Below are 49,513 nucleotides of genomic sequence, written 5' to 3'. Positions count from 1 at the left end.
GGGGTGTAAGTGTCAAGGTTTTCCGAGGCATTAAGCCCGCTAATACTAATAGTTCAAGTGATAAAAGATATTCTGGACACTTAAAGATATGAGAGCTTGTCTCAATAATGTTCAAAAATTTTATTTTTTTATAGGCAAATATATTTATTTATTTAAATATACGAATATTATTTTTAAAAAAAATAAAATTAGATTATATATTATAATCTAACCGGTATGTTTTCTTCAAACATTTCTTTTTTAATATCCTGAACGGTATATTCGCCATAGTGTAATATACTAGCCATAAGGGCAGCATCTGCGAAACCTTCTTTAAAAACATTTTTAACATGTTCTATATTACCACAGCCGCCACTTGCAATTACTGGTATTTTGATAGATTTGGAGATCATTGAAGTTAGTGGTATATCATAGCCTTCTTTTGTTCCATCTGCATCCATACTCGTTAGTAGTATTTCTCCTGCACCCAATTCTTCAACTTTTTTGGCCCAATTAATTGCATCGATGTTTGTAGCTTCCCTGCCTCCATAAATATAAACTTGGAACCAGAATTTACCTTTTGAATCTTCATATATATTTTTATACGTTAATCCTTTAATTTGGTTGTAGTTATTTGAATCCTCGTTTTCAATGTTATTTTCAATTTCTTCTGTTGTAATGTATGTTTTTTTAACATCCATGGCTACCACAACACATTGTGATCCATAAATGGCCGATGCATCAGATATTAATTGAGGGGTTTTAACTGCAGATGTATTTATAGATATTTTATCGGCACCTGCTCTTAATATCCTTTTAAAGTCATCAACTGTTTTTATACCTCCCCCTACAGTTAATGGTATAAAAACCTTTTCAGCAGTTTTTTTTACAACTTCAATTATTATATCTCTTTTTTCAAAAGATGCGGTAATATCTAAAAATACCAATTCGTCAGCACCCTGTTCATCGTATATTTTTGATAATTCAACAGGATCTCCAGCATCTCTTAATCCTAAAAAATTAGTTCCTTTGACAACTCTACCTTCTTTTATGTCTAAACAAGGTATTATTCTTTTGGTAAGCATTTTATTTCACCATATATTTAGAATTATATTATAAATAATTTTTAATAGATTTTAATAATTTAACTATCTATGAATATGTATGTTACTTGACTAATATCTTCATATTACTAGAAAAATTTGGTTTCCTTTATTTTTTAATATTACTTTTATTATCTTTTAAATCTTTAGCTACTTTTAAAGCTCTAGTGGATGCCAAATCTTTTTTAATATATATTTCTGCTAAATCTTCAGCTAAATTGGATAATTCCTTACTAAATTTGTTTCTAGATAATACGATAGGTTCTCCTTTTATCCACTGGTCTTCTACCGTAATTTCATAAGGTAAAACTGCAATAATATCTTCTAAGATTCCTTCGAACTCGACTATGTTCCTATTTTTGTTTAAAACTACCCCAATACAATCTATATCAATTGCATAAAGTAATTCTTTTGTTTTAATGGTGTTTATAACCCCTGGAATACTATCTTCGCCGATAACTATCATTTTATTTACTATTTTCTCATCAAGATTCAATGAAGAAAATAACAAACTACCTTCAACAATATTTGGAGGTAAGTCAATGATTATTATGTCGTACTTATTATTCAATTCATAGATTAAATCTACCATTCTACGTTGATTTAAATCCGTATTGAATGAATTAGGACTAGTATCTGATATTATAACATCCAAATCATCATAGTTATGTATGATATCCGTAATATCTAAATTTCCAGATAAGTAAGAATTTAGAGTATATGGTGTATCTTCGAATCCAAAAAGCAAAGAGCTGGTTCCTGCATAAATATCACAATCTATATACAGTGTTTTTGCTTTACTGCTTAAATAGTATGCAATATTGCCTGAAATGGTTGTTTTTCCAGTTCCTCCCTGAATATTGTAAAATCCAATTCTCATAAAATCCCCTAACTTTTTTTATTTTTTAATTTTCTTTAATTTTTTTATATTACTAGATTATTTTATTTACTTTTACGTTTAGTTTTAAATGTAAATGTATTAATATATATGTTATTAGCCATATATCAAATACCGTAATTTGGTAATTTTAAATATTTTATAATAATTTAGTATAATTAATAGTATTATATTTTTTAATTAAATAAGTTATGTAATATATGAATACCTTAATGAATTTTTTAAGTGTACAATCAATTATATAAATAAGTAATTACTATTATCTTATAAAAAAATTAAAATTAATAGTTAGTAATGTAGTAACATTATAGGTATGCCTAAGTTTAAGTAAAAAATTTTAACGCTAATTTAATCCATATTTTTAATTTATAAATATGATTGTATAATAATCAAATTATATTATTAATATTATTAATTTTTAATTATTTTTTCAAAAAGGATAACTTTCCTAAAATGGTGATTTATTTGGACTACAATTACGAAAAATTATTAGATAGGGCAAGAAGTAAGTTGCCAGAAGATGTTTTTAAAGACATAAGGTTTGAAATACCTAAAGCAGATAGCTTTGTAGAAGGTAATAGGACAATTATTAAAAACTTTAAAGAATTGGCTAAATTTATTGAAAGAGATGCACATGAGTTTTCTAAATACGTAATGAAAGAATTAGGTACTGCAGGAGATTTAGAAGGCAATAGATTGATATTACAAGGTAAATTTGGTTACAGATTAGTAAATGAAAAAATACAAAACTTTGTAAACGAATACGTATTGTGCCCAGAATGTGGAAAACCAGATACTAAGATAATTAAAGAAGGAAGAATTCATTTCTTAAAATGTACTGCTTGCGGTGCTATGAAGCCTGTTAAAACATTATAAACATAATTAGTATTATCTAAAATAATACTTTTTTAAATTCTTCATATCCTATATTTTATTAAAATAATGCTGATTTTAAATTTATTTTTAAATTTAGTTCTTACTTTGATTATTTTTGTATGTAATTCTACTTAATATTAATTTATACTTGAAAATTCTTTTATTCATAGATATTTGATTTAGTTTGAATTATAGGGAATATAATTTAATAAATATTTTTAATAGGTGGAATAATGTCAAATAATGATAAAATTACTATAGATAGTGGCTCTAATAATGCAAAAGGTTCATTTTGTTATAGGTGTGGCCATGAAGGAGAATTATTAGATGGTTTATGTAATTTGTGCTATAGTCAGCTAAACCCCTTGTTTACCATTGATGATAGACTAACTATCGAAGTATGTCACATGTGTGGTTCTTATAAAAGAAAACTATGGTGTGACCCAAAAAGTGAGGATACTTACGCCATAATGGATGAAATTGCATATTTTGCAGTTAAAGATAACTTAAAAAAATCAAATAAATCCATTGACGTACAGATAATTCCAAAAGAAGCTAAGCAATTGCCTGGTGGCAAACACTCAAGAGTTGAAATACCGGTCACTATAATCGCAGAAGGTAGATTAATCGGTGAAAAACGAGATAGGACTGAAGAAAAGGAAGTTGTAGTTTATTTAACCATGGTACAATGTCCAAGATGTTCAAGATGTATGTCTAACTATTATGAGGGAACGTTACAAGTTCGGGCAATGGGTCGGTTTTTATCGGAAGAAGAAAGAGTTGAATTGGATGATTTCGTGCGAGAAGAAGTAAGTAGAAGACTTAAGAAAGATAGAATGGCATTTATATCTAAATTTATAATCCAAAAAGAAGGTTTAGATTATCAAATGGGTTCTATGGGAGCTATACGAAATATTGCTTCTGCAATAAAAACAAAATATGGTGGTAAATCCTTAGAAACTGCCAAATTAGTGGGCGTAGATAAAGATACTGGTAAAGATCAATATCGGATAACCGTATCAATAAGGATACCGCAGTATGCCATCGGCGATGTTATTGCATATAATGAAACAATATGTGTGGTAACTGCTATATCTGAAGATAAAACACATTTAAAAATATTGGATAATTCTGAAAAAATAAGTTTAAATTGGAATGACGTCGAAAAGAATACTTATTTAGTATGTAAGTCTTCAGAATGCCAAACTGCCACTGTAATTTCAGTAGCTGACGATACGATAATGGCAATGGATGATATTACGTACGAAGTTTATGAGTATAACAACGACGTAAAAACCAAGGAAGGTTCCAAAGTTAAAATCTTCAAAAATGAAGAATTGAATAGAATAATAGATTTAACATAAAAAAATAAATTAGATAGTATATATTAAATCTTTAAATCTTTAAATTTTTTTATTTTTATTTGATTTTTTAATTCTTTACCTTATTTTTTTATTTTTTAATTTCGTAAGCTCCTTTACCAACACTGGTTTCATAAACTGGACAATCCCAAATTTCTTTAAATATTTTTGCAATTTCGGAGCTACATTCTTTATTTTTAGGTATTGCAATTATTGCAGGCCCTGAGCCACTAATGGTAATTCCATATGCAAATTCTTCAACTTTAACTTTTGCTTCATCATATCCTTGTATTAATGTAGCCCTACAAGGTTCTACAACCTGATCGCCCATCATATATTTTCCCAAATTTTCAAAATCTTTATTGTATATTGAATGAATCATACCTGTGGCTTTACCAACATTGTTGACCATTTTTGATATCGGGATTTCTTGAGGCAATATTTTCCTGGCTTCTTTGGTACTAACTTGAATATTTGGGAGTGCAACAACAACATTCATATCTAAAGGAATGTTCAATACTTCTAATGGTTCATAGCTAGTTGTTAATGTAAAATTACCCATTATGCCTGGTGCAACGTTATCCGCGTGTGGAGCTCCTGCAGCAACTGCTTCACCCAATGATGCATATTTTATCAATTTTAAATCGTCTAAATTCAACTCGAATAACTTGTTCATTGCTACAGCGACGCCTGAACAAGATGCAGAACTGCTACCTAATCCACTACCTGGTTTTATTCCTTTTTGGATTTTAATGTGTACACAATCTTGAATATTGAAATCTTCCATCATTTTTAAAGCAACAACACCTGCGGTGTTTTGTGCAGGATCTAATGGAATTTCTTCAGCTTTTTCGCCCGAAACACTTATTTTTACCTTTTCACAACATTTACATGACGATTCTATTATTTCTACGGTTACTAAGTCATAGGGTTCTTTAAGTGCAAGACCAAATATATCGTAACCAGGGCCTAGGTTTGCAGAAGTTGCAGGGGAGTAAATTGTAATTTCTTTCATTAAAACACCTTAATTTATTTTTAAATAAACTCAATATTATTATCATTTTTTTATTAGATTATATTATCTTATTTAACTGTTAATATGTAATGGCGTTTAAATTAATATATATAACTGTTTAAAAAAGTTCAATTCTCTTGAATTATATAAAAAAATAGAAATTAATTTTGAAAGATATTTATTATAAATTAATTAATTAAGTAAGTAAGTTATATTGGATAGACTTAAAAATCAATGTATATGTCTTTGCCCTTTTTCATTGCTTTTTGAAGCTCTTTTCCAACGTTTGTTTTTTTATTAATATTTACATTGCCACTTGAATTTACAGTTGCTGTGCAAATATAATCTCCATCAACGTATACTTTAATGTTTGAGCCAATATAATCTTCGCCTGCTTCTATTACAATATGTTTGCCGGTTTCAACTAATTTGGTCATTTCATAATCATTTACGTACTCATATGTCGGATAATCTACAAGGGGTTCGTTGTTTATAACTTTTTCTCTTACATTTATTTTTAAACCCAATGTATCTTCAAGTTTTGAAATTTCTTTCCCCCCTTTTCCAATAATTGCAGGGATGTATTTTTCAGAAACTTTTATTTCAATAGTGTCCTTATTGACTATTGAAACTTCAGGGTAACATTTTTTAGGAAGTAATTTTTTTAAAACATCTTTTAATTTATCTTCTGCGTATTTAAATACGGGTGTTTCAGTTCGTTGCTGTTTTATTGGCATTACTACAACTTGTTCACCATATGTATATATCTCGTATTCTGGCATTTTAGTTTCAAAGTCTACAACCTCTATAATAGGTCTTGCAAGATCTGATTCTTTCATACCATAAGGTACTTTTACATTAAACTCAACTTCGTATACTTTTCCAACTTTTCCGTCCTCGATAAATATCACAGTATCTACAATTTGAGGTATTATACCTAATTCGACTCTTCCAATTAACCTTTGAATTGAATCGATGGGTTTTGAGGCATGTACTACCCCAACCATACCAACACCTGCCATTCTCATATCTGCGAATATTTCAAAATCTTTTGTTTTTCTTACTTCATCGTATATGGTATAGTCAGGTCTTACTAATAATAATATATCGCAAGTATTTTCCATTTTATTTTCTAGTGGAGCATATTGTGTTATTTCATTACCTACTTGCAAGTCTCTTGGACTTTCCATGGTTTTAACAATTTTATTTAATGATTGGTAGCTTTCTGCAAGTGCAGAAACAAATGTTGACTTACCGCTCCCTGGTGCACCAGAAACAAAAATACCTTCGGCTTTTTTCAATTTTTCGTTCAATTGTTCTGGTAAATTATAACTTTCAAGGGTGGCTTTTGCAATAGGTCTAACAGCAGTCACTTCCAAAGCTTCTGAAAATGGAGGTCTTGATATAGAAATTCTTAGATTTCCAAGCTGTAATACCGTAGCACCTCTTTTTTGTATCTCTGTTAAACCGTTATTCTGTTCACTATATCTTAAAATATTATCGATTATATATTCCATTTTATTTTTAGATAATATTTCGCTATTGAATGGTCTTAATACAACACTACCTGGTTTTCCTATTTTAACAAATGGTTTACATCCTTCTTTCAAGTGAACTGAAGAAGTATTTTCGTCAAAATAATCTTTCAATAGTAAATCTACTTTTTCTGTTGCTACTTTTAGATAATATGATCTTATATCTTGCGCAACTGCAATGTTGTATTGTATCCAATCACTAGTTAATAAGATCGAATCCTTTTCTTTTGCTACGTTCCTAATTAAGGCATCTATTTCACCACTTTTGGCCAGTGAAACCATTTCTAAATTTGGTCTTTCGCCATAATATGTTAGAATTAAATTACTGTCGCTGTCTTTAACTATTTCAGACAGTTTTTTTAATTCCTCAATACCCATATATCCAATTTCCCGTCCTTTGTTGGCTTGAGCTTCTAACTCAGCAACAACAGCTTCTGGAACTATTATTTCACAATTTTTCAATTTTTTATTTTTAATAAGTTCCGTTATTCTACCATCTATAACAACACAGGTGTCGAGGGTTATCTTTTCGTCGATTAATTCCTCAAATGTCGGTAGCCCTTCATATTTTTTATTTTTTAAGTCAGTGTTTAAATCCAAAAATATCACCATCATGATCATATAACTTATAAATTACAATAAAGAATACATAATAAATTATATTTTAAAGAATAGTTTATTTATTTTTTATAAATGAGGCTCTGTAAATTATAATTTTATTAGAATTGATTACTCTACTAATAATATAAATTCAAATATAAATATTTATTAGAATTTTAAAATAAAAATAGTTATGGGATAAATAAATAAGATTAGCGTATTTAATAAATATGTCAAAATATTCGATAATCAGTTACAATAATTTTTGAATTTCTGAATTATCGTCATATACTTTGTTTTTCTGAGATTCCCTATATTCTGCTAATTTTTCAGCAATTTTTTCATCTGAAATCGATAACATCTGTAATGCCAATATTGCAGCATTTTCTCCTCTATCTATACCTACGCAAGCTACAGGTATTCCAGGGGGCATTTGAACAGCACTTAATAAGGCATCTAATCCATCAAGTTTACTTTCCACAGGAACTGCAATAACTGGTTTTGTTGTCATTGATGCTACTACACCAGGTAAATGAGCAGCAAGTCCCGCAATGGCTATAAATACAGCAGATTCTGAGCTTTTTACAATTTTTTCAACTAAAGCAGGTGTTCTATGTGCAGAAGCTACGTTTACATTATAATTTACATCAAATTCCTTTAAAATTTTGGTTGCTTTTTCAGCAATTTTAATGTCGCTTTTACTTCCCATTATTATTGTAATCATAATTCACCATTTTAACATCTATAATGTACTATATTCGATATATTATCCTATAATACTCTTTAGTCTATTTGATATATAAAACCGTATTGAAATTTGAAATCATAATTTTAAAATTACTATTTATTAATATTTATGTTTTAAATTTAATAAAAACATTAATATTTACGGGAAATCATAGTTTATGTATTTATAAATCATATGTGCGAGGGATATATTATGATAGAAAGAACTTTTGTGGCCATAAAACCTGACGCAGTAAAAAGAAAATTGGCTGGAAAAATAATTCAGAGATTTGAAGATAAGGGATTTGACATTGTTAACCTAAGAATGTTATTATTGGATGACGAGTTATTGGGGCAATATTATGGGGAGCATAAAGGTAAAGACTTCTACGATGCTTTGGTATCCTTTATGAAGTCAGGCCCTATCATAGCAATGGTTGTTGAAGGTAATGATGCAGTAAAGAACGTGAGAACTATGGTTGGAGCTACAAAACCCTGGGAAGCAAGTATGGGTACAATAAGGGGGGATTATGGATTAAGCACACCTCACAATGTAATACACGCATCAGATAGTTTAGAAAGTGCAAAAAGAGAAATTAATTTGTTTTTTAAAGATTAAAAAATAAAGATTAAAAATATTAAAAATTTAACATTATTAAAAGAAAAAAAATTTAAAAATTTAACGGAAAAGTGTTAAATTATATTTATTTAAATTATTTATTTTATTATTTTTTTTATTAGTTTATTATTTAATTATTTTTAATATATTATTTTATCCATACATTAAAGATACTTGTGGTTTTATTTCTTCTTTTGGAGTGGTTTTGCTTTTAATTTTATCAATAGCTTCTTCAAAATCTTTTAATTTAATATATTCCCTATCTTCTCTAATCGCAAACATACCTGCTTCAGTACAAACTGCTTTTAAATCTGCACCAACCATTCCTTCAGTTAATTTAGCAACATCTTTTAACTCTATATTCTTTAAATTCATTTTTGAGGTATGTATTTTTAATATTTCAATTCTACCTTCTTCGTCAGGATTTGCTATTTCTATAATCCTGTCAAATCGTCCTGGCCTTAATATGGCAGAATCTAAGATATCTGGTCTGTTTGTAGCTGCAATTATTTTTACATCGCCTCTAGAGTCAAAACCATCCATTTCAGCTAACAATTGCATTAAAGTTCTTTGAACTTCTCTGTCGCCGCCTGTTAATGATTCAGTTCTTTTACTAGCAACAGCATCAATCTCATCAATAAATATGATACATGGAGATTTCTCTTTTGCTAACTTGAAAACATCTCTAACTAATTTGGCACCTTCTCCGATAAATTTTTTAACTAATTCGGAGCCCACTACTCTAATAAATGAAGCATTAGTTTCATAAGCAACAGCTTTTGCAAGGAGTGTTTTACCAGTTCCTGGAGGACCGTACAATAAAATACCTTTTGGTGGTACTATCCCTATTTTTTCAAATAATTCAGGCTTTTTCAATGGTAATTCCACTACTTCTTTTATTTCTCTAATTTGATTGCTTAATCCGCCAATTTCTTCAAATGTTATATTAGGTTTCTCTTCTATTTCCATAGCCATGGCTCTGTAATCTTTTTCTTTAGATAAGACTTCAACTACTGCAAGGGTTTGCTGATTTAAACAAACTCTTTCGCCAGGTACTATTTCTTCAGGATCTACAAACTGGGAAATATTTACTAAGAAGTTAGGGCCGGTAGAACTTTTAACAACTACTTTTCGAGAGCTTACTTTATCGATTACAGTACCCATTATAAGAGGGGGGATTCTTAATTTATCCAATTCTCTTTTTAAGATTTCATTTTCTTTTTTAAGCTGACTATTTTCTCTAGATATGTCTTTATTCTTTAATTCGGCTCTTAATATTTTATTTTCTAAGTCCATGATGTAATTCCTTTCCTTGTATTCATCAAGGTCTAAGTCATTTATTTCGCTTGAATAATCTTCAGGATAGTTCATGTTATTCCTCCTCGATTTTTAAAGAGGTATCCTTATTTTAATATTTTATAAAAATACTTAAATTTTCAATACACTTTAAATTATATTTGTAACAATTATTTACTTAATATTTACTTATTAAATATATATTTTAATATATTTTTAATATACTACTTATATATTTTTAATATTATTTTGAGTTATTGTATTTATATATTTAATTGAATTATTATAACTGTAATATAAATTATAAAATTAGATATATAATTAAATAAGTACTTAAACTATATATAATTAATAGATTTTTGATTATATAAAAATAATATAGAATAGTATATATCTTAGAACATATTTTAGTATAATTCAATATAATTAGTATATAAAAGGTGATATTATGGAATGTGAACTTTGTGGTAAAATTACGTCAGAACTTTATAAGTCAAAAATAGAGGGCGTTGAAATGTTATTATGTAAAGAGTGTGCTAAGTTTGGCAAATCTCCAAAAACTTATTCAAGATACTCTTTAAACAATGCAGTGCCTATCTCTTCAGATAAACCTAAAAAGGCTAAAAAACCTATAGGTCATAAGAAAGATATGTTTGATGACTTAAAAGTGGTTGTAGAAGACTATGGTGATGTAATTCGTAAAGCAAGAGAAAAAAAGCATATGACTACCAAAGAACTTGCTTTAAAGATTGGTATGAAAGAATCTACTCTTCATAAATTAGAGCGTGGGGAATTGGAACCTGAAGAAAAATACGTTAAAAAACTCGAAAGTAGTTTGGGAATAAGCCTCTATGAAGATTCTGAAGGTTACGAAGATGCAAAAGTTAAAAAAGAGTCATTTACATTAGGTGACTTTGTAAAAATTAAAAGAAGAAAATAAATTGATATTTTTTTATTTTTATACTATTTTCACTTTTTAGTTTTTAATTTGATATTCTTTTAGAATACAAATAATATATTAAAAAATTAAACTTATTTTTAATTATTATCTACTATACCTATTTTTTTTTATGAATAATCTAGAATATGCACCCAAATAATATCCCATATAGGATATTAGTATAATTTCTATAATTAAGCCAATATCTATGCTTTTTAGGTTAATGTATAAATTATTAAAGTTATTTAGCGCAACATATGCAATATAGTAAATAATAATGTTAATTAAGATAACTAATGGTATTTTTTTAAACGACATTATATCTGAATTATAACCCATAAATAAAGAAATCAATATATTAATTGATATCAATGGTAACATATTTTCACTTTTTGAATAGATGAACGGATACAACGTCCCCTTTTTCATAACCTTCAATATTTTCATCGATTATAACATAACCATCTGCTGATGAGAGTGAAGAAATTACTCCACTACCGGATATTCTTAAAGGTTCCGCAAATAGCTTTGAATTTGTATTTTTTGAATCTGAATCATATGTAAGTTTTACCCTCATAATATCTGTCCTACCTAAGGAGGAGGCAAAATTACGAGTTAACGGGATTTTTAATGTTTTTAATGGTTCGAAATACTGATTAAACAATAATTCAAACTGAACTGCTGCAGCTACGGGGTATCCTGATAATATATATATAAATTTTGAACTATTTCCTAATTTAATTTTAGAGAAGCCTACTGGTCGTCCAGGTCTTATTTTAATACCATGGTACATTATTTCTCCTAATTTGCTAATTTCCTCAAATGTATAATCTCTATCGCCTACAGAAGTGCCTCCTGTGGTCATAAGTATATCATTTTCTGAAAGTATCTTTAAAATACATTTTTCAATTTCTTTGGGGTTATCTTCGACATGGTCGTAAGCTTTGGCATCAAATCCACAGTTTTTTAATAGACTTTTTAACATAACGGAATTGGAATTTATGATAGAGCCAGTTTTGGATATATATTCCATATCTATTTTTTTGAGTTCATCATTTTTATCATTTACTTCTTTACCATAATTTTCAATACTAATTAATTCATCTCCTGTGGATAGAATACCTATTTTTAAATAAGTGCAATTTACTTTTTTTATCCCAACTGATGCTAATAGTGCAATATGGTAAGGGGTGATAACTTCGCCTTTTTTAATAATTATGTCCCCTTTTTTAAGATCTTCGCCTATTTTGGACACATTTTCAAAGGGATGTACGCCCAAATAAACTTCGATATAATCATCATATTCTTTGACGTATTCTTTCATAACAACGGCATTTGAGCCTTCAGGGATTTTCGTACCTGTGGATACTTTAGTGGCAAAGCCATTTATTAATTCAAAATTTTCATCTCCTACGGTATTTTTACCTTCAAATTTTGAATTTTCTTCATCACTGAATTCTATTTTTTCTAAAATTATTGGATTGTTATCACTAGCTCCAAAAACATCTTCTGCAATTACGGAATAGCCATCCATAGCGGATTTATTGAATGATGGTAAATCTGTAGGTGATAATATATCATCGTGAGATATTTTGTTTAAACAATCATTTAAATTAAATTCTTTATATTTATCCTTTATAAATTCATCCAACTCTTGAAAAGTTATTTTTTTAGCATCTTCATAAGATATCAATTCTTTTACAAATTTCAAAAAATCACCAAATTAATATAATAAATCATCAGTATTAAAATCCTAGTTAATATTATGGTTATTTTCGATTATATTATTTTTTATACTATCATCATAATATACATTTTAAAGACATATTTAAAATAGCAACTTATGATTATTGAATATAAAAACAAAAAAACAAAAAAACAAATGGAGCATTGATGGATACTATGAGCGACATTAGGCCTATAATTTGGAATGAAGAGAATAAAGAACTTATTTTAATTGACCAGAGGAAATTACCTAATAAATTAGAATATTTCATCTGCAAAACTTACAAAGATGTGGCTTTAGCAATAAAGGACATGGTTGTAAGGGGCGCTCCAGCTATAGGAGTTTCTGCAGCATACGGAATGGCTTTAGCAGAACTGGAAAACTCTGCCTCTGATTTTATACAAAAAGCATACGAAGAATTAAAATTAACACGACCAACGGCGGTAAATTTATTTTGGGCTTTAGATAAATGTATGAATTCTTACAAAAATGATATTAGTTTGTTGGATGAAGCAAAAAGGATACATGAAGAAGATGTTGAATTATGTAAAAAGATAGGAGAACTTGGTCAAACATTATTTGAGGATGGAGACGTTATATTAACGCATTGTAATGCCGGGGCTCTTGCTACGTCTGCATATGGTACTGCATTAAGTGCAATTAGATTTGCAAGATATGCTGGAAAAAATATATCTGTAATATCTGATGAGACAAGACCAAGATTACAAGGGGCTAAGTTGACTTGTTTTGAATTAAATTATGAAGGTATCCCCGTAACTGCTATATCGGATAATACCGCAGGTTTTTTAATGAAACAAGGAAAAGTGGATAAAATAATTGTTGGAGCCGATAGGATATTGGCTGATTACCACGTATTTAATAAAATAGGCACTTATTCATTGGCAATTTTGGCTAAATATCATAATATACCGTTTTATGTAGCGGCACCCTACTCTACATTTGATTTTGAAAATAGTGTAGGAAATATCGAAATAGAGCAACGGGCTGACGAAGAGGTTACGCATATCGACGGTGTTAGGATAGTAGCAGAAGGTGTACCCGTAATTAATTATGCTTTCGACTGCACACCCCCTGAATTGATAACTGCAATCATAACCGAGGATAAAATAATTTATCCTAACAAATAATTTATTTTTTATATTTATTTTTTTATATTTAAACCATGGGTTTATTAGTCGAATTTAGTTCCAAAAGATTCATAACTACCATCTTTTTCTATTTTATTGTGGAAGCAAGACATATAACCCTCATGGCATGCCCATCCAGTCTGCTCTACTTCAAATAATAGTGCATCCCCGTCACAATCTCTATATATATTTAGCACTTTTTGAATATTCCCACTTTCTTCCCCCTTCTTCCAAAGTTTTTGACGACTGGTAGAATAATAGTGCATATATCCGGTTTCTAAAGTTTTTTTAAGGGATTCTTCATTCATAAAGGCAGTCATTAGTACTAAATTTTCCTTATTTTTAACAATTGCCAATATTAACTTTTTATTATCTATATTTCTAAATTTTAAGTCCATATTTTTTAGTATTGCATCGTAATTTTCCATACTATCACGTTAGTAATATTGTAATTTTATATCAATATCAATATTTTTAAATTTTTTATTACATATTTGTATGATATTTTAGCATATTTTATATAATATATCGTACTAATATAAATGATAATTTAATATATTTCATATTAAATTATGTGTATAAAAGAATATTAATCTATTAAAATTATTAAAATATTTATGTAATCTCTTTTAAGAATCTCAAAATTGTAATGGTGATATTATGGCATTAAGATGCCCTATTGTAAGTGTATTGGGTCACGTAGACCATGGAAAAACTTCCTTATTGGACAAAATTAGAACTACTAGGGTTACAACTCGTGAAGCAGGCGGTATAACTCAACATATCGGTGCAAGTGAAATACCTATCGGAACCATAAAAAAAGTTTCAAAGGATTTATTGAGTATATTTAAGGCTGATTTATCGATACCCGGTATCTTGGTAATTGATACTCCAGGTCACGAAGCTTTTACCTCATTAAGAAAAAGGGGGGGAGCTTTAGCTGACATTGCCATCTTAGTTGTAGATATCAATGAAGGATTTAAACCTCAAACCATAGAGGCCATTAACATATTAAAGCAGTGCAAAACACCGTTTGTAGTTGCAGCTAACAAGTTAGATAAGATTTCAGGATGGAATTCGGTTGAAGGACCTTTTGTAACTAATTTCAATGAACAGAAGCAACACCCAAATGCCCTAACAGACTTTGAAATAAAACTTTATGAAAATGTAATTGCTCCTTTAAATGAATTGGGTTTTGAAGCAGACGTCTTTTCAAGAGTTAAGGACACAACCACAACAATTAATATTTTACCAGTTTCTGCAATGACTGGAGAAGGAATACCTGATTTATTGATAATTATTGCAGGTCTTGCTCAAAAATTCTTGGAACAAAAATTGGGTTTAAATGTAGATGGGTATGCTAAAGGAACCGTTTTAGAAATAAAAGAAGAAAAAGGTCTCGGAAAAACAATTGATGCCATAATTTATGACGGAATTGCAAAAGCTGGTGACTATGTAGTTATTGGAAATCCTGATGGTATCATAACTTCAAAAGTGAAAGCATTATTGAAACCTAAGGCTTTAGATGAAATGATGGATCCAAGAGATAAATTTAAACCTTCAAAGCAAATTGTAGCAGCTACTGGGGTTAAAATATCTGCTCCAGATCTAGATAACGTAATTGCAGGTAGTCCTTTGAGAATAGTTCCTAAATCACAAATAGAAGTTGCTAAAGAAGAAATTGTTCAAGAAATAGAAGACTTTGAAATTAAATTGGATGAAGAAGGTATTATTATAAAAGCTGACACAATGGGTTCATTAGAGGCTTTAGCTACAGAATTAAGAAAAAAAGATGTTAAAATAAAAAAGGCTGAAGTTGGAGATGTGAATAAAAAAGATGTCATCGAAGCTGCATCTTATGCAATATCAAATCCTTACAACGGTGCCATAATAGCTTTTAACGCCAAAGTATTGAATGATGCAAAATTAGAACTCGAAAAGAACGACGTAAAATTGTTTGAAGATAAAATTATTTATAAATTGGTTGAAGATTATGAAGATTGGATTAAAGAATTGGAAGAATCTTTAAAATCTGATGAGTTAAATAAATTGACAAAACCCGCTATATTAAAAATTTTACCAAACTGTATATTTAGACAGAAAGCACCTGCAGTTTGCGGTGTTGAAGTATTATATGGTACTTTAAAAGTTGGTAGTAACATAATGTTGGAAGATGGTAAAAGAGTAGGTTATGTTAAAGAACTTAGAAACAGTCAACAAGAGACAATCAAAGAAGCAAAAGTTGGTATGCAAGTGCCTATTTCAATTGATGGCTCTTTAATATTGGGTAGACACGCTAAAGAAGAAGATATATTGTATGTGGAGGTTCCAGAACCTGAAGTTAGGAAATTCTACCATGAATACAAATCTGAATTAAGAGGCGATGAACTAGAGGCACTAAATCGATATACTGAATTAAAACAAAAAGTCGAAAATAATGTATTTTGGGGTATGTAATTACGTCAAAACGTGTATTATTTATTTACAAAATACGTTTATTTTTTAGATTTTTTTATTTATCATCGCTAGTAATATATACCTAAAAATACCAATAGATATAATAGTAAACTACTATTATCTATTAAAACATTTATTATATTTGGACTAATTTTTTTAAACTATGATTTTAAAAAAGTAAGGTATTTTAAAAAAAAATAATTTTAGTATATATAATATTCGATAATATACGAATAATTATTAATATAATATATGATTGAATATTAATAATTGATATGTTTTAAAAATTTATTATCTATTATTTGATTTGAAATTAGATTTTTATCTTAATGTATGAAATATATGTTTTATAAATTTAACAATATTATAACACATACTTTCGCCCAATCCAATGGAGGCATAATATGATATTAGCAATAGGTTATGGTGCATTTGGTCGTAAGGTAGTAAATTGTGCTAAAAAATTGGACAAACTTACTATAATAGACGTTAACGAAGACGTTTTTGAATCGTTGGGTAATGGAACATTTAACCACATTGTAGGTGATGCAGGGCAGTTGGAAGTTTTAAACCGTGCTAAAATCACTGAAGCTGATACAATATTAATTATGACTAATAATAACGAGTTAAATCGTAAAATAGCAGAATTAGTGCAGTCTATAAATGATAAGGCATATGTAATTGTAAGAGGTATTGTAAAATACCCTGAACTTTACGAAGGATTAAATGTCGATAAGGTAATATATCCCCTAGAAAGTGCAGCTAAAGACGTAGTTCATGAGATACAAAAATCAAAATTAAGAAGGAAATTGTTGGACTTAAGAAAAGTTGTAGAGGATGCAAAAGCCAAATATAATAATTTATGTGGCGATGAAAATAACTTGGAAGATTGCTGTTTTGACGCACATTTTTTAATAATGCTACATAATAATCCAGATCCTGACGCAATGGCAAGTGCAATGGCGTTAAAAACAATTTTAGATAGGTGGGGGGCGTCTTCTAAAATTGCATACGCTGGAAAAATTGGTTACGACGAAAATAAAGCAATGGTTAATTTATTGGGAATCAAATTGAAGAATATATTGGAAGTAGACATGGATAAATACTGCGGTATTGCAGTAGTGGATTCTTCAAGTTATAATTCTCTTTATTCTGAAATTGACCGCTCAAAAGAAATGAATATTTTAATTGACCACCACAAAGATGGTGATATAGCTGCAGATTATTCGGACATACAATCAGAAGCTGGTGCTACTGCAACAATTATCACAACATACTTGATTCAGTTAGGCATTGAGCCAGATAGGCATCTAGCTACTGCGTTATACTATGCAATAGTTTCAGATACAAATAACTTCAAAAGAAATGCTTCTAAGATGGATTTTGAGATTGCAAGTTATTTGCAAGGTTTAATGGATACAAAAGTATTGGAAATGATAGAAAATCCCGAAATAGAAACTGAAACTATGGATGTATTGGCTAAAGCTATTTCCAATAGAAAAATAATTAAAGGAAATATTGCATTATCTTACGTTGGTAATATTAAAAATAGGGACGCATTACCAAGAGCTGCGGATTTCTTACTTAAAATGGAAGGTATATATACCACATATATTTTTGGTATCGCAGATGACAATATTCACATAAGTGCAAGAACTAAGGATTTAAGAGTTGATTTGGGGACTTTAATGAACGAGGCGTTCATGGGCGGTGGTCATCAGGCTTCGGCAGCGGCATGTATTCCATTGGGCATATTTGAATCGGTTTCTGATAAAGTTTCTTTAAGACAATTGGTTGAAGAAGCAATCCAAAATAAAATATTATCTACCATGGGTATCTATGAAGATGAATCTTCAAACAGCGGCTCTGAATAACAGTATATCTACTATTTAACAAATATTTGTCTTTAAATTTTTATTTTTTATATTATTATTTTTTTATAGTATCTTTACTTTATTCCATTATTTTTTTATCTATTTTATTTTTAGATTTTTTTATTATTTTTTTAAATTAGCTCATATAATCTAACATAAGAATAGTCACTAAACCATTAATTTAAAATACTATTTTAAAGTATATTATTTTAAAATAGACTAATATGAGTAGGGATGCTATATGAGTGTTAAAGAGTATATGACTAAAAAAGTGAATACATTACCGTTAAATGCAACAGTGTGTGATGCAATAAAGCTCGTAGAAGATACTACTCATGATACGTTTCCAATTGTTGAATCTGGAAAAATTATAGGGATAGTTTCGGTACATGATTTAATAGGGAAAGAAAAAGATGAAAAAATAAAGAATATTATGACGGATATTAGAGATATGGTTGTAACTTATCCCGATGCTGATGTATTAAACATTGGTAGGGTAATGTTTAGAACAGGATTTTCTAAATTACCCGTAGTAGATAAAAAGAATAATTTGTTGGGTATACTTACCAATACCGATGTTTTAAGGTCTCAAATTGAAAAGACAACCCCTAAGAAATTGGAGAAAATTGTTAAGACCTATAGGACTTTAGGATACGATTTAGAAGTATACAAGGATATAGTCCCTGTAGAAGAACTTAAGCCTACTCAAAATAAAGTATATGAAGATGAATTGTATGGTCGTATTTATGAATTAGAACGAGGTTTAGCAGAACCTTTGATTGTTATAAAGACAAATCTTACCAAATATATTATAGTAGATGGCCATCATAGGGCAGTTGCTGCAAATAAATTAAAGGTTGATACTTTAGATGCTTATGTATTGGATATAAAAACCGCTAGGAAGTTGGGTATAGAAAAAACGGCAGAAAAGCAAGGTTTAAACTCATTATGTGACATACAAGTTTTAGACCCTTCAAATGATATAAATAATGATATATGTAGTTTAAAAATATATGAATAAATTAAATTTTTTTATCTATTTTATTTTTACGTTTGAATAACATTTGAATTATTTTTTTAATTTATCTAATAATTTTAAAGGATTATCGATTAATGATTTTTTAACTTCATCAGGGGTCATACCGCAACCAAAACCTACTTTTTCAGCAAATTCAAATGATATTAAATCACTTGGAGCATGGGAATCCGTGTTGATTACTGTAGGTATGTTGTATTTTCTGGCAACGTTTAAAACGTACCCATTTGATAAAGAATGACCTTTTCTTGACGTTATTTCTAGATAAATATCATTTTCCTTTATATTTTTGGCAGTTTCATCATCTATTAGGCCCCCATGTGCTAATATATCTACATCTTCAGATAATGAAGCATAATAATTTGTTTTTTCTTCAACAGGCTCTACTAACGTCTCTCCATGTATTACAACTAATTCAACACCTTCATCTTTACATTTTTTTGCGATTTTAGGTATTGATTTTGGTGGAATATGTGTTAATTCTATCCCTGCAATTATTTCAATATCCCAGTAATTTTTTAACTCTTTTTTAGTTTCAAGACCCATTTTTATTAATTCTTTGTAATTTGAAATGTCGCCGTGATCCGTTAGTGCAATAGTCTTATGTTTTAAAGCTATAGCTCTTCGTACAAGTTCTGAAGGTAATAATTCTCCATCGCTGTATATTGTGTGAGTGTGAAAGTCATGTCGCATAAATATCACATTATAAATTTACTTTTACTATTTTTATTTTCTTATTTTCTTATTTTTGTATAAATAATCTTTATTTTAAATATGTTTTATATCTTATAATATATAATATCCCTTATTGATATTTTAGGTGAAATTATGAATTTAAAAAATAATTTTGGTAAACCCATATCTTTGAGTCACAATTTGGTAAATGTTGTTTTTCCAGGCGATCCGGAATATAAAATCTCTAAAATAGATGTGGATGATTTTAAAATCTCTAAAATAGAACTTAACTCACATCTTGGTACACATATTGATTTTCCAGGACATTTGAATAATACAAATGTAAAAAATGCTGATTTTTCAAAATTTTCAAAACCTTATTTAAAATTAATGGATAAGAAGATTATTTATGAAAATGCAATATGTATAAATTATAATTCGGAAAATACCGAATATTTTGAAAATGATGATAAATTCAATGAATTAAAAGATATCATTGACAAAAATAATATTAAAATATTGATTTTAAATACAAATAAATATAGATTATGGGGTAATCTTAAGTATTTTGATTATGATTTAAAATTAAATAAATATTTGGAAAGAATTTTAGAATTGAATATCGATATAATTGCTACGGACTGCGCTTCTATTGGAGATTACAAAGTTCATAAGAAGTTATTGGATAAAATGTTGATAGTGGAAAATCTAACTAATTTGGAGTTTTTTGACAACCAAGTTTTTGTTTTTTTAGGTATGCCATTAGATATTAATATTCCTGATGGGTCCCCTATTAATATTATTGGATTTATTAATATGTACTAACTATGTGGGTACTCTATTAGAAATTCTAATACTAATGTATATATATCTTAATACCCAACAATAAAATATTGTATATTATATATTAGAGAAACCTTTAGAGGTGTACTTATGAAAGTAGCAATATTAGGTGCAGGATGTTACAGAACACACGCAGCATCTGGAATTACAAACTTTTCAAGAGCTTCAGAAGTAGCTAAACAAGTAGGAATCCCGGAAATTGCAATGACACACTCAACAATTATAATGGGTGCAGAATTATTACATTTAATTGACGAAATTGACGAAGTAGTAATTGCAGATCCTTGCTTTGCAGAAGGAAATGAAATTGTAGTTTTAGACAACTTTGACTATACAAAAGTTATGGAAGCTCATTTAGCAGGAAAAGCTGAAGAAGTTATGCCAGAAATCAGAGATGCAGTTAAAGCTAAGGCAAAAGAATTACCAAAACCACCTAAAGCTTGTATGCACTTTGTAAGCCCTGAAAAAGTAGGCTTAAAAGTTACTGCAGACGATAATGAAGCAGTTAAAGACGCAGATATTGTTATTACATGGTTACCAAAAGGAGGCAGCCAACCTGCAATTATTGAAAAATTCGTAGCAAACATTAAGGAAGGAGCAATTGTTACACACGCATGTACAATCCCAACCCCTAAATTTGCTAAAATCTTTAAAGACTTAGGTAGAGACGATTTAAACATTATCGCATACCACCCTGGAGCAGTTCCTGAAATGAAAGGACAAGTGTTCATTTCAGAAGGATTCGCAACAGAAGAAGCAGTTGAAAAATTCTTCAAAATTGCAAATACTGCAAGAGGAGAAGCTTTCAAAATGCCAGCTAACTTAATCAGCCCTGTATGTGACATGGGTTCAGCAGTTACTGCACCAGTTTACGCAGGTATTTTAGCTTACAGAGACGCAGTTACCCAAATTTTAGGTGCTCCTGCAGACTTTGCACAAATGATGGCAGATGAAGCTATTACCCAAATTTTAGAATTAATGAGAAGCGAAGGAATTAAAGGCATGGAAGATAAATTAGACCCTAAAGCTTTAACCGGTACTGCAGACAGCATGTGCTTCGGTCCTTTAGCTGATATTTTACCTGCTTCCTTAAAAGTTCTCGAAAAACACGGAAAACAATAAATTAAATTTAATTTCTCTTTTTTTATTGTTTATTTTGTTTATTGTTTATTTTTAATTTACACGAGGTGTGCATATGTCACTTGGTGAAATAAGACATAATTTTCAGGAATTGAGGGCAAATGTGTACAATTTAATTTCTGAGAATTGTAATGATATTAACCTTACGGATGAAACAAGTTTGAATAATTATATTATTAAAAATAATTATAATACTGAAGAATATGAAAAATTACTTCAGAATAATGGGTTAAACAATAGTATAATTACAAAAGAACAGGCTTTAGAACTTTTTAATATATCAAAAATATCTGATTATTTGGAATTATTTTCAATTTCTTCACAATTACGGGACTTGTTTTTTAATTCTATCGAAATAACCTCTACCATACATATTACTAACATATGTAGTGTTACCCCAAAATGCAAATATTGTGGCTATGCTACGGGGACTTCAACAGAGGGGTATGTAAAACCTTTTAGAACTTCCGATGACATGATACAGAAATCTGCGAAAGCAATAGAATCTTCGGGAATTAAGCGAGTAAGCTGTTCTTCAGGTCATGGGTATGATGGTTCAGAAGTTTTAAGAGCTTTAAAAAATGTTAAAAAAGTTTCTAACTTAAAAGTTTTAGTTAATGCAGGAGCTGATTTAACTGAAAACTGTATAAAACATTTAAAAAATAATAATGTAGATACAATATGTTGTAATCTTGAAAGTACTAACGAGGAAGTGTTTAATTCTGTAAAACCTGGTGAAAACTTACAAGATAGAATAAATGTATGTAAAAATATATTAAAACACGACATAGAACTTTCTTCAGGACTTTTAATCGGACTTGGTGAATCTTACGAAGATAGAGTTAACCATTTAGACTTTTTAAAAGAAATGAATGTAAAAGAGATTCCAATAATGGGATTCAATCCTTATAAAAACACGCCTATGGAGCACTATCCAAAATGTTCTGCTTTAGAACAGGCAAAAACCATAGCAATAACAAGATTAATGTTTCCAAATATTAGAATAACCTCACCTACGCCAACTATCGGGGCAGAATTGGTGCAATACGCATTAATGGCTGGAGCAAGTAATGTGGCTACTGTAATTCCAGATAATCACCCAATGAATATTGTAGGTGTAGGAAGTCCAAAAACCGGCAATTTAAATAATGTAGTTAAAATGATTGAAGAACTTGGCTTAATTCCAGATATTTGTTAAGTTTTTGGTTATTAATTATCAGTTATTAATTATTTAATTTATTTTTAAAATACCGTCTATTTTAACATACTAAAATTATACGATATATTATTAAATAAATTTTACTTAAATTTGATAATGGGGTTAGAAAATGCTGGAATTAATTAAAGAATCGGTAAATAATCCAATGGCTACATTGGAGTTAAAAGGAATTATCAATAAGAAATTAATCCATAATAAATTAAAAGAATCCGATATTATTGAAATAGTAGACACATTAGGAAATTTTGAACTCGATGAATTATACAAACTGGGTAGTAATTTTAGAAAATTTCCAATGGGTTGTGATTTAGTGGAATTGGGCGTAGGTCCCTGTTCTTCTACATTAGATTTACGACAATTCTTAGAAAATTGTACTTTAACCGACCATATGGGATTTCCTATTCATTTGTGCGCTTATGCAATAGCAGATATTGCAGAAAAAGAAAATATGACTCCATTTGAAGTAATGGATAAAATATATAATTTAGTCGATGTACCTCTTGATTTAGATCATTTTGGTGAAAATGGACCTATGCGATTCCCAAAAGAGATAACACATTGTATGGGCGAATGTTATAATCAAGGTCCTCCCTACAAAGGTTGTCCAAAAGATAGGATACATAAGCGTCTTTTAGATAAAGAGCAAAAATATGCTTATGAATTTGAAGATTGGATAAAAAAATCTTCCACAGTCTGCGTAAACGTGGTAAAAGAGCAGGGTGGCGAAGAGCATAGTGCATCTATCGATGAAATGGAAAAAGTAGTCCGTGCTTCAAAAAAATTTGGAAAAGGTATAGAGGGTATTTTTCACATTGGCGATGGTTATGACGATTTAATAACAGGATTAACTGCCTGTAATGATTTAGATGTGGACGTATTCGTGGTCGAAGGTGGTCCTTTTAATCGTTCAAACGATAGGTTAAAAGATTTTGCTAAATCAATAGTTGCTTCTCGTATATTGGTAAAAGGGGGCGTTGTAGCTACAAATGGGGCTTATGAAGATGAATGCAGAATCGGTCTACGAAGTGGATTAAATGTTATATTGACTGGTTTTGTAGGTAATCACCATGGCTATATGTGCGGATATGCACCTGGGACTGCAAAAAGAACTAATTTTGGACTTCCAAGGGTTTTAAGCATAGTGAAAGAAGAGTTGGCTAATTTAAATATATGTTTAGCAACTAAGAACCAATTGTCGGCAATATCCAAGGGTAATAAGTTTTTAACGTATAATAATAAATCATACATCTATCCTGAAACTGTAGGGGACTACTTTATAGGGGATGCACATTGGACAACCGTTAAAGATAGTAATTTGGGTAGAAAACCTTATTTTGGTAAAAATTTAAATTCTTTAGAAGAAGAGCTTGGAAATTACGATAAATTAGGTTTATTGGGTGCAAGATACATTTCTTGGGGAATTGCTAATAATTTAAAGCCTGAAGAAGTTTACATCAGCGATGTGGATCCCTGGGTAGAAAAAGCAACCATCAAAATTTTAAATGATAATGGTATCAATGCTTACGCTTGCAATGGAAGTGATAAAGAAGTTATTAAAAATGCGGATAAGTCTGTAATCACTACAATGATACCTGAAATAATGATAAGAATAATGAAAAAAACAAATGCAATTAATTTATTCTAAAAAATAATAAATTAAAAAGAAAATAATAACTAAAATAAGATAGAGTAAATATAATTTATTAATAAATTATACAAATGATAAATATTCATATTCTTTTTTCTATTTTTTATTTTTAAATATGGTCATTATAAAATTTTAATTTTTGCAGTAGCTTTTCGATCTGCCCAACACTGAATACAGATTCCTACAGGTAAGGAAGCAGTGTGACAACCGTTAATTTCAATAAATACATCCAACGCAGTTGTATTTCCTCCGAGACCCATTGCGCCTATTTTTAACGAATTTATCATTTCTAATAATTCTTCTTCCATTTTAGAAATTTTTTTATCAGTATTCCTTTCCCCCAAATTTCTTAAAAGTGCTTTTTTTGCTAATTTTAATGATAAATCAGCAGTTCCTCCAATACCTATCCCTAAAACGATAGGGGGGCAAGGTTTACCGCCTGAAGATACAACAGTGTCCAATATAAATTTTGTTATACCATTTATTCCTTCCGCAGGAGTTAGCATCTTTAAAGCACTCATATTTTCGCTACCTGCCCCTTTTGGAAACACCGTAATTTCTATTTCTTTTTCAAGATTTTTATCAAATTCAAAATTAACAAATGGAGAACCTAAACCCGTATTTGTCTTTAAATTCTCCCTAGTTAATGGATTAACTACGTTAGGTCTTAAAGGGACTGATGAAGTAGCTTGTTCTACACCCAATTTTATATTATCGATTATTTCCATTATGTTATTTGAATCTATATTGGTGCCTATTTTTAAAAATACGACTGGTACACCAGTATCTTGACACAAAGGTATTTTTTTATTTTCTGCAATCTCATTATTTTTTATAATTGCCTTTAAAATATCTTTCGATATTTGTTTTTCTTCAATATTTTCAGCATTTTCAAGTGCTTTTTTAACATCATCCGTTAAATATATTGCTGATACATTAAATAATTCTTCAACAATATCTGATACTTCAGAAATATTCGATATGGATTTTTTATAATAATTACTTCCATTATTTTTATTTTTAACATCCATAACTTTTAATTCATTTGTATTTTTCATATTTTCCCATCTTACTTTAGATTTATTTAATCTACAATATTTATTTTTTACTTTATTTTTTTATTTTTAATAACTAATTACATTAGTTTTTTATACTTATAAAATATTCTACAAGTTCCTTCATCCGATACCATACAGCTACCAACTGGGTTAATTGGGTCACAAGCTTTTCCAAATAGTTTGCAATCAGTAGGTAGCTTTTCACCCCTCAATATTTCACTACATATACATCCTTTATTTATTTTTTCTTTGATTTCTGGCATATCGATAATGTTTTTAATATCGTACTGCTTAAATTCATCTTTTAAATCAAATCCTCCGTTTTTGATGATGGGGAATCCTCTCCAAGCTACATCTTTATCCTTAAATACTGTATTTATCATTTTCTGGGCTACAACATTTCCTTCTTCCCTAACTCCTCTGATGTATTCATTTTCTACTTTTGCAACGCCATCTTTAATTTGTTTTAATAGCATTACTAGTGACATAAGAACATCTGTAGGCTCAAAACCTGCAATAACCATTGGAGCATGATATTTTTCGCAAGGTGTGTAATATGGTTTTAATCCTGTGATTGTAGAGACGTGACCTGGGCATATAAACCCATCTAGATTTAGTTTGGAGCCCCCGCCTAGTAAGAAATCCATCACTGGTGGCGTCTGCCTGTGACAATTATGGATGTAAAAATTAAGATTGTTATCTGAATTTGAATTTTTTAGACTATCGTATCTAGATTTTAGCGATATTAATTCAGCAGCTGTCGTCGGAGCGGTAGTTTCAAATCCTATTGCAACAAAAACTACTTTTTTGTCAGTGGTTTTTGCTATTTTCACAGCTTCGGGTATTCCGGATACAATCCTAACATCTGAACCCTCAGATTGTAATTGCATCAATGATTTATCGCTACCTGGAACCCTATACATGTCACCCAACGTAGCTATTGTATAACCTTCTTCTGCTAAATATATGGCCTCATCAATTTCTTTTTGTGTCGTAACGCATACAGGACAGCCAGGTCCCGGTACAACAGTTATATTTTCCGGTAAAACGTCTCTTATTCCGTAATTGCAAATTGTATGCTCGTGGGAACCACATACGTGCATAATTTTTACATCCCTATCTATTTCTTTACTAAAATCACTTATTTTATCAATTGCTTTTTTAATTATTGTTTTACTATTAATATCCATCATATGCCCTCATTTAACCTTTATATCCCTATTATTTTGCTATTTTAAGATTTTAATAAATTATAATATTCAAATATTTTTAAAACACTGATTAAAATATATTAATAATAATATATTTGTATTTAATATATAATTTATGAATTGAATTTATAATTGTATTACTTTTAAAATTTTTATGCTTAATTAGATTGAAAAACTATATATCATATAAATATCTATAATTTATAGCAATCGTCATAATCTTAGAAAAAATGACAATAATGACAATAATCTTAAACTATTAATTATTATCATCCATGATTATGGTTATAAAAAGTATATATCGACTCAGAGGTGTTTTTTATGTTCCCAGGTGGCGGAAGAATGAATCCAAGAATGATAAAACAAATGCAAAATATGATGAAAGATATGGGTATGGATGCAAAAGACATTAAAGCTTTAAAAGTCACCATTGAATTAGATGACAAGCTTTTAGTTTTTGAAAAGCCAAAAGTTCAGGTAATGGACATGATGGGTAATAAAACATATTCCATAACCGGTAGGGCTAAAAAAGTTGCTAAAACGGTGGAAAAAATAGAAGATGTTGAAGTAACTTTAGATGTAACAAAAGAAGACATCGAAATGGTAGTTTCACAATGCAATGTTACCGAAGAAGAAGCTAAAAAAGCATTGGAAGAAGCTAACGGAGATATAGCAGAAGCTATATTGAAATTGAGTGAAAATTAATTTTAATTAATACTCAACTAATACTTAACTAATATTCAAATAATATTTAAGTAAATTGCAAGAGTTAATAATAATCCCATTTTATCTTTAAATTTTTATTTTTACATGGAGATTACATTTATTAAAATATTATGTATATTACGAGCTATTACGATATGTTACTTTATTCTATGGTAAACAATATCATGATAGTAAATTCATTTAAAATTGTTATTTTATAATTTAACTAACTACTAATTTACAAATATTTCAATATGTTGGTGTTTCATATGGATATCGAAGGATATGTTAGAAGAAATTTAAAAAAGGGCGTTTCTGAAGATAAGATAATAGATGTGGGTTTTAAACGTGTTTTAGAATTAAAAGACGTAAATGAAGAATGGGCGAAGAAATTTGTCAATGCAGTAATTGAAGAAGTTAAAACAACGGAAAAATACAAAGATATCGAAGATAATGACTTAAAATACCTATTGGGTTCAAGTACTTCCGACGTTACCATGGGTAAAATGGGCGTAGGTAGCAGAGGACAGGGTGATTTCTTTGTACATCGAGAAATAGCTCGTATAATCGGAACTACAAATCAGATAACTGAAGTTGATAGTACTGAGCAAGACGATGCAGGTGTTGTAAGAGCAGATGCAAAATACGTTGTGGTAGCGGTAGATGGTACTCACTCACGATTAAGCGATTTCCCATTTTTGGCTGGTTTCCACGTTGCAAGAGCTGCCTTGAGAGATGTTTATGTTATGGGTGCTGACGCAGTTGCATTAATTAGTGATGTCCATTTAGCAGATGACGGAGATGTTGCAAAAATCTTAGAGTATACTGCAGGTATTTGTGCTGTTTCAGAGGCTATAAACGTACCTTTAGTTGCAGGTAGTACCTTAAGAGTGGGCGGTGACATGGTATTGGGTGACCGTTTGGTAAGTTCAGTAGCTGCAATAGGTGTAATAGATGAAGGAAAGCCAACTGCAAGAAAAAGAGCTGAAGTAGGCGATGTAATATTAATGACTAAAGGTAGTGGTGGCGGTACTATATCTACAACCGGTCTTTATTATGGGGACTTTGATGCTATAAACCAAACTATAAACGTTGATTTCTTGAAAGCTTGCAAAGGATTAATAAAGGCGGATTTATTAAAAGATATTCACGTGATGACTGACGTAACTAACGGTGGTCTTAGAGGAGATGCTTATGAAATCTCTAATACTGCAAACGTATCTTTACAAGTTGAAAAAGAAAAAATTTACAATTTAGTGGATGAAAAAGTATTAAAAATGTTGGAAAATCTTAATATTGACCCATTAGGAGTTTCAATAGACAGCTTGTTAATTATAGCTCCAAAAGATAAGGTTGAAGAAATTAAGGAACACACGGGTGCTGAAGTTATTGGGGTAGTTGCAGAAGGTGATACTAGCTATTTAATCGATAACGGGGAGAAAATACCATTAATACCTAAATTTAGGGAGGCTGCATATACTCCGGTTAAAAAAATAGTTGGAGAGCAAAAACCTGAAGATTTCGAAGACATGAAGTCAAAAGTTGCAAAATCATGTGATGAAGCAATTGCTAAAAAAGACTTTGTTGTAAAAAAATTAAAAAATAATATTGAATAATATTATTTTATTTATCAATTATTTACTTATTTAATCAAATACCTATTCTCTTATTTATCTTTTATTTATTTCCCATTGGTAAATCTAATTCTTTTAATAATTTTCCAATATTTGCAGGTTTTACAATATTTATATCTATTTTTTTATCTTTAACTGTAATTTCTACAGTTTTCTGGTCTTCAACAGATAGTTGAACACCAACTCCTTTTTTTTCCAAAATTTCCACTAAATTAACTACCATTTCCATATCCTTATCCATACTTCCACCAAGATTTATTTTTTTATAATTTAATTTTATTTATTATTTTTACTCTTTATTTTTAATTTTTTTAATATATTTTTTTATCTTAGTTTATTTTATTTTTTCAGATTCATACTGTTTTAAAAGTATTTCATCTCTTATTTTTTCTTTTATTTCTGGTTTTAAGAATTCTAAGGCATCTTCTATAATTTTATTATTGTAAACTATCTCATTAATTGCATATGTCAAAGCTACAGCGTCTAATAATGATTTTTGGTGAATATTTCGCCCTGTGGCACAACCTGACGCCCCACTAATATTTATTTGCTCAGAAAGGATTTTTAAAAACTCTTCTGGTTTTTTACTAGATCCCCCCGCACATATCACTTTCGTTCTACCTGCAGAAGCTACTGCATCTTTGAAATCTATTTCTGGTTCTTTAGATTTCGGATAATTAACTTTTACGAAATCAGCACCTATGCAAGCCCCTACTCCCGTAGCTCCTGCAATTAAATTCGAGTCTTTTTCATTTCTAATGGCTTTACCTCGAGGGTAGATCCATATAACTGCAATTAATCCATTTTTATGGGCTTCATGAATTAACCGACTGGCTTCTGATAACATAATATTTTCAAATTCACTTCCCAAATAGATGGTATATCCTATTCCCCTTATTTTTAAGCCCGTTCTCTTTTTAAATTCCACTATTTCATTTACATCAATCAATAACGTACTAATGGGGTCTTTTTGACAAGTTTCTACTAAATTAGTCTTTGAATTTAATTTTACGATGTAGTCTATATCTGGATAATCCCTTCCATATCTACATATCAATCCAAACTGAGTGGCAAAAGCTCCAATTTTACCGTATTTAGCTATTTTAAACAAATGATCTGGATTTGAATCTTCAATAGATATCCCATCCCCTTTGAAATCGTTATTCAAGTGTTCTATTTTCTGGTCTCCTGCAAATATGAATAATTTGCCAGTTTCTTTTGTTACGGCGTTGTAATTTGATATATATTCCTTAACGTTTTCCTCCCATACATCTAAGGGAATATCTATTTTATGAGTTAACTTTAAAGGCTCTTTTGAGTTGAAACCGGTGATAATTTCACCCCTATTTCAGTTTTTATGATTTATAATCTATTTATTATAGTTCTTGCGTTTTAACTAATTATATAATTTCTTCTTAAGAATATTTGTAATTTGTTATTTAATAAAGTACTGATTTGAATTTATAGTCTAATATTCTTTATAAAAATTTATGGACGTATATAACTGCTAAAAGCCAAAACGCACCCATAATTAAGGCTTCAGGTCTCCTTAAAGTACGTTTCAATGGATAAAGTGCTTTACAACCCATGGGCGTTACGCAATCGCCAACGATATGGGACAAATATCCGATAAATATTGGAATAGCAAAATGGGATAGACCTTGTAAATTTAAAGCTGGAGGTATTAAAAAATAAAATACTATCCAGCTTGCAACTGCAATAGATATGGTTTTCGCTAATAGTTTATCGTTTGTTACCATAATTAATGCAATAATACAGGCCATTATCGGAGATAATATCGATAATTTTAGTACGATATATCCTAAGGCTATAGAACCAAGTATCATAGCTATGAAAGTATGTGTTAATCCCCGATGATCTGCATAATATGGTATTGCATATATTAAAGCGGTTAATATGGCCGCTATAAAGTAATCTAGATTAAAAAATGCTGGTTTAAACAAATAGCTTAATATCAACAATGCTAAAAAGCCCCCTGCAATGTATAGCCCCCTATTGACGATTTCTGATTTTACATCATGATCTAAATCTGGGTATAAAGCACCTGCAACAACTAAAAAAATCTGTTCTGGAGATGATATAAATGGTAATCCCATAATAATGCCCAATGTAACATGCCCTTTCCAATTCATAATTAAATTCACCGTTTAAATCTATCAATTATATTTATAATAAGATAAAATGTATTTTAAATATATATAATAATCTTTTGAGTTTCAACAAATAAAAAAATAACTAAAAATAAAAAAATAAAAAAATAAAAGTTAATAATTAAATTAAAAATAAAATAGTAGATAATTTGAGATTTAAGAGTTAAACTCCCAAAAATCTTGCTGAAAAGTACAATGTGCCGATAGTACTTCCCAAATTTGCCAATGCAGCAACCATCAAAATTTTCATAGTATTTATTTCAAGTAATTGACTTATACTATCTACTTTAAATATATTTTGTATATCATTAAGTGATACAGGCCTGTATTTTAATTCCATGGCTCCTGCTACCCATCCAGCCCCTATAAATGGACATAATGAAGTTAATGGGGCTGCTATAAATGCAACAATCGCAGTTAGTGGTTTTCCTCTAGCAATAATTACGCCCAATGAAGACAATATTCCATTAATTAATATCCATTCAATTGTCAATTGTTGTAATAATTCCGGATTTGAGGACGCAATGTAAAATCCGTAGATTATAATTGCCAATATTGCGAAAGGTATCAGTTTTAGTATCCATTTGAATATTTTTTTAATTAAGGAATCTTTTTTTTTAGTATCCATTATTTCTGATAAGTCTATGGTTTTTTTATTTTCCAAATCCCTTAAGTAGTTTGTAATACCTTTTTTATGACCTGCACCAATTATTGCAACTATTTTGTCTCTTCCAAAACTATAGTCGTATAGGTTTTTAGCCATATATTTGTCCCTTTCATCAACCAATACTGTATAGAATGTTGGTGACGCATCCTTCAATATTTCGATTAATTCATCAGCGCTTCCTATCATTTCATCAATGGTTTCCTTGTCAAGTTCTATTTCTTCACTATCTCCACTATACAAATCTGTAAAGAGTTTTATTTTATCTTTTAAACTCATACTGTTTATTAATCTTGATAGTGTAATATCTATGGGTCTATCCATTAACAAAAGCGGTTTTTGACTATCTATACTCAACGATATGGCTTCTTTCATCTCACTACCTGGTTTTATGTTAAATTTTTCACCAATAGTTTTTTGAAAATCTGCTAATACATTATGTAGTAGGTACTGACTCATTTTGTTGTGTTTTATGGCCGTCATCAAGTCCATAGGTTTATCTTCTAAAGGTAACCTTAGTATATGGTAGTTATTCAAATTTACGGGCATTAAATTATATTCAATCCTATTTTCCATTTCTGACTCATTTTCAGTCTGAGTTCCATTATTTTCATCATTTTCTTTATTTTCTACTAGTTCTATTTCGTTTTCCAATTCATTATCTTCCAATTCTTCCTTAATTTTAGGTATTAAGTAGGATAGTGAATTTATTCTTCCCTGACTATCTGCTACAATCATTAATTTTTTCTCTTCGACTGCCAAGTCTTCTGCATTGGACAATTCTAATAGCATAACGTGCTTTTTGCTACTTTCTTTTCTTAATTCTTCTAAATTATCAATATTCTGAGCATCAAGTTCATTAACTGGTTTATTAGCTACGTTTAAAGTTTCTAATTCCTGTACCACATATATTGAGGATATTTTGTTTCCATTTAAATTTTTTGAAAAGATGGTGCCCTTACGTTCTTGAAACATTTTGAAAAATCTATTCTGATCAAGTTCTATGGCAATAATATCGGGATTTATTTCCTTAACGGCTTTTGATACATCTTCTATACTTTTATCTGATACGTGCGCAGTACCTATTAAATGTATTTCACATTCATTCTGTCCGTTATTAATTTTAATCATGGTTATCACGTGTAAATTAATTATTAAATTCATTTTGACAAATTAAATCATATAATTACTTGTAATTTTAATATTCCCATCTTTACTTTTTGGTGGATTAAATATGCACAATATAAATATGGGCTAAGATATATAAAATATGGGTTAAAAAGTATATCATATTATATTATATATCAAAAGTTAATATGTTAAGTATATTATTAAATATATAAATTTATGGATTAACCATATCAAGGAACAATAAAATTTTTAAAATTACATTATTTCTTATTATTAATATTAGTTTTGTAGTATATTATTAAATTTGTATTAAATTATTATATCGGCGGTTGATAGAAATGACTATAAAAGAAATCATGAAGAAACCTATTTCAATTAAACAAGACGATGAGATATATGATTTAATAAAATTATTAAGAACTCATAAAATAAGTGGAGTTCCCGTATTGGATAATGACAATTATTTAGTTGGTATTGTTTCTGAAAGTGATGTTATACGAGCTTTAGTTGTTCAGGATAGTGATATAAACTTGATAGCTCCTTCACCTTTAGATTTGGTCGAATTACCTTTAAAGACAATATTTAAGATGGATGAATACCGAAAAGAAATAAATGAAGCCTTAAAAACCAAAGTTTCAGAGATTATGACTACGGATGTTATTTATATAACCGCGGACTCTTCGGTATCTGATGCAGCAACTTTAATGGCAGATAAAAAAATAAATAGGTTACCTGTTGTAAATAATGGTATTTTGGAAGGTATAATTACAAGAGGCGACTTAATGGAAGAATTAATATAATAAAATAGTATTATTATATCGTAATTTTAATATAGTACAATAATCCAAAATTTTTATAACTTTATAACTTTATAAATTGTATAATTTGACAAAAAAATATCGAATTGCTACATCTACTGTGAATGGTATTTTAATAATGGAGTAGATTATTATGAAAATAATATCCCCTTGTAGGATACATATGGGACTTATAGATATGAATGGTAGTGTTGGACGAATTGACGGTGGTATAGGTGCTACATTAGACCATCCCAATTGTGAAATTTCCGGAAAAGAAAGTAATGAAATAGAAATAGAATTTAGTAACTCTATAATGAATAATACCCCTGAAGAAGATTTAAAATCATTGCATGATAGGATATACAACTCTGCAAAAAATGTATTATCTGAAATAGGTCAGGAAGGAGTTTATTTACAAGTAAACGAAGTAATTCCTGCACATACTGGATTAGGTAGTGGAACGCAGGTTTCGTTATCAACTGGTAAATTAACCTCTTCAATTTATGGGCATGATTTAGATGCGTATTCCATTGCAAAATTAACTGGAAGGGGAGGTACTTCGGGTATCGGAGTTTCTGGATTTGAATTTGGAGGTTTTATAGTAGATGGAGGGCACAGCTTTGGAGAATCTGGTGAAAAAACAGATTATCGACCATCTTCAGCTTCAAAAAACGTTAAGCCAGCTCCTTTGTTATTTAGACATGACTTTAACTGGGAAGTCGTTTTAACTATACCTAAAATTCCGACTGAAGAGCAAGTATCTGATAAAAAGGAAGTAGATATCTTTAAAAAATACTGCCCTGTTCCTGAAGATTATGTAAATAGATTCTGTAGACTCGTACTTATGAAGATGATGCCTGCAGTTATTGAAAATAATATGAAGTCTTTTGGAGAATGTATAAATGAAATACAAGGTTTAGGTTTTAAAGGTGCGGAAGTTCAATTGCAGAACTCTACATTAAAAAATCTACTCAAACACTTACAAAATACTTCATACAGCGGGTTATCAAGTTTTGGACCTACAATATATTCATTAGGGGATAAAAAAGAAATTATGGAACAATCCAATGAATTTTTTGATAAAGAAGGATTGGATGGGGAAATAATTGTTTCAAAAGGTAATAATACAGGTTATAAATTGATTTAATAACTTATATCTTCAATTTAATAATTTAATTATCTTATTTTTATTTTAATTTTATTTTACGCCCTGGATGTATCATTTTTTAATTTTAACAGATATCCCATATATTTAAATATATGATTATCCATAGGTACTAATCTTATAATTCAATAATATTCGTGGTGTGTATTTATGATAATTGATTTTCAGATGGTTTTTATATTATTTTCATCATTATTTGCTATATTGAATCCTTTTGGTGTGATTCCTCCGTTTTTATCCTTAACTAGCGGTTATTCGGAGTCTGAGAAAGTTAAAATAATCCAAAAATCAATGGTTGCAGCATTTTTGATATTGTTAGTATCGGGGTTATTGGGGAAATATATCATTGCATTCTTCGGTGTATCCATACCTGCAATACGTATAACAGGGGGAGTTTTAGTCTTTATTGTAGCTTTGGAGATTATAACCGGTAATTCTACAAAACAGAAGGCATTAAAATCTAATTTGCCCGAACAATGTTATGAAGTGGAAGATATTTCCGTAGTTCCTCTTACCATACCATTATATGCGGGCCCTGGTGCTATAAGTACCATGATAGCACTAACTGCACAATCTAGTAGCTATATACATTTAATGTATTTAACAATGGCTTTAATAATGTGTATCGTAATTTCATATATTATACTTAGGTTTTCAAAAGACTTGGAAAAAAAGCTTGGAAAAGTTGGTTTTAATGTACTTACGAAATTAATGGGTTTAATGCTCATGGCAATAGCAGTACAGATGCTTTTAGATGGTATAGGTGGATTTATAGGGCTGGAAAATTCTGCAAATATTATATTTAATAACACCTAATCTACCAATACATCTTTTAAAATAATTTTTTATGGTTTTTACATTCTACTCTTTAATTTCTACTTTCTACTTTTTTGAAAATCATTCAATTTATTGGAAAGTTCTAATAATTCAGATATTAAATTGCTAATTTTATGAATATTATCTAAATCAGTTTCTTTATTAAGTAAATTACACAAAAAACTTATTTTATCTTCAATTACTTTGTTATAATTTATATTTTTTAAATTTATGGAATTTATTTCGTTTTTATCATCCGTAGGGGGCGTATTACCTTTACAATTTGGACAATACTCTATTCCACTTTTTTCAAATAGGGGGAAATTGCAGGTTTTACAATGTTTTCCTAACATTTTAGCCCCTGATAGTAATTCTTTAGATATTTTTGAAAGTTCCTCATTTTTGATAATATCATCTCATTAATAATTTTTTACCTAATTTATCTAATTTATCTAATTTTTATATTATATTTTTCTCTAGTTTTATTATTAAGTTAGTATTTTAATTTATATATTTTTAAAATCATAAATCATATTAACATATAATTTACTAAAATCAAATAATGGTTTCAAATGATCTGCTAAAAAAACTTGTAATCAAATTTTGGTAAAGATATTATGTTATCCAAAGTATTTATATACTAATTCATTCAATATATGAAAAAGGATACATGGTGATAATTTGTTTTCAGATAAAATAAACAATGCTACAAAAGCATATACATTTGATGATGTTTTATTAATACCTAATAAATCATACGTGGAGCCAAAAAGTACTAGTTTAAGCACCAATTTATCAGGGGTTAACTTAAACGTACCTGTAATTTCTGCAGCTATGGATACGGTTTCAGAAAAAGAAATGGCTATTGCTTTAGCTAGAAGAGGGGGAATGGCAGTAATTCACAGAAATATGACCATTGAAGAACAAGTAAAACAAGTAAGCGCAGTTAAAAGGGCTGAAAATTTAGTGGTTAGAGAAGTAGTTACGGTATCACCAGAATTAACTGTTTCAGACGCTGAAATGATAATGTACGAAAATGAAATCAGCGGACTTCCAGTAGTGGACGATAATAAGACTCTTTTGGGCATCATTACAACAAGAGATTTAAAATTCATACCAGATATGAATTTAAAAGTAAAAGATGTCATGACTAAGGATGTATTACATGCGCACGAAGATACGCCTTACGAAGAAATATTAAACCGATTATATGAGAATAAAATCGAAAGAATGCCTATTTTGGAGAAAGAAACCAATGTTTTAATTGGAATGGTTACATTAAGAGACATATTAAAGAGAAGAAAATATCCTGAAGCAGTTAGGGACGAAGAAGGAAATTTATTAGTTGCTGCAGCTTGCGGTCCAAATGATTTTGAAAGAGCAAAAGCATTAATTGAAGCGAAAGTTGACGTTATTGCAATTGATTGCGCACACGCTCACAATATGGCTGTAGTTGAGAACGTTAAGAAATTTAAAGAATTATTAAATGGAACAAAGGTTAAATTATTCGTTGGTAACATTGCTACCCCAGAAGCAGCAGAAGATTTAATTAAAGCCGGTGCAGATGCTATTAAAGTAGGTATTGGACCAGGTTCAATCTGTACAACAAGAGTTGTTGCAGGAGTTGGGGTACCACAATTAACAGCAATAGCTGAAATTGCAGACGTTGCAAAAAAATACGGGGTACCTGTAATAGCTGATGGTGGTATTAAATACAGTGGAGACGTTGCAAAAGCAATAGCTGCAGGAGCTTCCGCAGTTATGTTGGGAAGTCTTTTAGCAGGTACTGATGAAGCACCAGGGCAGTTAATAACAATTAATGGTAGAAAATACAAACAATATAGGGGAATGGGTTCATTAGGTGCAATGTGCGGTAGTTCTGGAAACGTTGCAGACAGATACTTCCAAAAAAGTGACGGAGCACACATGAAACACACTAAGTTAGTTCCAGAAGGAATTGAAGGTGCAGTACCTTACAAAGGTTCAGTTAGCGATATATTATTCCAAATTGCAGGTGGCTTAAGATCATCAATGGGGTACTGTGGTTCTGAAAACATTGGAGAAATGCACGAAAAAGCTAGATTTGTGATAATAACACAAAGTGGGCAAAAAGAAAGTCACCCGCATGATGTTTTAATTACAAATGAAGCACCAAACTACCCTTTAAACTCCAAATAATTTAGAATAATTCTTTTAACTTTTTTTAAATCTATTTAATTTTTAAATATACAAAAGAGCTAATTTTTTTAATTTGATTCACGATTATTAGTTTAAAGTATGATATGCTACATAAAATACAATATATTACACTATAACATCCTATAATATAATAAAAAAATAGTAAAGATAGTTTATTTTAATATAATTTATTGAGAATTTATTCTATTCTAGTTTATTCTAGTTTATTCTATTTTATCGCCAATTTTTCCTCTGATTTCGATAAATCTGCTTAGTAAATCTTTTGTAATTTCTCCAGCTTCACCATTGTTGATGATTCTACCGTCAATTTCTACAACATGAATTAATTCAGCAGCAGTACCTGTAATAAATAATTCGTCCGCAGTGTACAAATCGTGAATTGTTAAATTTTCCTCTAAAATTGTATATCCTGCTTCTTTTGCCAATTCTATTGCAGTATCTCTTGTAATACCTCTTAATACGCTTGTTGATACAGGCGGTGTTCTTATAACTCCCTTTTTAACTACAAATACGTTGTCTCCAGTTCCTTCTGCAACATATCCATTTTTATCTAATAAGAAAGCTTCGTGAACGCCTGCAGCGTTAGCTTGTATTTTTGCAAGAATACTGTTTAAGTAGTTTAATGATTTAACAGCAGGGTTTAAAACATCCACTGGTAATCTTCTAATTCCTGAAACAATAGTTTTTATACCCTGGTCACCTAATAAAGGATTCATAGGTTCTGCAATACAGAATATAGTAGGTTTTGAACATTTTCTTGGATCTAAACCTAAGTCCCCTACTCCTCTTGTAACTACGAGCCTTATGTATGCATCATTTAATTCATTTACTTTTAATGTTTCTATTACTACTTTAGACATTTCTTCTCTGCTTATATCAATTTTAATATCTAAAGACGCAGCTGATTCATACAATCTATCAACGTGTTCTTTTAATTTAAATACAACACCTTCGTAAGCTCTTATACCTTCGAATACCCCATCTCCATATAATAAACCATGGTCATATACTGAAACTTTGGCATCTTCTTTATTTACGAATTTTCCATCCATGTAAATTTTCATAAATTCACCAACATTGATATATTTTTATTTTAAGGCTATTTTAATATTTTTATTTATATTAGTTATTAATGTATATTAAATTATTTTATTATTATATAGTATCCTATTTATATATTTATTTGCATATATCGATAAATAGTAATTTTTTAGTACTTTTTAACTTAATTCTATTTTTTATTTACATCACAAAGATTAGTTATTAAATTATCAAGATGTTCAAATTCTAAATGGGGCATAATTACGATTCTAAGGGCATTAGTACACCTACAGACTGAAACATAAATTCCTTTTTCCTTTAATTTTTTGCAGGTTTCTTTTGCATTTTCATCTTTAATTGCTACAATATTTAAGACAGGTTCAATGACTGTTTCAAAACCATTTTCCTTTAATTTTCTAGTTAGATAAGCAGTTTTTTCCATACACTCATTTGTTATTTTAGCGTATCCTTCCTTGCCTAATAATTTTAGTAATCCCCATGTAGTGGCAGCCCCTACGCCAGTACGTGTACCTAATATCGTGGCTTGTAACGTTTCTGTTAAGTAAGGAGCTTCAATATCTAAATAAGTCTTGTAGCTTTTATTTCTGAATATTATTCCTCCTGCAGATATTGGGGACAATCCCATTTTATGAGGATCGATTGTAATGGTGGTTACACCTTCAAGATTAAAGTCGAAATTATAATTATAATTTTTGAGTTTATACTTGTCCTCTAAGAATGGTATCACAAAGCCACCAAATGCGGCATCCACATGTAATGGTATGTCATTTTCGTACGCTATTTTAGATAATTCTTTTATATTATCTATAGTTCCTAATTCTGTACACCCTGCAATACCTACAAGTCCTGAAACATGATTTTCTTCATTTTTGGGTATTGTATCTTCAACATAGTCTTTAATCCATTTTACATCAGATGTGTAATATTCTGTTAAAGGAGGTCTTATTAAGTTCAAATTCATCATATCTTTTGATTTATCAAATGAAAAGTGAGCTGTTTCCGGTATTATTATATTTGAAGGTGTTATTGTACTATTGGCACTATTTAAGTTAGATTTAGCTATATTATTAAACAAACGCATGGCTGTTATATTAGCTTCAGTACCTCCCGAAATAATGTATCCAAAAGCTTCGGGATTGTTTAGTAATTTACCAATCCTGGATACAGATTCTTCTTCTAATTTTTTGGTTCCTTTAAATAAACCTGGGTCCCCTAAGTTAGTTTCATAAAACATTTTTATGATTTCCAAGGTCATTGGGTGAGGTTTTGTACACATGGACCCAAATATGTTTCCTTTTTCATATTTTAAGTCTAAATCTCTATATCTTTGTAATTGTTCCAATATTTCGTTGTTATTTACCATTATGACACCAATTAATATATAATTTATAAATAATTTGCATTTTATACTTATTTAATTGAATTTTTAGCATTCAATCTTCAATAATCAATAAACTATACTATTATATATAAAATTATTCAGATCGTTTTAGGAATTAATAATCTAATTAAATATTCTTAAAATAATAGAATTATCAAATAAGATAAATAAAAACTGAAAATGAATTATAATAAAAATATAAAAAATATAAAAAAATGAGGTATAAAATATATTAAAAATAAGATTATATAAAGATTATTAAAGTTAATACTCATTGTATAGTTATTTTAACAAACTCTAGGAATTGGGTCTCCAATTGGGGTATCGACAACTCTTTTACCTACTAAAGTTTCCATAATTACGCCTTTGTGCTCGGAAGTTACTTCTCCAACTATTTGCGCATTTTTACCTAGGGGATGTTCTTTAATAATTTCAAGTGCTCTTTCAGCATCTTTTTTTGGTATTGCCATGACGACTTTTCCTTCATTTGCAACAGTTAATGGGTCAATACCTAGAGCTTCAGATATAAATTTTACTTCATCGCTTAATGGTATCTTGTCTTCTTGTAAAGTAACCCCTAAACCACTTTTTTCAGCCATTTCATTCAAAGAATCTGCAAGTCCTCCTCTCGTAGGGTCTTTCATCGCATTAATTATTATTCCCTCTGATAATACGGACTGAATTAAACCGTTAACAGGTGCAACATCTGATTTTAGGTTTGATTCTAAATCAAAGCCTTCTCTACTTAATAGAATTGTTAGCCCATGTTCTGCAAGATTTCCCGTTACAATTATGGAATCTCCTTCTTTCATCCCCTTATCCCTAACTGCTTTTCCTTTTTCAACAATACCTATCCCTGCAGATGAAATAATAATATCGGAAACATTTGAAACTTTTGTGTCACCTGTAATTACTGCTACACCAGCTTCTTCGCAAGCAAGGTTTATTGAAGCCATAATTTCTTTTAACTGCGCTATATCAAAACCTTCGGGTAAAACAAAAGACATAGAAAGAGCTAAAGGTTTTGCACCCATAACAGAAAGGTCATTGACAGTACCGCACACTGAAATTCTACCAATATCTCCGCCTTTAAAAAATATCGGATCTACTGTATGGCCATCAACTGTAAAAACTATTTCATTATCTCCAATAGGTATTGTAGAACCATCGTCTAAGTCTTGAAGTCCAATACCACCATTAACCTGAGTAGTTGATAAACTACCTAATATTACATCCCCTATTAAATTTTGCATTACTTTACCGCCAGCGCCGTGCATTCTCGTAATTTTCACAAAACCAACTCCTTTTTAATTCAATATAAATTACCTATTCACGATAAATTTTCATAATATTGTTTTTTTAATTTATGTATTACTACTATAATATTGTTATTATTTTAATTTTTAATAGTAAACTATTTATTTGATGATATCCGAGTTATCCATATTAGAAAATAATATAGTATCTTAAGATATATATGTAAAAATATTTTTCTTATAAGGATATTATATATTAATATAGAATTCTTTACATATTCTCTTACATAATATTTTATTATAACACAATTAATTTTTAAATATTAAAAAATTTAAATATACTATATATTGAAAATATTTATTTGGGTGGTAGTCTATGCAATCTTTTTCATTTTTAAAAATACCGGTACATAATGGATTAACGATGATAATAGACAAAGGTCAAAGTCCTGAATACGTGGAACATAGCATGAAAGTTTTTGGAAGCTATATAACATGTGCTAAATTCGGTTGGGGGACTTCTGCAGTTCAATCTGAGGAAATTTTGAAGGAAAAAATAGAAATATACAAAAAATATGGTGTAAAACCCTATCCTGGGGGCACATTATTTGAATATGCCCTTAAAGATGGTAAATTTTTAGAATTTTTAGATTATTGTAAGAATTTAGGTTTTGAATGTATTGAAATTTCAGACGGTTCAATGGAGATCGATTTTGATTTAAAGTGCGAATGTATTAAAAAAGCAAAAGAATATGGATTTACAGTTTTATCTGAAATCGGTAAAAAAAGCATCGAAGAAGACGCAAAAATCCCAATTTCTAAAAAGATAGCAGATTTAAAACTTGAAATTGAAGCAGGTTCTGATTTTGTGATTTTAGAGGGTCGTGAAGGTGGTAAATCAATTGGACTTTACGACGAAAAGGGCAATTTAAAACAAGATGACCTTGAACAAATCGTAAATTCAGACATTGACTTTAAAAAGTTGATTTTCGAAGCCCCTCTTAAAAATCAACAGGTTGAATTTATAGAAAGATTTGGAAATAGCGTAAATTTGGGAAATATAGCTTTTGATGAAGTAATTTCCTTAGAAACACTTAGAACCGGACTTAGGGGCGATACTTTCGGTAAAATACTTAAATAATATTACTAAATTTGAATATATTCATATATATCAAATCAATAAAATTTTACTTTATATGTATGGATGGTGAAGTTATGGAAATCAAAGAAATTAAGATAATTGGTGGCGTTGATAAGTGCGGAAATCCTGAAAACGTCAAAGAATTAATTGTAAAAAAAGGAGAAATTTTTGGAGTGGTTGGCCCTACAGGTAGCGGTAAATCAAACTTGATAAGTGATATTGAACAATTATCACAAGGAGATACCGTTTCAGGAAGGAAAATAATGATTAACAACGAAATTCCAAGTTCCGATATGAGAAGAGACCCTAGAAAAAGAAGAATTGCTCAATTATCTCAGAATATGAACTTTTTAGCAGACATGACTGTCGAAGAGTTTTTAATAATGCACGCGAAAAGTAGGGGAATAAATTCTGAAGGTTTAGTTGATAAAGTAATAGACCTTGCAAATAATTTAACCGGAGAACCGATTAAAAAAGATTATAACCTTACAATATTAAGTGGAGGGCAATCTAGAAGTTTAATGGTTGCAGATGTAGCCGTCATAAGTGACTCTCCTATTGTATTGATTGATGAAATTGAAAACGCAGGAATTAAAAAGCACGAAGCTTTAGAGTTACTCGCAGGCTATGGTAAAATTGTAATGGTAATTACTCATGACCCTGTTTTGGCATTAATGACTAATAGGCGAGTTGTAATGAAAAATGGAGCTATGACTGAAATAATTGAGACATCAGACGAGGAAAAAGAAGTTTCAAAACGATTAAACGATTTAGATGGTTGGATGCTTTCAATGCGTGAAAAAGTAAGGCATGGTGAGAAGTTAAGTATTGGAGATATCCAAAATACTTGTAAAACATGCTAATTATCTATTAATATTAAATATTAAATAAGCCAATTATTTAACTTATATTTTTAAATCTAATTTTTACAATAATTTTAATATTTTATAATAATTTTACAATAATATTACAATAATTTAATAATATAAAATATATCTTTGGGTGAATTTATGAAAGTAGTTATTGTGGCAGGTACCCCGGGAGCGGGGAAAACATCTGTAATGACTCACACAATTAAACAATTGCAAAAAAAAGGTAAAAAAACCTCAGTTATTAAGATAGACTGTTTATATACGGATGATGATGTACGATATGGTAAATTGGGGGTTCCAACTTTAATTGGTCTTAGTAAAGATATGTGTCCAGATCATTTTGCCATATATAATATTGAAGAAATGGTGGAGTGGGCTAAGGAGCAAAATACCGATACCTTAATTATTGAAACCGCAGGTTTATGCCACCGTTGTGCACCATATACTAAAAACAGTTTAGGTGTTTGTGTGATAGATGCTACGTCAGGTCCAAATACGCCTAGAAAAGTTGGACCATTTTTAACAAGTGCAGATGTTGTAGCAATTACAAAAGGAGATATAATTTCGCAAGCTGAAAGGGAAGTTTTTAGGGAGCGAGTGCTCGAAATGAATCCAAACTGTACTATTTATGACGTAAATGGATTGAGTGGTCAAGGTTGTGCAGAAATAGCCGAAGAAATAACCGAAGCTAAAGATATAACAGATTTGGAAAATGAACTTTTAAGGCATAATGCACCACTTTCCGTATGTACTTTATGCGTAGGAGAAACAAGAATTGCTAAAAAGTACCATAGGGGAGTTTTAAGAAGAATAGATGGATTTACAAAGTACGTGGGAGAATAATATTTATAAATTTTAATATTTTTTATTAAATGGTGAGAATATGGCTAATTCAGATAAAAAAACTTTGGAATCTATGATTAACGAATTATTACCTAATTACAATTGTGGAGCTTGTGGTTTTAAAAGATGTGACTTGTTTACTGAGAGCGTTTTATTAGGTGACGATATTAAAAAATGTCCATTTCTTTTAAAAGATGATTTTAAATCTAATTTTGAGGAATTAACTGATTTATTAAATCAAAATAAAGATTTAATAACTGAAAATATTAAAAAATCTGAAACTAAAGTACAAGGTTGCTGTTCTACCGATAAAGAGCTTACTGGGTTAATCGATGGTTATGAAGCAGATTTTTTATTGGATCCACTTCGGGATGAACATTCATGCAGGGAAACCTTGTTAATTACAAGTCCACTAGCTAAAGATTTAAAAATAGGCGACTATATTCAATATAGGCCGTTGGCATGCCCTTTGCCTCATTTCGCTAAGATAATAGATATTTCGCATGGTATGCACGTTATACACATCGAAGGACCGTGTCATAGGGTAACGGGTGAGAAAAAGGACTATGTTAATGTAGGCGTGGCTCTTATAATGGCTTTTGAAGGCATCGTTTCAAAAGGTAAAATGCCAGAAGTTGGAAAAACTGTGAAGTTTATACCTACGCACTGCATGATGCAAAAAGTACATAGTGGCGTAGTTGTAGAGGCAGAAGGAAACAGGGTATTAATAGAAGGAATTGATTTAAAAGTTTGGTAATTCCTTTAAATTAAAAATAAAAATAGTTAAAATAAAAATAATAATTTTAAAAATATTAAAAAAATAGTTAAATATCAAAATATATCCAAAAAGATTAAAGAATATTTAAAATAATCTTTTTTCATCAAATTGTTTTTTTACAATTTCAGAAACTTTTCTTAATGGAATTTCTAGTTCTTCAGATATTCTTTTTAAATCTTCGTATTCTGGTTTTATATTCACCAATTTATTGTTTATATACGAGTATTTTACATTTATTCTAAATTTTCTATCGTTAAGTTCTACTAACATGTGTAATAATTTTCTATCTGCAACGTATCTGTTAAATTCAGTTATTCTAATTCCTAGTGTGCCAGTTTCTTCCATCAAAAGTTTTGTGTATTTTTCAAATTCTGCATATTTACAAATAATTGTTATTTTGTTTGCAGGTCTATTTTTTTTACCGATAACGGGCGTTACAAAGACATCAGAAGCACCTTCTTCCATTACTTTGTTAATCACGTGTCCAATAATTTCCCCTGATATATCATCGACATTAGTTTCCAATAGTGCCATTTTTTCCTCTGAAATATTTTCAAAGTCCAAATTGCTAATTTCTAAAACTCTTAATATATTAGGAGTATGTTTTAAGTCTTTAGTACCTGCACCATATCCTATTTTTAAAATTTTAGATGAAGGATAACTTTTACAAAATTCTGACGTTATATTGCATAATATAGCTATTCCAGTAGGTGTTGTAAGCTCGCCCACTTCTATTTCATCCAAATTATCATTTTTTGGAGTTTGAAGTCTTTGAAATGGTGCATTATGTTTTTTAAGTATTTCTAAAACTGCAGGAACCGGAACTGGCAATATACCATGGTCTATATTTACATATCCATTTCCTAAAACAGGATACGTCGATATGATTTGATTTAATGAATATTCGCACTTTTCCAAAATATATATACTACCTACAATGTCTAAAACGGTATCTAATGAAGCTACTTCGTGTAAATGGAAATCCTCACCATGTATGTTTTTTTCAGCAAGTATTAGGTCATCAACAATGTTTTCGCAGGTTAAAATGCTTTCATCAGCCATATTCAATTTTTCACATACTTTTAAGACACATTTTTTAAGCATTTCAGGATTGTGAAACTTTTTTTCATCTATTAAAATTTCCATATATTTTGACATTATTCCTAATTTTTTCATATTTAAAATATCTACAGAAATACATTTACAATTTTCTAATTCATTTATTTTTGATATGACGTCCTCTATAAGATCATACCGTTCTGTTAAATCCAAAAGTGAATTTATTAACATATCTCCGGAAATGCCTGATATTTTGGGGTCTATAAGTAAATATTTCAAAATTACACCTTTTTTAGATTCATTTTCATAAAAGATAATTTAATAAATCATTAATTCATATGTAGGATACGATATTTGATAATAATTATATTGTATATACTAATTATAATATATCTATTCTATCGATTAATAATTAGATATATTCTATTGCTATTATCACAAAATTTAGGTCTTATTGATATATTGAAATTAAATTAATTGGAGATATTATGTACATATTTAAAGTAGCATATGATGGAAGATATAGTTTTCAATTGCAACCTCACGAGAAAACCGTATGTGACGTTTTAACAAATATTTTAGTAGATTGTGGTTATTTATCAACGTTTAAGAAACCTTTATACTACGGGGGTCGAACAGATTTGGGTGTTTCAGCACTTGGAAATTTTGTAATTTATGATTTAGATAAAGAGCCCATATTATCGCATATATATTCAAGATGTAATGGTTCTGGTATATGGGTTTTAGGGTATCAGAAAATAGATAGCTTTCCAGAAGTGAAACATAGGCATTATAGGTATATCTTACCAAAAGTTGACATATACGGTAATTTGCACGATTTAAACAGGGTCTTAAAAGTTTCAGAATGCTTGATTGGAACTCATTCTTTTCATAACTTATCTAAGAGAGATAAAAAGAAAAACCGAGATCCTGTCAGAACAATTTATGATATAAAAGTTTCAGATGATAAATACTTTATAACTTTGGATATTTATGGAAAGAGCTTTTTATGGAACATGGTTAGAAAAATTATTGGTTTAATCTCAAAAATCGGTATCTCGAACATGAATAATGAAGAAATCGAAGAATATATGAAAAAAGTTTTTAACCCTAAACTCAAGGTGGGTTCGCAAATTGGACCTGCCGAAGGTCTTGTACTGGTTGACGCAAAAACAGATGTCGAATTTAAATATGATAGCTATGTTTTAAAAAAATTCAGTGAAGATACCACCCATACAATGAATGAGAAAATTCGAAGATTGGGCGTTTATACCTCAATGAATGAATTTTCTAGAAATTTTAAAATTTAGCTTTTTTAATTTTATTTTAAATTTAAATCTCAGATATTATATATTAAATGAAACATAATAATCATATTAAAAATTTTACAATTTAATTCAATTTAATTCAATTGTAATTATAATTACGATTATAAGCACGGTTAAGATATAAGCATAATTCAAATCATGGAAGTGAATTTATGGTAAACTACATATCTTCTATAAGCGTAGATATCTCTTCAAATGACGTGGGTACTAATCCTGAAGTTAATTCGAAAATAAATAGGGAATTAAGAAATTTATTTAAAGACCTGGGTGTAAAATCAACCATTACAAACGTAACTGGCGATGATATTGTAATAACTTCGCAAGTACCTGAAGGTCTTGTAAATGAAGTTAATCAATCAATATTTAATTTACTACATAAATATGCGGAAAGTTATGACGATTTAAACGGTGTTTCAAATACCCCTGAAGATGCTGATGAAGGTGTTTCATATGCAATTGCTAAAACCGAGTCACAATATGGGGATTCTATAATAATATCCTTTGATACTTATTGTGGCGAGAGTTTTGTAGATGAAGCAGCTTTATTTGTGGAAGAAATAGGAAAAAAATATGGTTATGATTGCTCGTCAAGTGTTTCAAATACCCCTAAAGAAATTCACGGTATAGGTTATTCTGGTATTACTACTGACGATCCCGTAGTAATTATTACATTAAAAGAGGTTAAAGACCTTAAAAAAATTGCAGGAATGATATATGGTGGATTACTTGCTTTTGACAATGTTTATTATGTTGAAAAAGGTTCTGCGATAGAAATAATGCCTCCAGGAGTTATATACACGATGTCGGCATTTTTAAATGGAAATTCAATTGATTTATATAATGGTATTAAAAAAAGAATTAATTTTTAATATATTATTATTTAATATATTAGCAATAATTTTTTTATTTGATTATTTTTATTACTATTTTTATCATTATCATTATTGTCGTTCTATTTGTTTTCACTAACTGCAACGATTTTTTGAGCTTCTTTATAAGCTTCAACTAAATCGCCCGTTTCGAGTATAGCTTTTTCAGCAACTTCTTTTGGAATTCCTTTTTCAGCAAATTTTTCAATTGTCGCTTGAATGATTTTAGAACTTTTTAAAATTTCTTCGGAAAGCTTTTGTTTTAATTCCATATACTCGTCTTCGCCCATTCCTATTTTTAGCATTTCACTATCTCTAAATGGACAAGGTTTTGTTATTTTACAGCACCAAACTAAGCTACCAAAACAGGTATTCTTACCTTCTCCTAGCCTTGTTTTTTTTCCAAAATCCTCTTTAAGCTTTGAAAATTCGTCAGGGGTTATTCCAAGAACTTCAATTGCTTTATGTAATGGACAATATTTAACCGGAGGGCAACAAAATGCAAGACCCCTAAAATCTCCGCCTCTACATATATGCGAAGGAGAATTTTCCCATACCATACTATCACCAAATATTAATTAGACTATTTATCTTTGAATTATAATTTATTGAGATGTCTTATTATATATTAATTTACATTTGAAATTAGCTTAAAC

45 protein-coding genes are annotated in these 49,513 nt (G+C 29.5%); 24 read left to right on the top strand and 21 right to left on the bottom strand.

The features are described 5' to 3' along the window. Positions 1 to 200: 200 nt before the first annotated feature. Together hisF and J2127_RS02385 are read right to left on the bottom strand one after the other, a co-directional pair. Positions 201 to 1,064, bottom strand: coding sequence for an imidazole glycerol phosphate synthase subunit HisF (gene hisF / locus J2127_RS02390; RefSeq protein WP_209731818.1), 864 nt, complete (start codon positions 1,062 to 1,064; stop codon positions 201 to 203). A gap of 127 nt (positions 1,065 to 1,191) precedes the next feature. Continuing rightward, positions 1,192 to 1,962: a MinD/ParA family ATP-binding protein gene (locus J2127_RS02385; RefSeq protein ID WP_209731817.1), complete on the bottom strand. Its 771-nt coding sequence runs from the start codon at positions 1,960 to 1,962 to the stop codon at positions 1,192 to 1,194. 471 nt (positions 1,963 to 2,433) lie between these two features. On the opposite strand from J2127_RS02385, the gene J2127_RS02380 reads away from it, so the two are divergent. Then, positions 2,434 to 2,856 (top strand): translation initiation factor IF-2 subunit beta, encoded by a 423-nt coding sequence (locus J2127_RS02380; RefSeq protein ID WP_209731816.1) that lies wholly within the window; start codon positions 2,434 to 2,436, stop codon positions 2,854 to 2,856. Between the two features lie 233 nt (positions 2,857 to 3,089). Next, positions 3,090 to 4,220 (top strand): 60S ribosomal export protein NMD3, encoded by a 1,131-nt coding sequence (locus J2127_RS02375; protein ID WP_209731815.1) that lies wholly within the window; start codon positions 3,090 to 3,092, stop codon positions 4,218 to 4,220. Between the two features lie 88 nt (positions 4,221 to 4,308). Here J2127_RS02375 and J2127_RS02370 read toward each other — a convergent pair whose 3' ends face one another. The 3 genes from J2127_RS02370 to purE form a co-directional block, all read right to left on the bottom strand. Next, complete coding sequence (locus J2127_RS02370; RefSeq protein ID WP_209731814.1) at positions 4,309 to 5,232, bottom strand: homoserine kinase; 924 nt, start codon at positions 5,230 to 5,232, stop codon at positions 4,309 to 4,311. 224 nt (positions 5,233 to 5,456) lie between these two features. Beyond that, positions 5,457 to 7,382 (bottom strand): PINc/VapC family ATPase, encoded by a 1,926-nt coding sequence (locus J2127_RS02365; protein WP_209731813.1) that lies wholly within the window; start codon positions 7,380 to 7,382, stop codon positions 5,457 to 5,459. Between the two features lie 238 nt (positions 7,383 to 7,620). After that, positions 7,621 to 8,091: a 5-(carboxyamino)imidazole ribonucleotide mutase gene (gene purE / locus J2127_RS02360; protein WP_209731812.1), complete on the bottom strand. Its 471-nt coding sequence runs from the start codon at positions 8,089 to 8,091 to the stop codon at positions 7,621 to 7,623. Between the two features lie 216 nt (positions 8,092 to 8,307). Here purE and J2127_RS02355 point away from each other — a divergent pair, with 216 nt between their 5' ends. Further along, complete coding sequence (locus tag J2127_RS02355) at positions 8,308 to 8,712, top strand: nucleoside-diphosphate kinase (protein WP_209731811.1); 405 nt, start codon at positions 8,308 to 8,310, stop codon at positions 8,710 to 8,712. 153 nt (positions 8,713 to 8,865) lie between these two features. Here J2127_RS02355 and J2127_RS02350 read toward each other — a convergent pair whose 3' ends face one another. Continuing rightward, complete coding sequence (locus J2127_RS02350; RefSeq protein ID WP_209731810.1) at positions 8,866 to 10,083, bottom strand: proteasome-activating nucleotidase; 1,218 nt, start codon at positions 10,081 to 10,083, stop codon at positions 8,866 to 8,868. Between the two features lie 373 nt (positions 10,084 to 10,456). On the opposite strand from J2127_RS02350, the gene J2127_RS02345 reads away from it, so the two are divergent. Then, positions 10,457 to 10,948, top strand: coding sequence for a multiprotein bridging factor aMBF1 (locus J2127_RS02345; RefSeq protein ID WP_209731809.1), 492 nt, complete (start codon positions 10,457 to 10,459; stop codon positions 10,946 to 10,948). A gap of 385 nt (positions 10,949 to 11,333) precedes the next feature. Here the strand turns inward: J2127_RS02345 and J2127_RS02340 are convergent, their stop codons facing one another. Continuing rightward, positions 11,334 to 12,659 (bottom strand): molybdopterin molybdotransferase MoeA, encoded by a 1,326-nt coding sequence (locus tag J2127_RS02340; protein WP_209731808.1) that lies wholly within the window; start codon positions 12,657 to 12,659, stop codon positions 11,334 to 11,336. Positions 12,660 to 12,850: 191 nt separating this feature from the next. Here J2127_RS02340 and mtnA point away from each other — a divergent pair, with 191 nt between their 5' ends. Beyond that, positions 12,851 to 13,822, top strand: a complete 972-nt coding sequence (mtnA, locus tag J2127_RS02335; protein ID WP_209731859.1) for an S-methyl-5-thioribose-1-phosphate isomerase — start codon at positions 12,851 to 12,853, stop codon at positions 13,820 to 13,822. Between the two features lie 44 nt (positions 13,823 to 13,866). Here the strand turns inward: mtnA and hisI are convergent, their stop codons facing one another. Further along, positions 13,867 to 14,250 carry a phosphoribosyl-AMP cyclohydrolase gene (gene hisI, locus J2127_RS02330; RefSeq protein WP_209731807.1) on the bottom strand — a complete coding sequence of 128 codons (384 nt, stop codon included), beginning with the start codon at positions 14,248 to 14,250 and terminating at the stop codon, positions 13,867 to 13,869. A gap of 232 nt (positions 14,251 to 14,482) precedes the next feature. Here hisI and infB point away from each other — a divergent pair, with 232 nt between their 5' ends. From infB to J2127_RS02315, 3 genes are all read left to right on the top strand, one after another. Continuing rightward, the gene (gene infB, locus J2127_RS02325; RefSeq protein WP_209731806.1) at positions 14,483 to 16,279 is read left to right on the top strand and encodes a translation initiation factor IF-2; all 1,797 of its coding nucleotides are present in this window, start codon (positions 14,483 to 14,485) and stop codon (positions 16,277 to 16,279) included. Between the two features lie 404 nt (positions 16,280 to 16,683). After that, positions 16,684 to 18,153 carry a DHH family phosphoesterase gene (locus J2127_RS02320; protein ID WP_209731805.1) on the top strand — a complete coding sequence of 490 codons (1,470 nt, stop codon included), beginning with the start codon at positions 16,684 to 16,686 and terminating at the stop codon, positions 18,151 to 18,153. Positions 18,154 to 18,394: 241 nt separating this feature from the next. Beyond that, on the top strand, positions 18,395 to 19,174 hold the full coding sequence (locus J2127_RS02315) for a CBS domain-containing ParB/RepB/Spo0J family partition protein (protein WP_209731804.1): 780 nt from the start codon (positions 18,395 to 18,397) through the stop codon (positions 19,172 to 19,174). 48 nt (positions 19,175 to 19,222) lie between these two features. Here J2127_RS02315 and J2127_RS02310 read toward each other — a convergent pair whose 3' ends face one another. Beyond that, positions 19,223 to 19,882 (bottom strand): histidinol phosphate phosphatase domain-containing protein, encoded by a 660-nt coding sequence (locus tag J2127_RS02310; protein ID WP_209731803.1) that lies wholly within the window; start codon positions 19,880 to 19,882, stop codon positions 19,223 to 19,225. Positions 19,883 to 20,017: 135 nt separating this feature from the next. Between J2127_RS02310 and J2127_RS02305 the strand changes: the two genes are divergently transcribed. The 4 genes from J2127_RS02305 (at position 20,018) to hmdC (ending at position 24,711) form a co-directional block, all read left to right on the top strand. Beyond that, complete coding sequence (locus tag J2127_RS02305) at positions 20,018 to 20,689, top strand: cyclase family protein (RefSeq protein ID WP_209731802.1); 672 nt, start codon at positions 20,018 to 20,020, stop codon at positions 20,687 to 20,689. A gap of 108 nt (positions 20,690 to 20,797) precedes the next feature. Further along, complete coding sequence (gene hmd, locus J2127_RS02300) at positions 20,798 to 21,829, top strand: 5,10-methenyltetrahydromethanopterin hydrogenase (RefSeq protein ID WP_209731801.1); 1,032 nt, start codon at positions 20,798 to 20,800, stop codon at positions 21,827 to 21,829. A 73-nt stretch (positions 21,830 to 21,902) separates the two neighbouring features. After that, positions 21,903 to 23,045 carry a 5,10-methenyltetrahydromethanopterin hydrogenase cofactor biosynthesis protein HmdB gene (hmdB, locus tag J2127_RS02295; protein ID WP_209731800.1) on the top strand — a complete coding sequence of 381 codons (1,143 nt, stop codon included), beginning with the start codon at positions 21,903 to 21,905 and terminating at the stop codon, positions 23,043 to 23,045. A 130-nt stretch (positions 23,046 to 23,175) separates the two neighbouring features. Beyond that, entirely contained in the window at positions 23,176 to 24,711 is a 1,536-nt protein-coding gene (gene hmdC, locus J2127_RS02290) for a 5,10-methenyltetrahydromethanopterin hydrogenase cofactor biosynthesis protein HmdC (protein WP_209731799.1), read from the top strand. A 125-nt stretch (positions 24,712 to 24,836) separates the two neighbouring features. Here hmdC and J2127_RS02285 read toward each other — a convergent pair whose 3' ends face one another. Next, positions 24,837 to 25,688: a fumarate hydratase gene (locus J2127_RS02285; protein ID WP_209731858.1), complete on the bottom strand. Its 852-nt coding sequence runs from the start codon at positions 25,686 to 25,688 to the stop codon at positions 24,837 to 24,839. Positions 25,689 to 25,849: 161 nt separating this feature from the next. Continuing rightward, positions 25,850 to 26,965, bottom strand: a complete 1,116-nt coding sequence (hypD, locus tag J2127_RS02280) for a hydrogenase formation protein HypD (RefSeq protein WP_209731798.1) — start codon at positions 26,963 to 26,965, stop codon at positions 25,850 to 25,852. 339 nt (positions 26,966 to 27,304) lie between these two features. Between hypD and J2127_RS02275 the strand changes: the two genes are divergently transcribed. Both J2127_RS02275 and J2127_RS02270 read left to right on the top strand, forming a co-directional pair. Further along, complete coding sequence (locus tag J2127_RS02275; RefSeq protein ID WP_209731797.1) at positions 27,305 to 27,688, top strand: nascent polypeptide-associated complex protein; 384 nt, start codon at positions 27,305 to 27,307, stop codon at positions 27,686 to 27,688. 269 nt (positions 27,689 to 27,957) lie between these two features. Beyond that, complete coding sequence (locus J2127_RS02270) at positions 27,958 to 29,304, top strand: AIR synthase related protein (protein WP_209731796.1); 1,347 nt, start codon at positions 27,958 to 27,960, stop codon at positions 29,302 to 29,304. A gap of 61 nt (positions 29,305 to 29,365) precedes the next feature. On the opposite strand, the gene J2127_RS02265 is transcribed toward J2127_RS02270, so the two are convergent. The 4 genes from J2127_RS02265 to J2127_RS02250 form a co-directional block, all read right to left on the bottom strand. Then, positions 29,366 to 29,563, bottom strand: coding sequence for a hypothetical protein (locus tag J2127_RS02265; RefSeq protein ID WP_245326415.1), 198 nt, complete (start codon positions 29,561 to 29,563; stop codon positions 29,366 to 29,368). A gap of 93 nt (positions 29,564 to 29,656) precedes the next feature. After that, positions 29,657 to 30,655: an aldolase gene (locus J2127_RS02260; RefSeq protein WP_209731856.1), complete on the bottom strand. Its 999-nt coding sequence runs from the start codon at positions 30,653 to 30,655 to the stop codon at positions 29,657 to 29,659. A gap of 145 nt (positions 30,656 to 30,800) precedes the next feature. Continuing rightward, positions 30,801 to 31,475, bottom strand: coding sequence for a metal-dependent hydrolase (locus tag J2127_RS02255; protein ID WP_209731795.1), 675 nt, complete (start codon positions 31,473 to 31,475; stop codon positions 30,801 to 30,803). 181 nt (positions 31,476 to 31,656) lie between these two features. Then, a complete protein-coding gene (locus J2127_RS02250; RefSeq protein WP_245326414.1) occupies positions 31,657 to 33,288 on the bottom strand; it encodes a TraB/GumN family protein in 1,632 nt (543 codons plus the stop codon). Positions 33,289 to 33,626: 338 nt separating this feature from the next. Between J2127_RS02250 and J2127_RS02245 the strand changes: the two genes are divergently transcribed. The 3 genes from J2127_RS02245 (at position 33,627) to J2127_RS02235 (ending at position 36,069) form a co-directional block, all read left to right on the top strand. After that, positions 33,627 to 34,088, top strand: a complete 462-nt coding sequence (locus tag J2127_RS02245; protein WP_209731793.1) for a CBS domain-containing protein — start codon at positions 33,627 to 33,629, stop codon at positions 34,086 to 34,088. 151 nt (positions 34,089 to 34,239) lie between these two features. After that, the gene (locus J2127_RS02240) at positions 34,240 to 35,235 is read left to right on the top strand and encodes a beta-ribofuranosylaminobenzene 5'-phosphate synthase (protein ID WP_209731792.1); all 996 of its coding nucleotides are present in this window, start codon (positions 34,240 to 34,242) and stop codon (positions 35,233 to 35,235) included. Positions 35,236 to 35,403: 168 nt separating this feature from the next. Then, entirely contained in the window at positions 35,404 to 36,069 is a 666-nt protein-coding gene (locus J2127_RS02235; RefSeq protein WP_209731791.1) for a MarC family protein, read from the top strand. Positions 36,070 to 36,128: 59 nt separating this feature from the next. Here J2127_RS02235 and J2127_RS02230 read toward each other — a convergent pair whose 3' ends face one another. Further along, entirely contained in the window at positions 36,129 to 36,452 is a 324-nt protein-coding gene (locus J2127_RS02230) for an Sjogren's syndrome/scleroderma autoantigen 1 family protein (protein ID WP_348635406.1), read from the bottom strand. A 298-nt stretch (positions 36,453 to 36,750) separates the two neighbouring features. Here J2127_RS02230 and guaB point away from each other — a divergent pair, with 298 nt between their 5' ends. Then, on the top strand, positions 36,751 to 38,247 hold the full coding sequence (gene guaB / locus J2127_RS02225) for an IMP dehydrogenase (RefSeq protein WP_209731789.1): 1,497 nt from the start codon (positions 36,751 to 36,753) through the stop codon (positions 38,245 to 38,247). 224 nt (positions 38,248 to 38,471) lie between these two features. Here the strand turns inward: guaB and ilvE are convergent, their stop codons facing one another. The 3 genes from ilvE to hypE all read right to left on the bottom strand — a co-directional run bounded on the left by ilvE (position 38,472) and on the right by hypE (position 42,003). Beyond that, on the bottom strand, positions 38,472 to 39,332 hold the full coding sequence (gene ilvE / locus J2127_RS02220; protein ID WP_209731788.1) for a branched-chain-amino-acid transaminase: 861 nt from the start codon (positions 39,330 to 39,332) through the stop codon (positions 38,472 to 38,474). 167 nt (positions 39,333 to 39,499) lie between these two features. Continuing rightward, the gene (mfnA, locus tag J2127_RS02215; RefSeq protein WP_209731787.1) at positions 39,500 to 40,693 is read right to left on the bottom strand and encodes a tyrosine decarboxylase MfnA; all 1,194 of its coding nucleotides are present in this window, start codon (positions 40,691 to 40,693) and stop codon (positions 39,500 to 39,502) included. Positions 40,694 to 40,998: 305 nt separating this feature from the next. Next, positions 40,999 to 42,003 (bottom strand): hydrogenase expression/formation protein HypE, encoded by a 1,005-nt coding sequence (hypE, locus tag J2127_RS02210; RefSeq protein WP_209731786.1) that lies wholly within the window; start codon positions 42,001 to 42,003, stop codon positions 40,999 to 41,001. Between the two features lie 340 nt (positions 42,004 to 42,343). On the opposite strand from hypE, the gene comA reads away from it, so the two are divergent. The 4 genes from comA (at position 42,344) to J2127_RS02190 (ending at position 45,580) form a co-directional block, all read left to right on the top strand. Then, entirely contained in the window at positions 42,344 to 43,108 is a 765-nt protein-coding gene (comA, locus tag J2127_RS02205; protein WP_209731785.1) for a phosphosulfolactate synthase, read from the top strand. A gap of 74 nt (positions 43,109 to 43,182) precedes the next feature. Next, entirely contained in the window at positions 43,183 to 43,971 is a 789-nt protein-coding gene (locus J2127_RS02200; protein WP_209731784.1) for an ATP-binding cassette domain-containing protein, read from the top strand. A 147-nt stretch (positions 43,972 to 44,118) separates the two neighbouring features. Further along, on the top strand, positions 44,119 to 44,823 hold the full coding sequence (locus J2127_RS02195; protein ID WP_209731783.1) for a GTP-binding protein: 705 nt from the start codon (positions 44,119 to 44,121) through the stop codon (positions 44,821 to 44,823). Positions 44,824 to 44,863: 40 nt separating this feature from the next. Further along, positions 44,864 to 45,580 (top strand): (Fe-S)-binding protein, encoded by a 717-nt coding sequence (locus J2127_RS02190; RefSeq protein WP_209731782.1) that lies wholly within the window; start codon positions 44,864 to 44,866, stop codon positions 45,578 to 45,580. 105 nt (positions 45,581 to 45,685) lie between these two features. Here the strand turns inward: J2127_RS02190 and larC are convergent, their stop codons facing one another. Continuing rightward, positions 45,686 to 46,939 (bottom strand): nickel pincer cofactor biosynthesis protein LarC, encoded by a 1,254-nt coding sequence (gene larC / locus J2127_RS02185; protein WP_209731781.1) that lies wholly within the window; start codon positions 46,937 to 46,939, stop codon positions 45,686 to 45,688. Between the two features lie 209 nt (positions 46,940 to 47,148). Between larC and truA the strand changes: the two genes are divergently transcribed. Both truA and J2127_RS02175 read left to right on the top strand, forming a co-directional pair. Beyond that, positions 47,149 to 47,970, top strand: coding sequence for a tRNA pseudouridine(38-40) synthase TruA (gene truA, locus J2127_RS02180; RefSeq protein ID WP_209731780.1), 822 nt, complete (start codon positions 47,149 to 47,151; stop codon positions 47,968 to 47,970). Between the two features lie 170 nt (positions 47,971 to 48,140). Then, positions 48,141 to 48,857 carry a hypothetical protein gene (locus J2127_RS02175; RefSeq protein WP_209731779.1) on the top strand — a complete coding sequence of 239 codons (717 nt, stop codon included), beginning with the start codon at positions 48,141 to 48,143 and terminating at the stop codon, positions 48,855 to 48,857. Between the two features lie 83 nt (positions 48,858 to 48,940). On the opposite strand, the gene J2127_RS02170 is transcribed toward J2127_RS02175, so the two are convergent. Next, the gene (locus J2127_RS02170) at positions 48,941 to 49,417 is read right to left on the bottom strand and encodes a methanogenesis marker 9 domain-containing protein (RefSeq protein ID WP_209731778.1); all 477 of its coding nucleotides are present in this window, start codon (positions 49,415 to 49,417) and stop codon (positions 48,941 to 48,943) included. Positions 49,418 to 49,513: the final 96 nt, after the last annotated feature.

This window comes from Methanococcus voltae, from assembly GCF_017875395.1.
Classification (GTDB): Archaea; AGJL01; Methanococci; order Methanococcales; family Methanococcaceae; genus Methanococcus; species Methanococcus voltae_C.
Note: the sequence above shows the minus strand (reverse complement) of the source record. Positions and strands in the feature narration are given on the sequence as shown.

What these genes read in the sequence shown, in the direction of transcription:
- hisF (WP_209731818.1), bottom strand. Translation starts at nt 1,064, where the DNA reads ATGCTTACCAAAAGAATAATACCTTGTTTAGACATAAAAGAAGGTAGA.
- J2127_RS02385 (WP_209731817.1), bottom strand. Translation starts at nt 1,962, where the DNA reads ATGAGAATTGGATTTTACAATATTCAGGGAGGAACTGGAAAAACAACC.
- J2127_RS02380 (WP_209731816.1), top strand. Translation starts at nt 2,434, where the DNA reads ATGGTGATTTATTTGGACTACAATTACGAAAAATTATTAGATAGGGCA.
- J2127_RS02375 (WP_209731815.1), top strand. Translation starts at nt 3,090, where the DNA reads ATGTCAAATAATGATAAAATTACTATAGATAGTGGCTCTAATAATGCA.
- J2127_RS02370 (WP_209731814.1), bottom strand. Translation starts at nt 5,232, where the DNA reads ATGAAAGAAATTACAATTTACTCCCCTGCAACTTCTGCAAACCTAGGC.
- J2127_RS02365 (WP_209731813.1), bottom strand. Translation starts at nt 7,382, where the DNA reads ATGATGGTGATATTTTTGGATTTAAACACTGACTTAAAAAATAAAAAA.
- purE (WP_209731812.1), bottom strand. Translation starts at nt 8,091, where the DNA reads ATGATTACAATAATAATGGGAAGTAAAAGCGACATTAAAATTGCTGAA.
- J2127_RS02355 (WP_209731811.1), top strand. Translation starts at nt 8,308, where the DNA reads ATGATAGAAAGAACTTTTGTGGCCATAAAACCTGACGCAGTAAAAAGA.
- J2127_RS02350 (WP_209731810.1), bottom strand. Translation starts at nt 10,083, where the DNA reads ATGAACTATCCTGAAGATTATTCAAGCGAAATAAATGACTTAGACCTT.
- J2127_RS02345 (WP_209731809.1), top strand. Translation starts at nt 10,457, where the DNA reads ATGGAATGTGAACTTTGTGGTAAAATTACGTCAGAACTTTATAAGTCA.
- mtnA (WP_209731859.1), top strand. Translation starts at nt 12,851, where the DNA reads ATGAGCGACATTAGGCCTATAATTTGGAATGAAGAGAATAAAGAACTT.
- hisI (WP_209731807.1), bottom strand. Translation starts at nt 14,250, where the DNA reads ATGGAAAATTACGATGCAATACTAAAAAATATGGACTTAAAATTTAGA.
- infB (WP_209731806.1), top strand. Translation starts at nt 14,483, where the DNA reads ATGGCATTAAGATGCCCTATTGTAAGTGTATTGGGTCACGTAGACCAT.
- J2127_RS02320 (WP_209731805.1), top strand. Translation starts at nt 16,684, where the DNA reads ATGATATTAGCAATAGGTTATGGTGCATTTGGTCGTAAGGTAGTAAAT.
- J2127_RS02315 (WP_209731804.1), top strand. Translation starts at nt 18,395, where the DNA reads ATGAGTGTTAAAGAGTATATGACTAAAAAAGTGAATACATTACCGTTA.
- J2127_RS02310 (WP_209731803.1), bottom strand. Translation starts at nt 19,882, where the DNA reads ATGCGACATGACTTTCACACTCACACAATATACAGCGATGGAGAATTA.
- J2127_RS02305 (WP_209731802.1), top strand. Translation starts at nt 20,018, where the DNA reads ATGAATTTAAAAAATAATTTTGGTAAACCCATATCTTTGAGTCACAAT.
- hmd (WP_209731801.1), top strand. Translation starts at nt 20,798, where the DNA reads ATGAAAGTAGCAATATTAGGTGCAGGATGTTACAGAACACACGCAGCA.
- hmdB (WP_209731800.1), top strand. Translation starts at nt 21,903, where the DNA reads ATGTCACTTGGTGAAATAAGACATAATTTTCAGGAATTGAGGGCAAAT.
- hmdC (WP_209731799.1), top strand. Translation starts at nt 23,176, where the DNA reads ATGCTGGAATTAATTAAAGAATCGGTAAATAATCCAATGGCTACATTG.
- hypD (WP_209731798.1), bottom strand. Translation starts at nt 26,965, where the DNA reads ATGATGGATATTAATAGTAAAACAATAATTAAAAAAGCAATTGATAAA.
- J2127_RS02275 (WP_209731797.1), top strand. Translation starts at nt 27,305, where the DNA reads ATGTTCCCAGGTGGCGGAAGAATGAATCCAAGAATGATAAAACAAATG.
- J2127_RS02270 (WP_209731796.1), top strand. Translation starts at nt 27,958, where the DNA reads ATGGATATCGAAGGATATGTTAGAAGAAATTTAAAAAAGGGCGTTTCT.
- J2127_RS02265 (WP_245326415.1), bottom strand. Translation starts at nt 29,563, where the DNA reads ATGGATAAGGATATGGAAATGGTAGTTAATTTAGTGGAAATTTTGGAA.
- J2127_RS02255 (WP_209731795.1), bottom strand. Translation starts at nt 31,475, where the DNA reads ATGAATTGGAAAGGGCATGTTACATTGGGCATTATTATGGGATTACCA.
- J2127_RS02250 (WP_245326414.1), bottom strand. Translation starts at nt 33,288, where the DNA reads ATGATTAAAATTAATAACGGACAGAATGAATGTGAAATACATTTAATA.
- J2127_RS02245 (WP_209731793.1), top strand. Translation starts at nt 33,627, where the DNA reads ATGACTATAAAAGAAATCATGAAGAAACCTATTTCAATTAAACAAGAC.
- J2127_RS02240 (WP_209731792.1), top strand. Translation starts at nt 34,240, where the DNA reads ATGAAAATAATATCCCCTTGTAGGATACATATGGGACTTATAGATATG.
- J2127_RS02235 (WP_209731791.1), top strand. Translation starts at nt 35,404, where the DNA reads ATGATAATTGATTTTCAGATGGTTTTTATATTATTTTCATCATTATTT.
- ilvE (WP_209731788.1), bottom strand. Translation starts at nt 39,332, where the DNA reads ATGAAAATTTACATGGATGGAAAATTCGTAAATAAAGAAGATGCCAAA.
- mfnA (WP_209731787.1), bottom strand. Translation starts at nt 40,693, where the DNA reads ATGGTAAATAACAACGAAATATTGGAACAATTACAAAGATATAGAGAT.
- comA (WP_209731785.1), top strand. Translation starts at nt 42,344, where the DNA reads ATGCAATCTTTTTCATTTTTAAAAATACCGGTACATAATGGATTAACG.
- J2127_RS02200 (WP_209731784.1), top strand. Translation starts at nt 43,183, where the DNA reads ATGGAAATCAAAGAAATTAAGATAATTGGTGGCGTTGATAAGTGCGGA.
- J2127_RS02195 (WP_209731783.1), top strand. Translation starts at nt 44,119, where the DNA reads ATGAAAGTAGTTATTGTGGCAGGTACCCCGGGAGCGGGGAAAACATCT.
- J2127_RS02190 (WP_209731782.1), top strand. Translation starts at nt 44,864, where the DNA reads ATGGCTAATTCAGATAAAAAAACTTTGGAATCTATGATTAACGAATTA.
- truA (WP_209731780.1), top strand. Translation starts at nt 47,149, where the DNA reads ATGTACATATTTAAAGTAGCATATGATGGAAGATATAGTTTTCAATTG.
- J2127_RS02175 (WP_209731779.1), top strand. Translation starts at nt 48,141, where the DNA reads ATGGTAAACTACATATCTTCTATAAGCGTAGATATCTCTTCAAATGAC.
- J2127_RS02170 (WP_209731778.1), bottom strand. Translation starts at nt 49,417, where the DNA reads ATGGTATGGGAAAATTCTCCTTCGCATATATGTAGAGGCGGAGATTTT.